Origin of the sequence: Paenibacillus ginsengarvi, assembly GCF_003626695.1 — a bacterium.
GTDB lineage: Bacteria > Bacillota > Bacilli > Paenibacillales > NBRC-103111 > Paenibacillus_AB > Paenibacillus_AB ginsengarvi.
Genome location: NZ_RBAH01000020.1, coordinates 1 through 57,671 on the forward strand (window position 1 = coordinate 1; position 57,671 = coordinate 57,671).

The following is a 57,671-nucleotide window of genomic DNA, read 5'->3' on the forward strand; positions in this document are numbered from 1 at the left end:
TAAAAACAGTATGCACTTGGGTAAGCCGTACTGCCCTGGGTGAAGAACGTCGGAAAGCCGTATGCGGGAAAACCGCACGTACGGTTTGATGAGGAGGGGCTGGCCAACCCAGCCCTTTACTCTACTTAGTTTCAAAATAAAGGTAGTTTTGGAAGGAGGGATATTATAATCTTGATAGAAATCGATGAGCTAGGGCATCAATTAAATGAGGGCAAAATATAAATAGCACTATTAGAGTAATGTTGGAAGCAAAAATAGGAGGTTCTTTTATGAGACTGAATAAAGCGTCACAATGTTTACTTGTATCAGATGTAGGACGGTCTCAAGAGTATTTTCGGGATCAACTTGGCTTCAAAATGGAAGGGCAGTTTGTAGATCGAGATGGAGTAAGTTTTTTGATTAAAAAGGCTGAGAATAAAGAACTGATTCGTCCTAATCATACCGTAAACGGTTTTATGGAATCTTACATTTGGGTAGACGATGTAGATATTGTTTATGATGACTTAAAGGCAAGAGGTGCAATATTAGAATCCGAACCGATAAATCAAGCTTACGGGATGAGAGAATTCCTTGTTTATGATCCTGACGGGTATAGATTTTGTATAGGGAGTCCTATTAAATAATGATTTATTCTGCTAAAGAGATACGTGAGTTTAATAATCACCAGAATAAGAATAAGGAACTTTATTCTAGTTCTACGAGTAAGAGTTCATACGCACTTATGGAGGAGTGGAAAGATGCAGCCTATTTTAGTTGATTTTCCAGAATATAAGATTATCGGTATTGGAAATATTGGTAAACCGACCAATCCTGGGGATGTCTGGCCAGCTTTGTTCACCCGAATAAACGAAGTAACAGATCGAATAAATCATCATGAGACAATTGGATTAATCAAACGAAATGAACCTGGCTATCTAGCAGGTGTGAAAACCGAGTCTTTAAGCGAAGTGCCAGAAGGAATGTTTATGTATAAAATTCCCGCTGGCCAATATGCAGGAGTAACTCATAGAGGACCTATAAGTAAGATAAACGAATCGTTTGAAAAACTTATATACTGGCTCAGCACTAATAATTATGAGGAATTCGATATTGTCTGTTTCGAAGTATATGATGAAAGATTTAAGGGTGAAGAGGACGAAAGTGAGCTCGATATGTTCATACAGATAAAACCAGCATGAATATTTTCATTAAACTACCAAAATTTTCATCATCTGTGGTGCCGCAAAGCGCGGCATAGGGGGCTAACAGGTACGATAGTTAATAATTAAGAGCAGACGCAGCGGCGATCTGCTCCTAATCGTTGAAGTAACTGGCATCAGATATATAACAATAGCTTTTTGCGAAATAGACACACATAAGATACCCGAACTCGTGGGCGTTTTTGGTTAAATGATATGTTAGTTTTTTCTCAATTGTACCGGATTGTATACGCAAAACTCCGGTTCATCCACAAGTGGATTATAATGAAACGGGTATGTTTCAAAGCTGCGGGCGTTAGGAACAAGCTCGTATCCCTCAGCAGAATACCAAGCTGCAAGATCCTCATAGGTTTTGTCGATATTCATCCCCTTTTGATGTTCGCATACCGCGTAGGTGTATGTTGGGATGGATAAAGCCGTCATACCATCCGGGATTTCATCGGATTGTAAGGTTTCAACCATAACAAAATAAGTGAAGCCTTCTTTGGTATGACCCTCGGAAAAACCAAGAATACGATCCCGAATAACGATACCCGAGATCTCGTTTAGTCTGCGCTTGAATTCCGCTATCAACTCCCGTATCTCTCCTTTGGCCGCTCCTTGAAAAGTGCCATCCCATCGTAATCCGATCGCTTGGAAGGCTTGTTTTGTTATCAGGTTAACTTCCAACATCTTCACTCCTCGTATTAACAATCTAACAACTATACTTTATCATATAACTAAGACAAAACCTGTCAGAGTATACAAGGGTTGTGACACATGACTAAATCTCAAAGATTGCTTGAAGTTATGATATCGATAAACGCTAGAAAAAAGTTTACAGTCGATCAGCTCGCGCAAGAATTCGGTGTATCATACCGAACTATGCATCGGTATTTGCAAGAGTTAAGTGCACTAGGAATGCCGTTATATGCTGAGCCAGGCAAACATGGCGGGTATTCCATGCTGAACAAAAGTACATTACCTCCTAAAGAGTTACAGGTGCGGTCGAATCGAATTGGAAATATCGTAGTGAAGCCGAAACTGTTACTTATTGGTATCCCATTCACCGCGCCGCATTCTTTGATTCACAGTATTGAAGCCATGGTATCGATAACATGGGCTAAATTACTGAATAGAGCTGCTGAAATGAAGCACATCTTGGATGCAAAACGCGGCATCGGAGTGCAATTACCTTCCCATGATAAATATCAATATATGGCAGCATACGAAGTGCATGAGCTCAGTGTACCCGAGGGAATGGTGTCCATGATCATTCCAAGCCAATCCTACTTCGTGTTCAATTATAAAGGTTCATTCCATCGAAGGTGGGTTCAGGACTCGTATCAATATGTCTTAGACTATCTTTTACAGCAAGGTTTTTCGTTTGAACGGGATAAGGCGATACTAGAAATCTACGAGGATATAAACGCTCCGGATTCTATGGATCGCACAATATCCATCCATTTGCCAATAAGTTAATGTTGCAGTACACTAGCTTCGGAATGATAACTGTGCACTCTAAATCCATTTTATCAGCTTTTGAAAGCGTTGTACAAAAGGGGACTCAGTTAGGATGGGATATAGATACAATGAAGTTTTATGGATTGAATGTAGAAATAGGGTCAGAGGATAAGAAGCATTTTGGATATGAGATTATGATTCCTTTGGAACAAAACAATAAGATTGCAGAGTATATTGTTAGAGATGGAAATGACTTAGAGCGAACTACACAAGTGAAGTTCTATATACCCATAATCGAAAGTTGATAAAAAAATACATCTAGTATATTTCCAACCATGCTAGACTTGAAAAAAATGAGTAAAGAGGAGGAACACTTATGGGTGAAAGTATAAGGAAAGCAAGAACGAATTTAAAAAAACGGAAAAATGCCGATGGCTATAAGCCGACCACGATTCCGAATATTTTGAAATTGATTAATCGCAATGAGGTAGAAGAAGAAAAGCAAGAGATTACAAATAGTTTTTTTGTGGCAGATAAAAAAGGAGATGAGGTTATGAATAAACCGTTAGTAAAGATGTCATCCAACACTTTGTTTGTTAACGATTTGCAAAAATCAATCAAGTGGTATTACAAATCTTTCGGGTTTCAAATGGTATCAATTAATACCGATTTTGCCACACTGGAGTATGCGCCTGGACGATGTCTTTTCATTAATAAAGATAAGAATAGTCCGCGAAAACTCGATTTCTTTTGCAGAAATATCAATGCATTAAGAAGGCAGCTAGTGGATGCAGAAGTAGATATTGAGATCGATGAAGAGTTTCACATGAAAATAGTAGATCTTAATGGAAATACCATTCATATTTGGAATAATCAATTAGATATGGATAAGCTCCAAGCTTCAATGCCAGACTTGTTTTTGAAAAATTTGATTCGCTGCGGATTAGAAACGAAGGACGAAATGCATTTATTAGCATGTATAATTTCGAGTGATAGTGAGTTTAAAACTGTGTCAAACCAACTTCAAGATTGGTGTCGACAGCATAATGTTTCTGTTCAGGGTGAGGCGTTTATTTCCTCGCACTATTCAGGACAAACAAAGGATGTACCTTTTAATCCTTCGATTTTTACAGGTCAAGTAAATGCGTCATATGTTTGTATTCCCTTATCGAGTGCTCCTCTTAAAGAACAATTACCCTCTGAAGCCCAATATATACATATACCGCCGTTAGATTACTTAGTTTTTACAATCGATTATCTACATATAGATCAGCTTCGGCAAAGCCAATTGAAAAATAGGGTTCACTTTATGAATAGTTTTTTAAATAAACCCGAAACCTTTTATATTCATGAGTACTATAAGGATGACTATATTTATGCGTATATACCTTATTTGTGGGTTGAAGGGAGACAAGAACCGATTAATCAACAAGAAATAGATTTAAATCCGGTAGGAAGGGTTTCTAGACAATATTTTGATATGTTGTATAGCACATTGTACGCAAGTGATCCCCTTGCATCAGCGAAGTGGTTTGTTGATGTATTAGGGTGTGAAATTAAGGATCAGAATCAGTCAGGTGTTGTTATGCAAATCTCACCGGGTGCTTATTTTCTTCTTAGCAAGGATGAGGATTCTCCACGAGGATTAAGCTTTATCTGTGACGATACGAAAGCAGTACGAGAACAACTTACTAAAATAAAGATTGATATTATACAAGAGGACAACAATAATTGGTTTCTATTTAAAGGGCCGGATAATAACAATGTAGATGTTTGGGGCGGAGGATTTGGTATGAATAAGCTTTCGATTCATCTTCCAAAATAATAAGCTGTATAAAGTTTCGGATCACTATAATTCAAACAGCCATGGTGAGTTAATCGTAACGCGTATCCCTAAAAAAGGCAGCGAAACTAGGCGCAGCTAGTACAATTTTAAAAAAAGCTGCGTCTTTTTTGTCCAGGGGGGAAGGATCAGGAAGCTTCAGATGTGGCCAATGTTTGGCTACCTCCACGTCAAGTTCAGCGATTTGTTCCGTCAAAAAATCGATGTGAGTGAGCATGGTCTTTAGCATCATGCGCTGGTGTGAACTCATATTGCCGCGGAGAGCCAACTCAAGTTCTTCTTTTTTCTTCTTCATCGTTTTGCGGGCAAAGCCGGCCAGCGTCTCTGGATGGGTCTCGCCATTCACCATGGCCTCGAGCATGTCCCGGCTGGAAAGTCCCATGATGTCGGAAACGACGGAAGCAAGCTTGATGTTGGCGCCTTCGAGAACTTTCTGTACGCGGTTATGCTCACGAGCTCGTTCTTGAATAAGGCTTCGACGATAACGGACCAGTTCCCGCAGCTCACGTTGGTTTCGATCGGGGATGTAGCTTGCTTGGAGCAAACCATGACGGAGAAGGTCGCAAATCCATTCGGAATCTGTAACGTCCGTCTTCCGGCCAGGGACAGCCTTCATGTGCTGGGCGTTTACGACGAGAAACTTAATGTCTTCAGCTTCGAGCAAGTTCACGATCGGTTTCCAGAACACGCCAGTGCTCTCCATGGCCACGTGGGTGCACCGGTGTTCCTTATAGTTCAATGAAACAGCGGCAGTCTAAGACATTTTTCAAGTCTTGGTCCGCCGCTGTTTGATTTTTTATCCAGCCAAATACTTAAATTTAGAAAAGTACCTGGAATCAATCATTTGGATTGTTGAGCTTGTTGGGATTGAAGAGAGGATTGTACTTGACTTACCATAGTCTGGGCTTGTGCTATCTCGATAGATGCTTGTTTTAAAGCTTCTTCGCATAGCATGGGATCTGCTGCTGATTTCTCAATAGCCTGTGTAATAAGTTCTTTGGCAAGGGTCGTCATTGCTTCCGCTTTCTTTAATTGGTTCGTATCGACTTGTTGTGGCATTTTTTTCTCCTTTGATCTTGGTTTTGGACACCTTGATATAATTTTCATTTGTACTTATATGTATACATGTCGGTTTGAACTATTGTTTGATCAATTATCGAATCGTCCATACGAATAATATTATAATGAAATTTAATTGCGAACGGAGGGCAGCTATCAAAGGCCCCACTTGCAAATCCAGCTATTATGATACAAAATAAACCATTTGGAGGGGGATACAATGTTTATACATAAAATTGAGGACTTATCTTGGAAAGGGTGAAGAATCATGTATGAGTACAAATATGTAGACACTACATTAGGTGGAATGTTTACAGAATCAATGTACAGGCAAGCAATTGATGATCACGCAAAAGATGGATGGAGACTAGTTCAGGTTTTGCCAACTCGCTACAATGGTCATGGAAAACCTACAGCATATGAAATCATATTTGAGAGGAAAGTTAAGGAAGAAAGTTAAGAAAAGTCTCGCTGTACATCCCCGTTCTCAATTATGACGAAGACAGGTAATCAGTCCAGCACTTAACTGTGGATGGGTTGCCTGCTTTTTATTGAAACGGTTTTCCAGGGATATAGGTTCTTCGGGAATCCAGACGAACGAAAGAAGGGGTACAACGGCCAGAGGGTGTTGGGTGACAAGAACATTATGACATTCCCGACGGAGCACTGTAAACAGACTGGTTAATCTTAATCGTTTCACAACATTTTAAGATCATACTCGGTGAACCGTATCACAAGTAACAGCAAGTTTTTTGCTGAATTGCCCGATTTACATGGAGCTTGTTCAAATCATGATTTGAAGCTTTTATTTTGGATTATATCTTGAGGTTTACGTAACGTGATACTTTATACTTCACGTTGTAAGGCGCTCAAAATTCAGAATCCAGTTAGCAAGTACACATTAAATATATAAAAGAAAGGATTAGATCTCCTTGATAGACTCAATTATGGAATCGGGTTACTGTGTAGAATGCGGGGCGGCGGAACAGGATGGTTTATCTTGTTCGGAACAATTTGGATATCTTTTGGCTTGGGAACATAGCGTACCTAATCTCTATGCCCTTCATTTTTGGACGGTTTCCAATTACATGTTGCAGCATCCATCACATTTTACAAAAGAAGGATACGATCTAACAAAAAGTTTGTTCTGTGATGCTTACGATTACAATTGGGAAACCTCTTACATTCTCAAAAAAAATAGGGAAGTCACAACAAATAAAACTTTTAAAATCGTTAATCCTACTCCTTTTTTAGAAAGAGCAAGAGTTTTAAGAGAATGGACGATGACGGTGAGCGATGTTTATACTGAGGGTGAAAATAATGCGATTGAAAATGTGAAGAAATGGAGGGATTTTATAAGAACTGAAATATAGAGCCTGTATTTTATTTAGAGTTTTCAATCCGCTCACGGAGACGATAGCTCAATCGTTTCACAACAGCAACCGGCCAAAATGTTCGGCTGCCGTTGTTGCGCTAACGGGCGGGAGAGTTGAGCGTTCAACAACTCAAAACTGACTCAACGAATTATGTAATCATAACTGGGGGAGAAGTAAGTATGAAATATTACCTATCATCATTCAAGATTGGGAATGAAGAGTTAGAATTAAAACGAATAACGGAAAGAAAATGGAAATAAAAGCTGATAATTGCTTAGCTCCGGCACAACTTCAGGGCCTCGCATGCGTATCTAGCCAGCTGATCGCGACTTTTCAGCCGTGTGGTGCTTTTCTGTTCTGGGACCGCCCTGATTCCTTGAAGAATAAATAGCTGATACAAGTAGAATTGTGTCGTAATTATTACGCGAACGGAGACGGTAGCGTGGAGCAACACAAAGGACAGCTCCTCATTGATGTTCATTGAAGTAACGGGGCAGGATAGTTTTAAGAACTTGTAAATTAATTTTGATTCAAGGTTCTTGACTATGACGTTAGGTCATAGTGCATAATTCTCCTAAGAATAAATAACTAGGAGCACCTTCGAAGCTTAAATTTGGTTTTAAAAGTGGCGATACTGCTATTCATTCTATCGAAATTTCCCAAAACGGGAGAGCAGTTAACTTCCTGAACAATGTCTCTCATTTAGATGCATTACAAAATGGAAACATGAAGGATTTATTAAATCAATAAGGTATCCAATTGCTACTTTTCGCTTTTATTATATTCTAATTATTTCGGTTCATCGGAAGCTCTAAACTTGATTTGACTACATTTGAGGTTAGGGCCGGAAGAGATATACGATACTACTAATTCTCCTATAAAAGTGGAAGGAGATGCCTGAGCAGATACATACGCTATTATTTTTTTATCATTTATCTCATACTTTAGGATCGATCCGAAACCTATGTTTTGATTCCAACTACCTGATTCGGATCTGCTATAGACTTTCTCTGATTTGAGATCTTGCACTTCCAGATTAACGGAAACTTTATCATTGTTTATAACAATCCTGCTTGTTACTTGTTTTTCAACGCAACTCACTGGATTTTCAATACGGATTTCATTAAGCGTAGCATCTAGTATATGGATTTCCTCAGCGTGCACTCCGCTTCCAGTTGCTTTCGTTATAGAATAACGATGATTTCATTCTTTGAATCCGCATTCATATCCGATAAGTACAATCGAGGAAAGTATGTTGGGTTGGTTACGTTAACCCAGTCGAATTCTTTGCCTCGATCTCCAAGCGTGATTTTCATCCCCTGGAATATGTCGCCTTTCTTTTCACTTATATTCGTCAAAGTAACTTTTTGGAGAGTTGCTAATTGAATAATTTCTGTTTCATTTTGTACGGCATCAGTTTTTGTTTCCGTAGTTTCCGCAGGGCCGCACCCGACTAACAGTAATAACAATAAAACAAAACAAATGCTGCTTTTTTTCATTTATCCACGTCAGCTCCATAAGTATTTACAACTGTAATCAACCCGTACCTCATGCTTCTTTAGAAAAATGTTATTATATATTCGACTTTACAGTTTAACGAATAGTTCATTTTTGGTAACTCCACTTTTGCAAGAGCAAATTCAGTTTAACTTCAAGTGTGGCTTTATAATCGATTGATTAGCAAGTGCAAGAGGCGCTACCAGGGATCCGCGTCCCCACGCTAAACTAACTGTTAATAAGAAAATAGCATTTGCGAAAGAAGGCGTAACCTTGAACATCCATCATCTGAGACGGTTCGTCAATCCGGTTATATTAGAGAGAGGCCGGGAGTATGCCGAGAACGGCTGCGTCCATGAAATCGAAGAAGTGGAGCCGGGTGTGTTCCAGGCCCAGGTGAGCGGCAGCGAGAACTATGAGGTCGAGATCGAGCTTGGCGATGACGGCGAGGTGCTGTCGTCCGATTGCGATTGTCCGTACGATGCCGGGCCGGTATGCAAACATCGGGTTGCCGTATTGATCGAGCTGCTGGAGGAGAAGTTTGGCTCCGGACTGGAAAACGAGGAAGAAGCGAAGCCAAGTTCCACACGGGGAAAGAAGAAGGCAACGACCGTCCCAGCCAAGCTGGAGACGCCGCTGAAAGCGGCCAGCAAAGAAACGCAGGTTGAACTTCTGCTCGACATGGCTGGCGATTCCAAGATCGAGGAGCGGCGAATTCGGCTTTATTTGTCGGAAGGGGAAGGGGAACAAGGCATCGGGGAATGCCGGGCGATGATCCGTTCCTCAGTTAAACAGTACTCGGACAAGCATGGCTTCGTGGAATGGAGAAATACGGGCAAAGCGGTGAAGGGAGCGGAGAAGGTGGCCGACCTGGCGTTAAAAAGCGCCGAAGGCGGCAAACCGCTGCAAGCGGTCGCGTTTCTTCTGTGTGTGGCGGAGGAGATGGTCGAACTGCTTCAGGCGGCTGACGATTCCGATGGCGTGATAGGCGCTGTTATTGGAAATAGCATAGAGCTTATTGGGCAGATTGCCGGCGATTCCGCGTCGCTAATGCCCGAGCAGCGGGAAAGATTGCTAAAATTGCTGACGGAGGCGGCGGAGCAGCCGTTCCTGCAAGGATGGTCGGATTGGCAGCTCGGTCTGCTGGAGGCTGCGGGATTATTGGCGGTAACGAAAGAGCAGCGCGACATCTGGGAGATGACGGCGGCCAAGCTGTGTAAAGCGGAGGCGGACGGGGCTTCGAACCGCAGCTATATCACCGAAAAGATTACGGCGATGCGGTACGAGCGGCTGCTGGCTCTCGGGGAGGAAGAGGAGGCCGCGATGTTTATGCGCGATTCGCTTCGGTATCCGGATATCCGCAAGAAGGCGATCCAGCTCGCCATGAACAAAGGCAGCTTCGACCAGGCGATTGCGATGGCCGAGGAAGGGGAAGTTTTGGACACCGCCAATCGTTTGCCCGGACTTGTCCATCAGTGGAAGAAATTCAGATACGAAGCTTACCGGCTGTCCGGACAGAAGGAGCGCCAGCGGGAGCTTGGGCTGGAGCTGCTAATCGGCGGAGATATTGTATACTACGATCAGATCAAAGCTCTGTATGCCCCGGCCGAGTGGGAACCGGTATATGCCGGACTGCTTGCCGAGCTGGAGAACGAAACCAGTTGGTGGCAGCCTGTATACCCGCGCATTTTGATTCAGGAGAAAGAAACCTCGAAATTGCTCGAATACGTGACGAAACGCCCGGGCGAATTGGAACAGTATTATTCCTACTTGGTCAAGGAGTACCGCGACGAAGTGGTCTCGCTTTTCCGAAGCATGATTGAGGGGAACGCCAAACAGGCATCTAACCGGAAGGAGTATAAGAACGTATGCCGCATGATCCGGCTCGTTCGCAAAATCGGCGGGGCCGACTCGGCGCGGGCTATCGTGGAAGAGCTGCTGGCGCAGTATCCGAACCGGCCCGCTTTCCGGGACGAGCTTGGGAAAGTATAACCGTATAGGAAAAAGAAACAGGAGCATGGCTTTCGGCCACGCTCCTGTTTCTTTATTACAATTGCATCAGTTGTTGTTGTCCATCAAGCCGAGCTTGATCGCCAAACGCTTCAGGATAACGACCGCTTGCGCACGGCTCGTTTGCTCCTTCGGCGCGAAGACGGAATCGGCGACTCCGTTCATCAGGCCGGCGCTCACCGCTTGAGCGGCTGCGCTGCGGGCCCAGTCGCTGATCGAACCCGCATCCGAGAACGATTGAAGCGCGGCCACGCTAGCGGCAGCCGACTTCGTCACGAACGCCGAGGCGCGGGAAGCGAGCACGGCCAGTTCTTCGCGGCTGATCACCTGGTTCGGACGGAACGTGCCGTCCTCGTAGCCTTCGATCAGACCGGCTGCGGCTGCCGTCGCTGCGGCTGCGGCGAACCAGTCGGTGGAGCGGACATCGCTGAACTTGGCGCTGCCGCCTTGCTCGGCAAGACCAAGCGCGCGTACGAGCAGGGCTGCGAATTCCGCGCGGGTAATCGAGCGGTCCGGAGCGAATTCGTTGTCCGTTACGCCTTTAACGAGCAGCTTCGAGGCGAGCAGATCGATATCGGCTTGCGCCCAATGTCCTTTTGTATCCTGGAACGCTTTGTTCGCTGCGACAACCGCGTAAGTGCTGTTGCCGGTACGTTTCATCGTGATGATTGTGGAACCGTTCGATTTCGCGAAGAGAGCCGGAACGAACGTCATTTCTCCGGTTTTCGGGTCGATGACAACCGCAGTGGCATAACCCGGCACACTGCTTGCAACCGTGATCGAACGTTCTACATACTGACTTCCGAAATTGTTGATTTCCAGCGTTTTGCCGCCGGCTTGTACGGTTAAGCGGAAATCGTAAGCGTCGCCGATCATTTGGCCGCCTTGAGCCGCTACCGCATCCGCGATCCCTTTCGCTTCAGCGCCGGTTTTCTTCTCGATCACGATCGAGATTTGCACGTCGCCCGCTTGAGCGCCCAATTGGGCTGCCAGCGCGTTAAGGTCAATCAGACCGGCAGGCAGCTTGTAGCTGACATCACCGGATTTTACAGTTATTACGGTGCCTTCAACCGAGTCTGCCGCTTTGGCCAAAGCTTGTGCAGAAAGCGTCACAATGGCAACCGGCTGTGTGCCCGGCACTTCCACGATCATTTCCTTCGAACCGCTGCCTTGCTGCTGCAGAGCGGCTACCGCTTTAGCGATCGTGTCGGCATCCAGCGTTACTTTCGTAGCCGGTTTGCCGCCTTCGGTTGTTTCTACTGCCGGCGCCGTAATCACTACGCCGTCATCCGTCGGTTTCGTTGTCGGCTGCTCCGGAGTCGTTACCGAACCTCCGCCGCCGCCACCGCCAGTAGAAGGATTCGACGGCGTGTCCGTTCCGCCGGATTCGCCCCCGCTGGAGCCGCCGCCGGTACCCGGCGTGTAGTTCAGTTGAATCTTCTTCTCGTTCGTTTTCAATTCGTCTACGTAAACGGAGAACGTAACAGTGTTGTTACCCGGCTGCAGGTGTACCGTGCCGGCGAAATCGCCATTGGCGTCTACGTTTGCTGCCTGGCCGTTCAGGTTGACGTTCACCTTCGAGCCTGTACCCAGAACTTTAACATTTCCTTTAATTTCCGGCGTTGCCGTCGTTACTGTTTTGCCGTCATAGTTCAGGAAGCCCGACAGTGCCGCTGCGCGGACGTTGTCCCCGACGTTGTACGAATTTGCTACGAGCTGACGCTTCGTGCGAACGCCATTTTCGTCCAATGCCGAGATGACCATGCCTCCTGCCGGGATGGCGCTGTTGTTGTCTTCGGGGAAGCTCCAGTTCCAGTTGATCGCCTGCGATTTGTTGACGATCTTCGTTACGTTGCCGGTGGCGTCTACTACCACTTCCACGCCGAATTTGTTCGTTCCCGTCGATGTGCCGAACTCGTCGGTGAGCACGTTCAAATCGCCCAGGTTCCGGCTGATATTATAGAAGCTGCCTTCGATAAACGAAGAAGGTTTGCCCGGTGTGCTCATGCCGACTTGGTAATCTTTCACATACTCGACGTTATCGATCGAGGACTTAATAATCGGCCAGTTGGCCAGCGAGGCATCGAACAGCATCAAGCCGTTCGTGCTGCCCAGCGCGGTTTGGAAAATTTGCCGCTGCAGCGTCGGATCCTGCAGATCCGCCAGCGCCATACCGGCGTAAAGTGGTACCTCGCCGTTCGTCACGATCGAGTCGATCGTAATGTAACGCTGAATTTCCGGAACGGTGCTGTAGTACGTACCGACCATCAGGAAATCCATGAAGTTGATATATCCCGTTTGGTAATAGCCTTGCGTGTAGATCGAGTCGGTCGGGAATTTCAGGCGGCTGTCATAGCGGAAGTCTTTGCTTCCCCAGTGCACGCCGTTCAAATAATACGATTCGAACCAAGCGCCGACATAGGCCGACGTTTGAATCTTTTTGCCTTTCGACGCGGTGTAGCTGTCTACGAGCGTGCGGGTTTCCCGCATAAAGCTTTCGATCGTGCCGGAACGGAACTCCCACCAGTCTTGAATGAGCGGACCGTCTACCCGTTTGCCGTCGACGTAGCGGAAAATATCGTTCGGCCAGTTCGTCAGCGTTTTGCCGCGCTGCTGGAGGAAGGCGGTGAACTTGGCCTTCGTCAAGTCGCTGAAGTCAGCGGTTTCGTTATCGTAACGGCCGCGGTCGAGAATGATGCCGTCGACGTCGTAGTTTTTCATTACTTCTTCGAACGTTTTCAGCTGGAAGTCGCGCACGTCGTCATTGGACGGATTCACGAACAGAACGGCCGCGCCGCCGGAAGCGTTGGACAAGCCTTTTTGCCCGTAAGCACTTTCTCTCAGGCGCATAATTTGCCCGTTGTCCTCGGGACGGAAGACGCGTTCTTCCCAATCGAGATGGTCGTCGATGATCGCAAAATCTTTAACGGCGATCGAACCTTCGGCGAATACGTTAAAGGCCGCATGGATTTTCAGGCCGAGCGTATGGCCGTGCTGCAGGAACAGCTCGAGCAGATCGAGATTCGGGCTTGCGCCCTTCCGGTCGCCTGCCACCATTTCGCTTACATACGGACGGTGCGTCAGATCGTTCTTTTTGTAGGAAACGTAACCCTCGACCCCTTTGACGTCAAACGCGACGTCCGTTACGCCTGCTGCCTTTGCCTTACGAAGGAAATCGAGCACGCTTTCGCTGGACTGGAATTTCTTCGCGTTGGAAGCCTGGTCGACCCAAAGTATCACCTGCTTCTCGTTCGCGAGAGAAGGCCTGCTGTACACGACAACGGATTTTTTGTCCAGATCGGTTCCGTTCTTGGACAAGACGACGTCGATGTAGTTCGGACCTGCCGCAAGCGCCGTTTCATGGGCAAACGTACCGTCGGCTTGCAGAGTGACGGTTTGTCCGCCGATCTTGACGACAGCGCCGGTCGGATTCGTAATTTTGCCGGCAATCGTCGTTTTCGCATCGGCCGTCGTAAACATCGAGAGGCCGTCGAGCTGCATGCGCGGCGTGGCGCCTGTACCGCTCATCAGATCGGATACGGCTACGACGTTGCCGTTTTTGCGGAGCTTGACTACGTCGCCGACCTTGAATTTGGTAGCCAAATATTTTTTGAGGCCGATTGTGGCGTAGCTGTTATCCTGAGCCATGACGACATAGCCGCCCTGCGGGATATCCAGCTCTCCGCCGACCCACGGCGGCGTGCTATTGCCGGTCGCCGCATTGATCATCTTGGTCACTTTCCCGTTAGCATCGACCTGAATGGCCACGTTGGTGGCGGCAATCTGGATTTTCGAGCCGTATTCGGTCGTGAACAAAGCGATAATGTTCGGAATGCCGGTAACGTCCTTATCGACGTAATTGATCGGCTTCTTCGGACCTTCGACGGTAATCGTAATATCTTCCGGCGGAGCCTCGATCTCGATCAGATCGCCGCTGGCCTTCTGGTATGTAAGCTTAAGCTGCGTATCTTGAAGCACATCGGCATTTTTGAGCAGCTTGACGGAGATCGTGTTCAGCCCTTCGACGAGCGTTACAGTCTGGCTGAACGAACCATCGGATTGAACAGCGGCTGCGACGTCGCCTACTTTTACTGCCAGCCCGGTGCCTGCCGTGTAGTTCAGCACTTTGCCCTGCACAGTGTAGGTGGCGGATGTAACATTCGCCTCGGTCGGGCCCGTTATTTGCAGACTCGGCTGTCCGAGGAAATCCGCTGCGGTTACGCGTGCGCCGCCCCGCTCGAGGGCGATTGTATCGCCTGCCTGGAACGCGTTGTACAACGCCTTGCGGAAGTTTTTGTTAATCCAGTCGTTATCCGAAGCGAGAATGACGAAGCCGCCCGGAGGAATCGTAACCTTCTGGGCTGCATCCCAGGTTCTCGGTTTATTCGTCGCCGGATCGATCCCGCCCTTCGGGCCTACCAGCTTGAGAACGACCCCTTGCGCATCCACCTGGAGTGCTGCGTTGCCGCTTTTGACAAACACGGAAGCGCTATCACCGGCGACGTTCGTAACCGGCGTTCCGCTTGTAAACAGAGCCAGGTAGTCGCTCTTTTGCGGACTGTCTACATTAATGTTCACATATTGTAGTTTCAATTTCTTGCTTCCGTCGAGTGACACAGCGTAAACCGAATCATCCACGGTAACGCTTCCGCCGCCAGCGGCATTCGCGGTCGTTATTCCAAACGTCGGAAATAACGAGACGAGCAAGCAGACGACGAGAAATGCGCTCAGTCGTGCCCCGTACCTTCGCATGAATTCACCTTCTCCTATCAAGTTAGTTTGGAATACGGTTTTCATTATAGGTGGGAGCGGTTTCATCATATAGGGGAGATGATGACTACTTTTGGCACTATGATGACATTTCTGCGGGGGAGAGGGACTCGACCGCGGATAAATGGGACTTGGTGGTAGATCTTCCAGGCTATTGACACGGCCGCGCTTTGAGGTAAGTTGGAACTAGATGGAATAGGTATGAAGAGAACGGACACGGCGCGCCGTTCTATGGGGGGCAACCGTTTTGGCAGGCTACAGCTTTCAGTTATTGGGCAGCTTGAACATCGCCCTGGGCGTTACGCCCGTAACGAACATTCCCGGCAAAAAGGCGGCGCTGCTGCTCGCCTATCTGATCCTTGCTGCAGATCGGCCCCAAAGCAGAAGGCGCATCGCCTTCGACTTCTGGCCGGATTCCTCCGAGAAGCAAGCGCTCTCCAATTTGCGCAAGCTCCTTCACGATCTTCGCGCTGGCGTTCCCGAGCTGGACCGGTTTATTCGCATTACCCCGGCCTATATGCAGTGGAATCCGGAGCTGCCCTGCGACTCGGACGTGCGCGCCTTCGAGCGGGCGGCGCAAGGGAATACGCTCTACGAGCTGCGCCAGGCGGAAGAGCTGTACCGGGGCGAGCTGCTGCCCGGCTTTTACGAGGAATGGATCGAGGCGAAGCGGGAAGAGCTGCTCCAGATCTACAGGAACGTGCTGGATAAGCTGACCGCCCTATTGGAAAATCGGCGGGACTACGAGGCGGCGCTGCTGTTCGCGAACAAGCGGCTCAGCGAGCATCCGTTCCGGGAAGAAACGTACCGCCTGCTGATGCGGCTGCACGGCTGCCGCAAGGACATGGCGGGCGTTGCACAAACGTACGACCGGTTGAGCCGCGTACTGGAAACCGAGCTGGGGATCGCTCCATCCGCGGAGACGCAGCAGCTGTACAGCAGCCTGATGCGAAGCGGGGACGATCTGACTGAGGCGGCTTACAGCCGGAAGCCGCTTATCGGCAGAATCGGCGAATGGGGCGCGCTGCTGGACCTATGGCAGCAGGCCAAGACAGGAACAACCTCGATGCTGCTGCTGAAGGGAGAGGCGGGGATCGGCAAGACGAGACTGGCCCTCGAATTCAAGGCATGGGCGGAGAGCCAGGGGATTCGAACCGCCTGGGCCGGCTGCTACCCTACCGTACGTTCGCTGTCCTATACACCGGTAACAAGCTGGCTCCGCAGCATCCCGCTGCCGCCGCTCAGTCCAGTCTGGCTGTCGGAGCTGACCCGGCTGCTGCCGGAGCTGTTCGAGACGTTCCCGGAGCTGCCGCCCCCGGCGCCGATTCGGGAAAACTGGCAGCTGAATAAATGGTACGAGGCGATCGAACGGATGCTGCTTGCCGAACAACCGCTGCTGCTCGGCCTGGACGACCTGCAATGGTGCGACAAGGAAACGCTGCAGTTCCTTGCGTATATGCTGCGCGGCGGCTCCAAAGCGAAGCTGTTCGTCATCGCGACGATGCGAACGTGCGAATACGCGAACGAGGCTGTCGACAATTTCGTAGCCGGGCTCCGGCTGGCGGGGAATATTGCGGAGATCGAACTGGCTCCGCTGACCGAGGAGCATACGGGGCGACTGATGGCTGCCATCGTCGGCGCCCCGCTGGCGGAGCTTCATGCGCCCGGGGTGCACGCGGAAACCGGAGGCAATCCGCTATTTATCGTGGAGACGATGAGAGAGTGGCAGGCGGGGAAAAGCTCGAGCGAGTTTTGCCTATCGCCGCTGGTGAAATCGGTGATCGAGAGCCGTTTGAGCCGGCTCCCTTCCGCAAGCCTTCAGCTCGTTTCGGTTGCTGCGGCGGTAGGAAAACCCGTTACGCCCGAGCTTCTGGCAATCGTATCGGGTATGGGGGAGGAGACCGTTCTCGGTCTCATGGAGCAGCTCACACAGCTCAAGATCATACGGGAATACGAGGACAGACAATATGGGTTTACGCACGATACGATCAGAAGTGTCGCCTATCAGGCCGGAAACGGCAGCAGGCGAAAGATCTACCACCGGCAAATCGCGAATGGGCTGATCACCTATCACCAGGGGTGGCTCGAGCCGGCCGCTGCGGAGATCGCCTACCATTTCGAACTTGCCGGTATGAATGCGGAAGCCGCAGCACATTACGAGCTGGCCGCCGCAGCCGCCGAGAGGTTATACGCCAATGAGACGAGAATCAACTATTACCGGAAGCTCTGCGAGCTGCTTCCGTCTGACCGGATACTCCCCTATCTAATGAAGCTCGGCGAAGCCTGGATTGTCGTCGGCAATTGGATCGAAGCGGAGAAAAGCTACAGGCAGTGGCTGGAGCGCTCGGGTGGCTCGGCTACGATACGGGAGCGCTCACTCTGCGACGTGGCGCTTGGCAATTGCTTGCGCCAGCAAGGGAAATACGAGGAGGCTCGCGGTTTTTTGGAGCGGGCGCTGCGCTGCTTCGAGCTGACGGAGGATGCTTCCGGGGTGATTTTCACCTATACGACGCTTGGCCTCCTGCACTACTACATGGGCAGCTACGATCAAACGCTTGAATGTTTGCGGAAACGGATGGAACTGGCCGGGCAGCAGAGCCGCGATGATTGCCGCCTGTTCGGCGTGGTGGGCCACCTGCTCTACGACCAGTGCCGCTACGACGAGGCGGTATACTGGATCAAGAAGCAAATTGCGATCGCGGCCGGGTACGGCGACCATTATACGACCGAACAGGCGATGGGATTGCTGGCGTTGATCGACATGGATACGGACGAGATGGATCGGGCGCTCGCCTTCCTCGCAGATAAGCTGGAGCTCAGCCGTTCGATCGGAGACCGGATGGGCTTCGCGAACGGGATCGGAATGCTCGGGAGGTATTACTGGTATCTCGGGCATGACGAAAGGGCGCTGGCGTGTATCGCCTTTTGCCTGGGCGAAGCCGTAGCTATTCAGGATTGGCGGGTGGCAGCCATCATGCTCAGCTACGGAGGGCGCTGTCTGCTCACTCGGCAGCGGCTGGACGAAGCCGACCGCTGGCTCGACCTCTCGATCCGGCTGTTCCACAAGCTGCGAACACCCTACTTTGAATGCGAAACTTTGTACTATGCAAGCCTTTTAAGAGAGAGTCAGGATCGGCAGGAGAGCGCCGCTGAGATCGCGGAGCAAGCTCTGCAGATCGCAAACCGGCTCCAGCGGAAGGATATGGCTGTTAGTCTTCAGGTGCTGCTGGCGCAGCTCGAATCCGGGCTGGGCCGGCTCAGCCCGGCTGAAGCGATCAACCGGCTGGAAGCGCTGGCCGGACTGTACCCCGATCCGCGGGAGCAAGCAGCCATCCGTTATGCCATGTGGAAGCTGGACCCGGAATTGCAGAAGCATGATGGGGCCGCCGCACGGCAGCTAAACGAAGAGCTTTATCGCAAATCGGGCAAACGAGTGTATGCCGACCGCTGCCGCGAGCTTGGCTCCTATTGCACAGTGTCCGCAGCGCCGCCCCCGATGCCTTCCCTTGCGGCCGAGGCCGTTCAAGCCGCTGGAGGCTCGCCTAGATTGCCGGAAGATATTGAGCTTTATCTGAATCGTTAAACTCACCAAGAGAAAGGAATCGCCGCGGCGGTCGGGACAGCGCAATCGTTTTGAAGCGCTTTTGAAGCGCTTCTCCGCCTACAATGAAGCTGAGAATATGGACGAGAGGATGAAAGCAATTGAAAAAGAAAAAACTGGCCACGGCCGCCATACTGGCTGCCACCGTAATCGCAAGCTCTTTCGGCTCCGCTTATGCCGCTGTCAATCTGGAGCCGATCAACGCCTTTTTTAACCGGGGCGTCACGTTCGTTTTAAAAGGAGAGCTGTGGCAGCCGAAGGACGAGGACGGTAAACCGCTGACCGCGATTCATTACGAAGGCAGCAACTACTTGCCGGTACGCGCGCTGGCCGAGGCGTTGAAAATCCCGATCGAATTCGACGCGGATACTCAGAAAATCTATATCGGCGGCCGTCCGGGCGCGCAAACGCCGCTATTCGCCATGCCGATGGAGATCGACGACATCTATGTGCTTGCGTCCAGAGATCCTGCGGAAACAATGGTGCACAAGAAGCAATTCCAAGAAGTATTGAAAATCGATCAATACGGGGATATCGTATTTACAACCGATCGGAAATACAAACGGCTTGTGCTCGATGCCGCAGTCGTCAGCCCAGGAGAGCACACGGTGGACTTTTCGCTGTTTAACGCAAGCGACAAAGCGGGCAACACGTCCCAAACGACACTGCAAAAGCTCTCCGTTCTCCCGGAGGACGGCGTGAAGCGGCTCATCTTTAATGTCGAGGGGCTGGAGAAAATAAAAATCCATGTGCAAAGCCCCAACCTTAATCCGTACATCTATGCGCGGATCGTAGACACTTCCTTCTTTGATAACGGCGATCCTAGCGCGAAAGATGCTTCGGGCAGCTCGGGTACGGGCTCGAGTGGTGTGCCGGTTAAGTGAGTTTCTCGTAATATAGCTATTAGTAGCCTCATTTACGAATCCGGATAAACTCAAGCTATCGCAGCTTGAGTTTATTTACGTTTATTTTGGTGCAGTCCATAGTTTGTGGAAGAAGAAAGTCTTCACTTTTTTGGATTTCAACTTGTCGTGCGTGTCGCTTCCGTTGGGGGGACGAGAAGCGCCTTGCGTGCCGGCAGATAGGACAAAGCCAGTGAACAAGCGAGAGCAGCGCCGAAGTAAGCCAGAATCCTCATAAGGGGAAGAGAATAGTGGAGCGCTTCGAGATTGAATAACGAGTTGAAAGTGAGATAACTTATGGCAGTTCCGACTGTAAATCCAATGGAAAGTCCAAAGCTTCCAATAAAGAATCCTTCCAACAACAGACTGAGCACCACAGTTTTTGGTCCGATGCCAATTGTACGCAGCATGCCAATAGATCGGCTGCGCTGGCGAACCAGACGGTACATGACAACGATCAGTCCGAGCATTCCGATGCCGAGTGCAGCGATATTAAAGCCTTGCAACAGATTTACTATAAAGATCATGGATACATAGAAGCTATTTTCGGACTTTACAATACTTTTTACGGGGGATATATTTTGCAGGGCGAGCAGCCGACTGATCTTCTCAATGGCATCGTGGTCCGTATGCAGCCCCAGCTTAATAAAGACGGTGCTGTGAATGTCCAGTTCGCTTTCGGCTAACCGCGCTAGCCCGCGATTATGGATCCAGATTCCGTAAGAGTCGGATTGGTAACCGCTCTCGGCGGCAATGGCGATAATCGTTTTGAAGACGGTGCGATCCCCGACAACAATTGGAAATGTATCGCCGACCCGGTTTGTATTTCCACTATTGTATTTCAACAGGTTCTCCGCAACAATGACAGCTTCGTCACTGTCGGCCAGAGCGCTCCACGTTTCCCTATCGCTGGCGTACCGGTCGTCCCTGGCCCGCAAAGGAATGTCATTCGATTCGGCGAAGCTGCGGTCGATTCCATTAATTTTGATGTCAATGGGTCCATTCGGACCTTGAGCTTCTTTCCAGAACAACTGCTGTACAGCGGATAGTTGGAAAGGCTCGATTTGAGCGTACTCCTTCGACGTTGCCATATGCCGGACCACGGACTCCGTATCCAAGGGGCGCCAGTCCCTTACGACCAAATCATGTCCGCCGGCAAATTCGACTGGTTTGGAATCATTCATGTACTTGCTCATCGAATCGCTATAGAGAATGGAGAAGCTGATAAAGCAGGAAACAACTGCGAACAAAAACAGAAGCAAGCCGGTTCGAAGGGGGGGTATATTCATGTTGCGCAAGGCAAGCCGTATAATAAGCGTGGGGACTGCCAGATTGCGGAATAGATAGAGCAGTCCTTTTTCGATAAGCGGCAATAATTGTACGAAAACCCACACTAGCACCGGGAGGGAAAGAAAGATCATCGCAATGATTAGCGGCAGCCGGTTATCGGTTATCCATCTCATTCGGATATCTGGTACTGCAATCAAAGCCGTGCAGAATACCAGGAAAAGAGAACATATAATGAACATCCATTTTCTCGGGATACTCTCGGTTTTATCCGATTTCAGTTTAGGCTGAACGGGTCTTATAGCTTCGACAACAGACAATTTAATGGTTTGCCTAGCGATGAGTTTGACACAAATATATACAAAAAGCATGCTTATGCCCAATCCGGAAAAGATGACTCCCGGATCTAATTGCAGAGGGGCCTTTACATCCATAAGCAACACGTCATCGAAAGATGCTGTGATTCGATCCAGCAAGAGATAGGCCAGCGCCAAGCCCAAGGAGACGCCGAATATGCCGGAACAAAACCCGCATAAAAGCCCTTCGAGCATCATCAATCGTCCCACATCAAACTTGCGCAAGCCGACGGTACGGAGGATGCCCATTTCACTTCTGCGCTCCTCGGCAATTAGCCGGAATATATTTGTGATGAGGACGATGCCGATGAGAATGGCATTTAAGCTAACGATGCCAATGATAACCGTGATGAACGCAATGGCATTTTTACGTTCCGTCACAAAATCATCACGAACAGGCACGGCTTCCCATTTTGCAAGAAGCGGTTCGGTGAGCAGGAGATTAGTATAAAAGGTGCCTTGGACGCCTTCTAAAGAGCGTGCGGTATCCAAATCTACAATTGCAGTAGCTTTCCCATGGTAAATACCGGGATAGCCCGTTAATCCGTGTTCCGGCACCACGGCGGTAACCGTTAGCAGGTTCTCACGGTTCGAGTTGTCTATCGCATATACCGTGTCACCGGTCTTTACCCCTAACATTTCAGCGGCATGTGAGGATAGGAGTACCTCATTCCGCTGAAGCCCGCTACCAAACGCCGAGCTTAGAAATGGCTCGAAACGAATAGCTTCCGCGGAGTCGACTCCAATTACATTTACATAAGGGGAGATTTTCCCGATCGTTCCATTTCCGTTCTTCGTCATGAAGGTAGCAGGAAGGGACATGATGGGGAGGGAGACTCCCGCACTATTTTGGCGGATTTCTTGGACGGTTTGGAGGTCGAAGTAGGTATGATCGGCAGCTTCTTGAGTTCGGGAAGGGACATCGTAAGCGATGCGGCCATAGAACTTCTCCAATTCGGTTTTCATTCCGGCGGTTAAGGCTGTATTCATAAAGATTGTCATCGAGATGAAGGATGTGCTTATGGCTAACCCTACGACCGTCAGCAGTGTCGAACGTTTCTGTTTCAGCATACTTCGCCAGGCCATTCGACGTAAGTGCGGGTAACGCAAGAGAAGCAGGAGCATATAAGCGGTTAATCCTGCTCCAATGACAGTGAGGAAAGGAACCGCCTGGGTCATAAGCTCCTCCCGCGATTCGCCCGGTTCTGTATAATATGGCCGCTGTCCATGTATAAGGTTCTGTGGGCATATTGGGCCACGTCCGGGTTGTGAGTGATAAGGATGAACGTAATCCCTTCCGTTCGATTCAAGTGGGCGATCAGATCCATGACCATAACTGTGGTTTTCGAATCGAGGGCCCCCGTCGGTTCATCCGCCCAGACGATCAGCGGCTGGTTGACGATTGCTCGGGCAATGGCTACCCGCTGTTGCTGCCCGCCTGACATCTCGGATGGACTGTGGCCCGACCTGTCGCGCAGTCCGACTCTGGATAATGCTTCAAGCGCTTTTTCACGCGCCTGCTTGGGCTTCATTCCCATGCTTAATAACGGCAGCTCGACATTCTCTACAGCCGTCAGTACGGGTATCAAATTGTACGCTTGGAAAATAAAGCCCATATGCTTCGCCCGATAGGCGTCGCGGCTTCCGCTGTTCATCTCGCTCTGATCGACACCGTCGATCCGGATGCTGCCCTGATCGATAGTATCCAGTCCCGACACGCAATTGAGCAGGGTAGTTTTTCCGCAGCCGGAAGGACCCATAATGGCGACGGTCTCTCCCTTCGATACTTCGAAGGAGATTCCTTTCAAAGCCTCTACTTTATAGTCGGCGTAAGGGTAAATCTTCCATAACCCCTTAACGTGCAAAAGGGGCTGCGAAGGGTTCATCGGCTTCACTCCAATCTAAGTAATACAGCCTTTCGGATTATTGTATCCGAACAATATCAATTTTTTGACGGGAAAATGCATGGAAAATGCATAGTTCGATCGATGTTGGGGTTACGGATTGGGTGGGAAAATAGGCAGCATGACGGTGAAGGCCGTCCCCGCGCCCGGCGCGCTCTCGACATGGATCGCCCCGTTGTGCACTTCGATGAACTCTTTGGCGATGGCAAGGCCGAGGCCGGTTCCGCCGGACATCCGGTTTCGCGAATTTTCCACTCGATAGAAGCGTTTGAAGATGTACGGCAAGCTTTCGGGAGCGATGCCCGGTCCGTTGTCCGACACCGTTACCCTAACTTGCCCATCATGGTATTTATAATGAACGTCGACCCGTCCCCCTCTCGGCGTATACCGGACGGCATTTCCGATCAGATTGATGAACACCTGTTTGATCCGCGACATATCGCCGTACAATTCGCCCTCACCCTCGCCATCGAGGTGCAGCGTTATCGATTTAGCTTCCGCCTCGATCTCCAGAATCGATACGATTTCTTCGAGAATGGAGCCGAAGGGAGCCCATGAACGGTCCAGCGCCAGCTTCCCTGCCTCGGCCAGATTCAAATCCTGCATGTCCTGAATCAGTCTGGACATCCGTTTCGTTTCATCCAGCAGAGGAAGGAGATGCTCCCGGTCCAAATCCATCGCCCCCTCCAGAATCGTTTCCAGATGCCCCCGCAAAATAGCGATGGGAGTGCGCAGCTCATGAGCGACATCGGCAACTAGCTGGTTACGGATGGCTTCTCCTTCCGTCAATTGCTCCTTCAGCTTGTTGACCGCATGGGTTATCGTATCGATTTCATTCCGCGATCTCATGGAGCCGATGGGCGCCGCGGTTCGTTGCCGGACTGCGATTTGTGCTTGTCCGGCTAACCCTTCGAGTCTTTTGCAATAGGTAATGGCCAGCAAATAGGAAAATCCCGCTATGGTGCTTACAGCGAGCAGCAGTACGGTGACCGGTTCCGCCAGTCCCTCTCCGCCCAGCGAGAGCCCGGTGATGCTACGATTCGATAATAGAAAAATAACGATGCCAAAAGCCCAGAAGGTTAAAAAAAGCTTCATACGCATTTTCATGTCGGGTCACCGAACTTATAACCAACCCCGTGTACAGTTACAACCAGCTTGGGGATTGAATAATCGCTCTCGATCTTCTTGCGCAGATTGCGGATGTGCGTGTCGATGGACCGTTCGTAGCCGGAATATTCATCGCCGAGTGCAATTTCCAACAGGTCCATCCGGCTATACACCCGGCCCGGATGTTGTGCCAGCGTGCACAGCAACTTGAATTCCGTAGGGGTTAAAAGTATCGGCTGCTGGTCGAGATAGACTGCATGCTTCGGCAAGTCGATGGACAGCCTGCCTCTCTTCAGCATGCGAGGTTCATCCTCGGCACCGGCCGGCGGCTGCGGCTGATTCTGTCTTCTGCGGAGCACGACCCTGATCCGAACTTCCAGTTCTCTTAGCGAGAACGGCTTTGTTATATAATCGTCCGCTCCGATTTCCAGCCCCAGCACCTTGTCGATCTCGTCTGTTTTTGCCGTAAGGAAAATGACCGGAACATCGGAAAATTTGCGTAGACGCCTGCACACATCCAGACCGTTCATCCCGGGCATCATCCAATCCAACAGCATCAGGTCGAATCCGGGACCGGGCGGTTCCTCCAATGCCGAAAGCGCTTCTGCGCCGCTAGGGGCTATCGTAACGGAATACCCTTCATTCCTTAAGTAAGTAGCGATGAAGGCGGTCATTTGCTCTTCGTCATCCACGACTAATAGGCGGATCGGACTTCCCGGCTGCTGCATGATAGACCTTCTTTCTTTGAAAAGCTTTATACTTCCTTCCATTATACCCGCACAAGTGGCGGGCAGGGAGCCATTTTTTGCTGCACGCAGGATCTTCGTATTTTTTTGACAATGTCTCGACAAGAAATTCAGATCTTTCCTGTACCATGTATTTTGCTGGTGCAAGTATTGTGGAAACGGCAAAAAAATTGCGAGAGGGGAACAAGAATGAAATTGGGAGTGCTACGTTTTACGTTGACGGCGTTATTTTGGATAGCTGTTTTTGTCGTGCCGGCCGGAGCGGCCTTAGCAGCAGGGGAGATTCAAAGGCCTGTAGCCGTGAAAGTCAACGGTAATATGCTGGATGTCGAGGCTCAGCTAATAGATGGAAGAACGATGGTGCCCCTTCGCGCTATCTTCGAGCGGTTGAGCGCCACTTTGGAATGGGATCCAAACACTCGATCGATTACCGCTACAAAAGGAACTGTAGTCATTCATTTACAAATAGACAACATTGAAGCAAAGATTGGCGATCGGGCGTCGACCTTGGATGTGCCGCCGTTGTTAGTGAATGGAAGCACTTATGTGCCTTTAAGATTTGTATCTGAGGCTCTTGGAGCAAATGTTGATTTCGATTCCACGACGAATACGGCCATTGTTACAACGGATAACAGCTGCAACCTTCCCGGAGGGCAAGTACACAACGGCACCATTAAGCCCGGCGGCGAAACGTGGAGCGTATGCGGAAGTCCTCACTTTGTAAAGGATGACTTCTATGTTGAAGGTAAGGATAGCCCTAATCTTGTCATTGAAGCGGGCGCAGTGGTTCGCTTCGAGAATGGAGCAGGAATTCTTGTCGGTCTTAATGCTCCCGGAGGGCTTGTCGTAGAAGGAACGGAGAAAGATCCGGTTACATTTTCTGCTGACACGGCAGGTGCACAGCCCGGCTTCTGGAAAGGCATTCACTTCTATGGTCAGACTGTAAAAGGCCGCGCTTCTATCGACTTTGCTCATATCGAGTACGCTGGGGGATCCAATGGTGCCGTTACAGTTACGGCAGGAACCTCCCCTGTTGAACTAACCGTGCGCGATACGTTATTTAAGAATAATGCATACGCCGGCATTCAGTTAATGGAAAATACCCGTCTGTCTCCACAAAGTAAAAACCTTACGATAACAGGAACGAAGACATCCCCTGATGGCGGCGGGGCGCCGATCGTAACAGCCGCATACGGAACGAATGGTTTGCCAGATGGCGATTACAAGGAGAACGAGCTTAATGTCGTATTGATTGCGGCTGCCATGTCGTCTACGACGATTAATACGAATACGACTTGGAACAAATTGAGTATTCCGTATCAAGCCAAGATTACCGTCTATGTCGATGGTCCATCCAGCCCGGTCTTAACGATTGCGCCTGGAACGGAAACTATATGGGAAAAGCTTAGCGGCCTGACGGTAGGCAGCTACGATAGAGGCGGATTAATCGCGAAAGGTACGAAGGAACGACCGATTACCTTTACTTCACAGCTGGAACGTCCCGGAAGCTGGGATGGCATCGGAGCCGGCCCATATGTCGGCAAGGACTTCAAGCTTGAGTATGTGCACGTCAAAGATGCAGTGAATGGAATAACGTTACCGGAAGATTTAGGGCCGATCCTAACGAACTCTACAATTGAAAACAGCAAGGAATACGGAATCTACATCAAGAGCTCTAATGTGGCTACCGATTATTTGGCAGGAAATACGTTCCGCAGCAATGCGAAAGACATTTACACCCAATAAACGCTATAAGAGGAACTAGGACCCGCAGGATAAGGGGGATGAAAATGATTTTGAAAAAGGTACTGACTTTATTAGTCGTGGTCTTGATATCCGGAGTAATAAGTATTCATGCACTGGCGAATAACGGTTATAAGGAAATCGGCATTGAAATCGATGGGAGTAAGCTTGATGTCGTTGGCCTCTTGGTAGACGGCAGAACGATGGTGCCGATGAGGGCCATTTTCGAAAAACTGCAGTCAGATGTCAAATGGGATCAGGAAACCCAATCCGTTACAGCTACGAAAGGCTCCACTATCGTTAAGCTCACGATCGGTGACGTATCCACTGAGGTGAATACCAACATAAAGACGCTTGATGTTCCTCCGATGCTTATTGAAGGAAAGACGTTCGTTCCGCTTCGATTCGTATCCGAGTCGCTTGGCGCCAAGGTCGATTACGACGCTAGTCGCAGTATCGCATCTGTGCTTACAACCGGTACCGATCATGCTAATTCAAACGCCAATACGCCGCCTAAGGAACTTTCAGTTGAGCCTTTTGTAGTGAAGGGTCGCGTAACGGATAGACAAGGCAAGCCTCTCGAAGGCGTCGATATCATTGCGGATAATCAATTAGCCCGCGATAGCTACCAAGAGGCGTTTACCGATGAGGACGGGTACTATCGGATTGATCTGCCACAAATCAATACCACATGGAATATGATCAGTTATTATGAGCGCAAGTTCGAGGGAGCCGTACAAAAGTTTAATTTGACTTCCGTTACAGATCGGCCGTTTGGGGGGAATAAGGGAGCCGTTAGGGATTTTGTCTGGGATGATATTAACGGTATGGTTATTATCCAATATAATTATCCGGATGAAGAAAAATGGCCCGAGTTTTCCCTGGATCAGGTTGAATTGACTTTAACCCCTGTCTCGCCCTTAATTGACGGCAGCGAAGGAAAAGTGATTAAGGAGATCAGTACCTTCTCTCCAGATGGACCAGGTCTCCAATCGGTGCCGATTGCCAAGTACGAGATATCCGCCAGATGGGTGCCGGACGGGATGAAACCAATTCCGATGTTAGTCTCGAAGTTCGCCACGAATCAATATGCCCAATCCATCGTCACTTCCGATTTCAGTGCCGTCGTTGGCACAACTAAGCGGGTTGCGATCAAAGTTTCTTTTCCGTAAGACTATCGATGACTATCCATTAAAAAGGAGCCTCCCTAACCACAGGAAAGTGGAGCGCCTTCATATTGCAAATTCAAAACAAGGAGCTTTGCCACTGGAATACGGTGGCAGGCTCCTTTTTGCGTTACCCAGTACCAGCTTAATAGGGCGTTTCACTATAGGGCTGTTTTCTTTCAGAGTCCTTTCATTGCGCTCTGTTATACTGTCAAGTGCTGCAATTCAGCGGAGTTGCGGAGACATTTTAATTCGAGGAGGACAAGGAGTCATGGAACATCCAAGTTATCAGAAACACGACATCCATAAGGGTTATGGGAGGAACATATGCTCCATATCCATATGAAAAAAAGCTTGTTGCTGCTGGTTACGGCCTTACTATGCATACTTCCTTTTTGGAGCAGAACGGCACAGGCTGATCGTCATGCAGATTACGGAGAATTGGCAGTTTCGGTGTTAGTAGACGGAGTATGGATCGAGCAAGGCTCACTGCCTTATGGTCGGTTTGTATCTGAACAATCGTTTCAACTCAGCAGCATCCAGGCAGACGAGTCCGCATTAATCAGGTTGCTGCAGCAAGGAGGCGGGAAATCCCATCTTGATTCCGTTTTGCTTGGAACTCAGTCTCCAATCGAGGTAAACGAGGATACAGCTGCATCTGTTCGCAAGCTGGCTACCGCAGACCAAGATTTGATCAATGTCGAAGCATCCGGCATGATCTTGAAGTTTGCTAGCGGGAATCCCAGCCATGTATTGAAAGTAGCTGCACGCGTTGAACCGGAAGTCATTAGCGCCATTCCTTTTCATTATCCGACCAGCAATTTATATAAGGACTTTGATCTCGGCTCCGAGTATTATACCTACTCTATTAACTCTTCTCGGGGAAAACTCGTCATGGATGGGCAATTGGATGAGATCTCCAAGCAAGCGCCTTTCTTTCAGCAGTATACGGTACCGGATTCCGGTCATCCGGATGGTATGACTTATGGATGGGTATGGAATGACGATGAAAATTTGTATGTCGCCATTGATTTTACACCTGACAATACATTTGACGGGGACGCGGATTATACGAAGGTTTATGCGAAAACGAACTCCGGCGTCAAGGAATTTAAGGTGTCCGTCCCTGAAACGACCTGGGGCCAACCCTTTTTTACGTATACAGACAAGGTAGTCTACCAGCATAAAGTATACGAGTACCAAATTCCTTTAACCAACCTGGAAATTGCAGCGGATCAAACAGAACTTCAATTGGGCTTTGCAGCTTATGGGACGGCCGCCGCCGGTAATGCAACAGACAATGATCAGACGTTTGCGGGTATAGACGGTAGAGATATTTCCGTTTCATGGACGGCCTATTACTATACCAACGATCCGGATAGACAGACTTATACGTTTGATATTTATGTGCTGCCATCTGCCTTGGCGCGAACCCCTAATCTTGTTAGCAATAGGCCTTTCAATAAAACTCCTATCCCTTACGGGGACGAAAATCAGGTGAATTGGAGCTGGACAGGGGCTTCTACCGATACTCTGGACAGCGCAGGAGTTCCACTCGCCGGAGGCGATTATACCGTTTTCATTTATGTAAACTTTACTCCTGTAGCCGGTGACTGGGTCGATAATGGCAGCTTTTCGTTAACGCTCCAATCCGATGTCGACGCTTCTAAATTTACCGTTGTAGATCATTACACGGGAACGCAGGATCAGCTTCAAAGCGCTGCGAATGCAGTAGGAGCAGGTTTGCCGGTAACCGCTTATTTATGGACCGATACCAATTCCAATGGCATAGTTGATGCCGGTGAGTTAGGGCCGGCCCTCTCTCTTGGAACGAGCGCAACGGACGGATCGGTGGCGGCGGCAAACGTAGGCGATTTAATCGCCGGTACCTATAAGTTCGTCATCACCTCCACCGATAACGGAATCGAATCGACCAAAGACGTAGCACATGCCGTCACGGTAACCTTAACCAAGGGCGCGCTTCCTCTATCTGTGACATTGAACAGCATATCGAGCAGCAATCCGACGGCCGGAGTTGCCAAAGCAGGCGACACCGTAACCGTGACGTTTACGTCGAATAGGGAGCTTAGCGCACTTCCGAACGTATATATCGGTGATTTTGGCACTGCCATACCTGCCACGAGCGTTAGCGGCAATGTGTACAGCGCAGCGCGTACGTTCACGGCTAGTGACAGCGAAGGAATTGTGCGGATTTACTTCACTGCAAGTGCTTCGGGCGGTACCAGTAAAACAGTGGATACGACCACGGATAACAGTGGTAACAGTGTGAATTTCGACAAAACGGCTCCTACGGGAACATTGAGCATTAATGGCGGAGCGGCGGCGACCGATTCGGTATCGGTCACTCTGTCGGTGACCGGCGAAGATCCCGACGGGAAAGGGGCTCTTATTTTGACAAAGGCGGAAAAGCAGCCGCTATTGCTGGCGTCCAATAGCGACTCGATCCTGCGGGAACTGGCTGCTTCCATGAAGCTGGCAGCCCAACTGCCGCCGTCGGTTCCGGGAACAGGCAATGTCCGGATGTCGTTCTCCAACGACGAGGTGAGCTGGAGCGCGTGGGAGCCGATTGCAGCAACGAAAACGTGGATATTACCAGCAGGCAACGGCACCAAAACGGTGTACATGAAGCTAAAGGATGCAGCAGGCAATGAGACGGCAACGGCTATTACCGCCTCCATCGAATTACAGGAGGCAGCGCCTCTGGCTGTGACGTTGAACAGCATAACGAGCAGCAACCCGACGGCCGGAGTTGCCAAAGTAGGCGATACCGTAACCGTGACGTTTACGTCGAATAGGGAGCTTAGCGTACTTCCGAACGTATATATCGGCGATTTCGGCACGCAATACCCGCCACGAGCGTTAGCGGCAACGTGTACAGCGCAGCGCGTACGTTCACGGCTGGCGACAGCGAAGGAGTTGTGCGGATTTACTTCACTGCAAGTGCTTCCGGCGGTACAAGTAAAACAGTGAATACGACAACGGATAGCAGTGGCAGCAGCGTGAATTTCGACAAAACAACTCCTATAGGAACATTGAGTATTAACGGCGGAGCGGCGACGACCGATTCGGTATCGGTTACCCTGACGGTGACCGGCGAGGATCCCGACGGGACAGGACCTCTTATTTTAACAAAGGCAAAAAAGCAGCCGCTATTGTTAGCGTCCAATAACGACTCGATCCTGCTCAAACTGGCTGCCTCCATGAAGCTGGCGGCTCAGCTACCTCCGTCGGTGCCGGGAACAGGCAATGTCCAGATGTCGTTCTCCAACGACGAGGTGAACTGGAGCGAATGGGAGCCGGTTGCTGCAACGAAAACATGGACATTATCCGCAGGTAACGGCACCAAAACGGTATACATGAAGCTGAGGGATGCAGCAGGTAATGAGACGGCGACGGCCATTACCGCCTCCATCGAATTAAAAGTGACGGAGTCGTCTTCTTCCGAAGGAGGAGGCGGCAGTTATCAGCCAAGTGAACCGAGCGAAGTCAAGGTGGAAAAGGAAGTCGTGAAGCCAGAGGAAGTGAAGCCGGAGGAAGAGAAACAGCACAAGGCGTATATTTCCGGTTATCCCGACGGTACATTCGGTCCGGAAAGAAGCATTACCCGTGCTGAAATGGCAACCGTACTGTCCAGAGTATTCGAGAGAGCAGCCAACAAAGCCCAGTTCACTTACACGGATGTCGCTTCGACCCACTGGGCCCGTGAGGCCATCGAGCAAGTAACAAGAGTGGGTTTGATGGAAGGTTATGAGGATGGAAGTTTCAAAGCGGAGAAGATGATTACCCGCGCTGAAATTGCGGTGATCCTATCCCGATTGTTAAGCAACACCCCAAGCAGCGGCGAAAGCTTCCCGGATGTAAAAGGGCATTGGGCACAAGCCGCCATTGAGCAATTGAAAGCAACTGGGATCATCAGCGGTTATGCGGACGGTATGTTCCGTCCTGAGCAGACATTGAATCGAGCTGAGGCGGTTGTGATGATCAATAAGCTGCTGGATCGAGGGCCGTTAACCACTATGGCGGCCAGATGGTCGGATGTTCCGAATGATCACTGGGCGTTTGGACAAATTCAAGAAGCTTCCATTGATCATGTTTCCGAGCAAAAGGCGAGCGATAAGTAAACGAACGATTCCGTTGTCCTTGAGGGAGCCGCTTAGGTGGTTCCCTCAATGATTTTCACTCCCGGACGGTCATTCGATTGTTACGCCTAACCATGCATTTTCTGCATAGGCTTTTTGTTATAATGAAGGTAGCTGAATTTGGGGGTGGCAAGGATGCGATGGGAAGAGGTTCGAGAACGGTTCCCTAATGAATGGGTTGTTTACGAGATGTTAAAGTCTCGCTCGGAGGGTGGGTACTGTCTCGTTGACGAGGTGGCTGTCATTGATCGTTTTGACGATTCCTCTGCTGCCATGAAGCGGTATTACGAATTGCATCGCGCTCAGCCTTATCGGGAATATGGCTTCTTTCATACATCTCGCGAAAAGCTGGAGCTTCGGGAGAAATGGGCAGGGGTAGGGCCCCGATGGACAAAGACTTAAGGCAGGGGCTCCCCTTTATAGAAGTATCGATTGTTATCGAGGATAAAAACTTCTTCTCCTCCAAAAGCAAAATTACGAAGATAACTCCTCATCAGCCGCTATAACTCCATAGCGTTCTAAAGCCTTCGTCGATGATTCCAACATGCGCTTTTTCAAATAATCTCCTTTTACCACCCGAACCCGCTTCCCGAGAAAACGGATCTTAGAAAGTAAATACTCCATTTCATCCCCAAGCAGAGAAACCCTGACTCGATAGGTATCGTTCTCCGTATCGTACTCCACATTTTTTTCGAAGCTGGAGAAAGCGTACAGGATGCGAGACAACTCCGTGTTATATACCCGGATAATTTCGATGACCGCTTCACTTTTACGCGACTCGAGCGTTTTTTCGATCTTTTTTATCATGGTTTCCGCTGCTGACGGCTCGATAGGTTCAGGCGTGACAGAAAGGATCTTCTTCAGCCTAGTGCTCATGAAAGCGTGATGCCGGATGTGATACCAGAGCAAATACCATTCTCTTTTTACCATGGAGTATTCCAGTTTGTAAGGAAAGCCTGAATGCTCTGCGTTTACACGCCCGTCCTTGATCTCGTACGTTATACGGATGCCCGCCTTATTCATGATGTGACGGCGCAATGGCCTTAGGAGCGGGTGGTAGACCTGCTTTTCCATCGTACGGGCTTTTTCGACCAAATGGTGGGATATATCCATAACCTGATCCGACTCTAGAGCAAACCGCAGCTTGTCCAAGGTATCCGCAGTGAAGGCATCGGTCGCCGCAGGATGTTCCAGCATGGTCTTCAGCCATGCCCGCTCGTGTGAAGTGACCATGAAGGTACCGGAATCCTCCAACCGGGAGATGATCTGGTGATTGAATATTTTCTCAAACAGATTCATAGTAAGACTGAATCTCCTTCCATTCGGCAATCATTTCCCGGCGCAACGAAGCGGGCTCCAGAATCTCACAGCTGGAACCGAAGCTGCGCAGCCATGGCTTGATCTCGGTAGTCCCGTTGACGGTTATCTCGTAAATAAAGGAATGCTCATCTTCAAACACAATCTGTCCCCACTGCCCCTGCAGAAGTACCCGTTCCTTAATGAAGTTCGGTTCAGAACCTTCCGGATTATAAAATCGGGCACGCACCGTCACGGGCCGGCCCGTATCAATCAGCCAGCTGTAGCGTATTTTCTCGGCAAGCTCGCTTTTCTTCTCCTCATACCAAGCCTCGTCAACGGACTCGTCCTCTTCAATCTGCGTGATTCCTTCCATGCGGTATTTCCGTAAGCCTTCTCGGCCGTGGGAAAGCAGATACCATCTTCCATATTGATGATCATAGACAATGTTCAGCGGCAGCGTCTTTTCCGCTTTGCCCTCCGTATCCCTTTCAAACAGGGGATTGGTGTTTTTGGAGGCGTAGCTTTTTTCGGACTTCGGCGAGAAGTACAGGAAACGGACTTTGCGGCGGTGGCGGATGGCATGGAGGAGCGTGAACAGATGGGCCTCATCCAGAATCCGTGAGTAGTAGTGGTATTTATATAAAAACGGCTCTACGGCATACGGCCGGGCCCCGTTGCGCAAAAGATGTTTCTTCAGTCCATCGCGCAGCAGATAACCTTGAACGGAAGGGACCTGCGTGTTCGCCATCAGATCTACAAAATCGTACAAATCGAGAAGCTCTTCGTCCGACAAGCAACGGATCAAGTCGTCTTGAATGCGATAACGGAAGGGGCGAGGCCCGGTCTCCCTCCGGATCACTCCGACCTCTTCCAGGTATTTGAGATCCGAGCGGATCGTTTTTTCGTCAGGCGGGGGCAGGTCGGCAGGCATACTGCTGCTGATCCTATCCAGGAGCTCCATCGCTGTCAAAGCCTGCTCGTTCATCGCGGCTAAAAGCAGCGAGATTCGATGGCCTTCGGATTCCTTGACGGATTTGGCGCGAAACAGGAACAAGAGCAGAGGATCGGTGGAGTCATAATAGCTGAACCGAATCGTTTCGGAAAATTCCTTGCTCTGTTCCTGCGGCAAATGCTGATGCACGGAACTAACGACCTCTTTGAGCCGCCGGATCGTTTTATCGAAGGTGTGGACGGAAATGCCGAGCCGCTCTGCGAACTGTTGTCTGCTGAACGCCCCGCTGGTAAGCACCAGCATACGCAGAAATTGAATTTCTTTATCGAAGCTCTCCTTAGCCAAAGGTATCCCCCGTTCAGAAAAAAACGTCTTCTTCCATTGTAACAGGGGAGGGAATTGGATGAAATGGAATCCTTTATGCCCAGTCGTAATACTTTCGCCATGTTCGTTTCGGTCGAAATGAGCGATTATAGAACCTGTAAGACGCATGAGGTTAGGTGGTAAACGCTAAGCGTTTGATCATACATGGTTCTTATTCGGACGGTCGTAACGAGGCGGGGATATCGATTTATCCCGCAGTACTGGGCATGGTATGCTACGGTATCCTGTACGAGCCGGATCGGTAAGGACTCTCTATTTGGGGTTCGATTCCCCAATCGCCTAGGGAGCGATTCTGGTAGAGCACTCGACTTTCAATCGAGCGAAAAATTATACCAAGACCAAAGGATAGAATCCCAAGCGGCTAGCTCAAGCGCACTGCAGGAAAGGCTTTGCAATCCGTGGATACCGATGGGGCGAAATTCCGGGAGACTTTCTAGGATGGAAGAGGACGAAGGATGACAGATGTAGGGTCAGCCTCCTGATTCGAATGTCCTTGAAAGTCCTTGGCAGCTCGCTTATCTGAAACGAGATTCCGCCTGTATCGCAGCGGGATTCTACATCCAATGGCCGAACAATGAAGGGGGAAAATTAATATGTTTAAACAAGTAACCATTCAAACTGACCAGCGCGGTTTGCTATTCCATAAAGGAAACTATGTGAAAAAGCTCATTCCGGGGACCTATCGCTACGTATCGTGGTCGCAAACCACAGCTGTGGTATTGAATATCACGAAACCGTTCGTTGTAGAGGGCAAAGACTTGCAGCTGTTCCTTCATGACGAAGACCTCGTACGAGAGCTGGATATCGTAAGAGTGCAAGACCACGAATATGCCCTGCATTACGAGGACGGGCAATTTGTACAGCTGCTTAAGCCCGGTGTCTACGCCTTCTGGAACATACTTAAAAAACATACCTTTTTGCATACAGATATCAGACAGCCTGAATTGCCTGCCGAGGTGAACCGTTCGATTATACCGAAGCTTGCGGCCACTGTGCAGTCTTACGAAATCGCGAATTATGAAACCGGCTTTTTATTTTATGATCACGTTCTGCAGCGAGAGCTTTCTCCCGGAAAGTACTACTTCTGGAAAGGGCCCGTTTCGGTTATGGTAAAGATGATTGATTTAAGACAACAACAAATGGATCTCATCGGCCAAGAAATCATGACGGAGGATAAAGTAACGCTGCGGTTGAACTTCGTTTGCCAATACAAGATCGTAAAGCCATTACGCGCCTTGGAAATGAAATCGTTCGACGAGCAAATTCATATCCAGCTTCAGCTCATGCTGCGGGAATATGTCGGAACTTTGAAATTGGACGATCTGTTGAAACGGAAAGAGGACATAGCGTCGTTCATCCTGTCCCGTTTACGTGAGAAGGGTGAAGAGTTCGGCGTGCAGTTCCTGGGTGCGGGGGTTAAAGATGTCATTTTGCCGGGGGAGATGAAAGAGATCTTGAATACCGTTCTGCTTGCGGAGAAGAAGGCCCAGGCGAATCTAATTACGCGACGGGAAGAAACGGCATCGACCCGAAGCTTGCTGAATACCGCGAAGCTGATGGACGAAAACCAAACGTTGTTCCGCCTGAAAGAGCTGGAATTCCTTGAGAAAATATGCGAGAAAATAGGATCCATCTCTTTAACGGGCGGTGGAGATCTGTTGGAACGATTGAGTGCTCTCATTGGTGAGAACAAGGCAGCAAGCAAATAACAACTGTCTCCATAGGAGGGGGTCATATGAGTAGTTACCATCAACAAATCTTGACTGAGCTTGAACGCATCGAACGGGAAGAAAACGTCCGAATCCTGTATGCTTGCGAATCGGGCAGCCGCGCCTGGGGGTTCCCATCCCAAGATAGCGACTACGACGTCAGATTTCTCTATGTTAGACCGGTAGATTGGTACTTATCGATCTTCGAAAAGCGGGATGTGATCGAGCGGCCGATCAGCGGCATGCTGGACATAAATGGTTGGGACCTGCGAAAGGCTTTGAACTTGTTCCGCAAATCCAATCCGCCGCTGCTCGAGTGGCTTCAGTCTCCGATCGTTTATATGGAGAATCATGCCATAGCGGAGCAAATCCGCCGTATTTCTCCACTTACGTTCTCCCCAAAGTCATGTGTATACCACTATTTGCACATGGCAAAGGGGAACTACCGGGAGTACCTGCAAGGGGATCAGGTGAAAATCAAAAAGTACTTTTATGTGCTACGCCCGATTTTGGCCTGTGAGTGGATCGAGAAGCACCAAACCATGCCGCCGATTGAATTCGATCGGCTAGTTGATGCTGTTGTGCCAAGGGGAAGCGAGCTTCAAGCGGTTATCGACGGATTGCTTGTCCGCAAAAAGTCGGGCGATGAAATGGATTACGAACCGAGGATCAATCCGATCAACGAGTTTTTGGAAGCAAGAATTGAACATTATGAGCGAGTTGCGGCGGGGATGCAAACATTTGGCGGGGGCCAGGATCAGCAGTTGGATGATTTGTTCCGGTCGGTGCTCAGGGAAGTATGGGGGGAGGTGGTTTGAACGATGGTTATTTTCTTTAATAAACCCTCCAAACACAACACCTTCACGAATTGCTCAAAAAAACTATTTAGAAAGCTGGTTCCGGCACTCTACCGGGATCAGCTTGTTTAAATGTTCGAGCACCAATGCGAAAAATGGTATGAAACATAGAAAACTGTCATACATTGTATATTCTTTCCGGTCAACTAGTACTATAATAGTAGAAAAGTAGGTACTACGTTCTAGGATAGTCAGGGAATGCACCTCGAATTCTATCGAGGACGAGGCGGCTAAGATGATGAGCGTGCATCCTACGTCGGGGTATTAGATCCAAAGTTGTACTTCATCATATAGGTCAAATATATCAAATTGGTTGTAAAATGTGGGAAAAATTAAAGGACTATGTTCGAAAATGTCGAAACTCAAAATAACATATTAGTATAGGAGATGAAGCTGTTGTATTTCGTCGACTTTTTTGGAAGATTGTTCAGAAAGAATAATTGGGGGGTGATCGTTTATTTACTATTGAATGTAGGTATGCTGTTCTTTTTGTTCGGCGCGTCCGATCTTAGAAGCTTCCTTATCGTAATTCTTATTTATGCCGGCTCTCTGGCTGTAGCCCTTTCTCCGATAGGTGAGTATATTCTTCGCATGCAGACGGGTTCGAAGCCCCTCACGCGTAAAGAATTTCGTGACCGCATCGAGCCTCTATTCAATAAAGTATATGGGAAGGCTAAGGCAAAGGACCCGAGTCTGCAGGACAATATCCGTATATTTATAAACTACGATCAAGTTCCTAATGCATTTGCCACCGGGAGGAAAACGGTGTGTGTAACGCAAGGACTTCTTGCTTTGCCTGACGACGAGATTGAGGCCATTTTAGCTCACGAGTTTGCCCATTTGTCCAATAAAGATACGGACATGCTGCTTGTCATTTCGGTTGGCAACCTTATCGTTACTTGTATATTTATCTTCGTCCGGTTTATCTCCATGATCGCAATAACTATGGCAAGCAGAAGAGTCTGGATTGCCTTTTTATTCGATGCCATGTTAGCCGGAATGATGTGGGCATGGACCAAGATCGGCATTCTTCTCGTATTGAAGTCGAGTCGCAACAATGAATTTGAAGCCGATAAATTCGCTTTAGAAATCGGATACGGCAAACCTTTGGCGTCGGCTCTTGATACATTGAGTCGCTGTGAGCCGTCGAAGGCCGGACTGTGGAGAGCACTGCATTCCTCTCATCCCGAGACGCACGACCGTATCGGTAGGCTGCAGGATCTTGGAGCCGACTACTACGCCAAAATATGATTTAGTTCTTATAAACAGGAAATAAAGAGGCAGACTTCAAGGCCTCTTTTTAGCCATTTAGTGGAGGGAGCACATGTCCAAAAATTTCGAGTTTTTAATTCGCGAAAATCAAGAGCTATATATGAAATGCTGCTATGCCGAACAGTTCGCCAAAACATATCCTAATAACTCTTTGGTGGAGACGAGAAAAGTATTGGAGTTTTTTTTGCAACGAGTTTGCAAATTAAATAACATACAGTTTACTGCGGAGGAAAATCCGTATAAATCTGACTATCCTTCGCTGCATATCATGATCAAAAAAACCGTATACGACCTGAACATATTTACGCGTGACCAGAAAAAGGATATGGACGAAATTAGAAAGCACGGCAACGGATCCGCGCATGCTGGGGAATTTGCTTCCACAAAGCAATCCATTTCCCAAATTAAGGCGATGCATGAGCTGATACGGCAGTATTATCAGAGCAAGTACCCTAGTATTGCCGCGTTTGACGAGAGATTCATTCCTATCGACAGTATGATTCCGATAACGAACTTGCCGGTTGAAAGGGACGAGGCCTGCACGCTGAAGCTGCACTGTAAGATCGTTAATGAAGAGACGGGAAACGAACTTTATTACATAGTTCGCCAGTATGAAAGGGAACAAATTGAGAAGGATAGAACATTCGTTTTGAGAGATATGTTTACGTTAGAGAAGCTTTCTCAAGGCGGAGTGGGCGCAAAAAACCTTGTAAAGTACAACCGAATCGACGTACAGAAGCAAAACGACTTGCTGTTTACGTGTTTTGAAATCAGCCGTGATGCCGAAAGTTTGGAACGTTTCGCTTTAGAAAAGCTGTCTGTCCCGGAACGATTGCAGATGCTTTCCGGAATTGTTAATGGCGTGGAGGAACTGCATACGAACAGCATACCGATAGTCCATCGTTATTTGCGGCCATCCAGTATCTTTGTCGGAAGAAACAGGAGTCCTCAAATATGCAACTTCGAGTACGCAAAGCTGGACAATCCTCAGCAAGCTACCGTTCGCTATAAGGTAGAGGCAAGAACCGATCCCTATACAGCTCCCGAATTATCGCGGGGAAGTACCGTTACCTTATGGCCTAGCGTAGACATCTATTCGCTGGCGGTCATTATTATATTTGTCTTCGGGCTCCCGGTCAACGGCGAACTGAATCCTGATCAGTTGAAGAAGTTGAAGATAAGCGAGCCTTTCATCGAAATGGTCCACGATATGCTGTCCGATGTTGCGGGAGAAAGGCCGAGTATTCAAGAGGTGAAACGGATGATCGGGCAGGAGGCAGCGCGGCATGCATGATTTATCGTTCAGTAAAAGTTATAACTACATGCTAAAAAGAGTTATATACAGTAACGAGGAAACGCAAAGCTGGTTCTATGAAGCGTTCGACGACACGGATAAAAGAACAGTCGGCATAAAAAAGGTCCGCGTCTATGCAAAGGACTTGGTCCGAGCGCAGGCGGAAGCGGTTGTAATACATACGCTGTCGAACGTTACTACGCAAGTTCCGGCACTATATAACACTTATTATGACAGAGCGAATGAATGGTTTTACTTATTTATGCAATATATCGAAGGTGGAGTGACGCTTCGAAAGCATATAGAATCGTCTCCACCGCTGAGCGCATGCGTGGATATCATGATCCAGGTATGCGATGTGCTGCAGCAGCTTCATAAGAAGCGGCTTCAGCATAGGGATTTGAAGCCGGAAAATTTGTTGATGAGGAATAATCAAGTATATATTATCGATTTCAACATATCTACTTCAGTACCGTTTAAGGGCGAAGGGACCGATTATTATCGAGCCCCCGAGCAGACGGAAGGGATGCGGCATATCGGATTAAATGCGATCGATATATTCTCCTTAGGGGTTATCCTTTACGAATTTGTCACCGGGAGGCCTCCGGTTAGGGGAGAAGATTACTCTTTCCGGAGAGGGCTTGACGAATGGAAGTTTTTTACCCCGCCAATCGAAAAAAGGCCGGAGCTTACGCCGGAACTAAATGATGTGATTATGAACTGCTTAAAGTTAAATCCTAAACAGCGTTACAAGGACATATGGCAGCTGAAGCAGGCGTTAATTCAGGCGAAGCGGGGGATGAGATAAAGATGGCGGCACGCAATACTTCAATTGAAGAGATAGATAACGACCATTTGGGAAAGCTGCTTACGGATGGACAAGGAAATGCACTTCCAGAGTCCCTCCCGATTGTGCATCAACCGTTACCTTCCGTTGAGGAGATGCTACCGAGTGATAGAAAAGCAAATATATTTGTTTCAAGAAGATGAAACGATCGAATACGATTCTTTGATTCCGTTTGCATGCACGACGAATTTCGTCAACAGCTTTTCCTCAAGCGGAATCTTATGGGAAGATTTTATTTGGAATTTGCAGAACAACCGACTGTTTTTGATGATGAAAAACAAAAAAGGAACAAGCATCCAAATTTTGCTTGATAAAGTCGTATTAAACTGTGTTATTAACGAGGATTGTTTTGCGATCAAGCATCTCTCTCCGAAAACGGTTCGAGCCCAAAATATGTTCATCAAAAATGGCGTAAAGTTAAAATCCGAACGAGGAGCGATCGTTTGGAAGGACAATCTCATATTCACTTACGCTACTATTCAGGATCGCGATCGTGCACGCATTGGCTTCGCTCACATGCTGCCAAAGCTTAATCTATTATTGTCAGAAGATGCCGGAGAGAAACGGGGCCAGAACCAGGAGTACGATACTGTTGAAGCCGTTGACGACGAGGATGACGGTGTCGAAAAAATTGAGGAATTGCTCGAAATCGCGCAATTTTATAATGAGGCTGAAGATGAAATTCAGCAATCTGATTCGCTGTCCGGCTCCAGGCTCGGTTACTTCCGATTTACAGCCAATTCCGATCATACGCGGGTAGAGAAGCTAGCCTATACGTTTGACGTATCTGATTTTGATAAAAACCAATATAAAAAAGGCAGCCGCGTGAAAGTTAATTCGCTTCTGGAGGACGGCTTTGCGGGAACTATTGTCAACATACAGGATGAGGCCAAACCAGGCCGAATGACCATTTTGTTCGACGATAAATTCGATATTCACGATCTTCCTTCCGCGGGAGATATAGGGCTCGAATACAATCCTGTGCAGAAGCAGGTAAGGGACGCTGTTATTGACGATATACGGAGCGGAACAAGCCGCGCCCAATATTTTGACTACATGCTGCGCGATAAGTCCGTGCTGTCTTTTGAGCCTACCGATGTATCCAGTCTTGTTCAAAACTTGCGAGAACGGAAGTACCCGCCGAATCCAAGCCAAATTCAGGCTATTGTCAAAGGTATTGAAGCGAAGGAAGCTTTGTTGGTGTTAGGACCTCCGGGAACAGGAAAAACGACGGTTATCCTGGAATGGGTCAAACATTTTGTAAAGGAAGGGAAGAGAGTACTTATCTCGTCCCAAAACAATAAAGCGGTCGATAACGTATTAGAGAGGCTGGCGAAAGAGAAGCACATTGAGACGATCCGCGTCGGCAGCGAGGAAAAGGTTCAAACCAATATTCACCCGTTCATGTTCGAGCGCAAATCGATACAATTGCAGCAAAATATTACGAAAGCGACACAGAAGCATCTGCAGTTTTTGTACAGCGATAAAGATAAGGTAAGGGAATACGAAGAATTGGTTGATAGAGGTCAGCAGAGCTGGCTTCAGTATGAGGCTATGAATAGGCAAGTACATGCTGCATACGCCTCGATTACGGAGCATACCATAAGGCCATTGAAAAGCGCATACGAACAATATCAAACGGTTGTTCATCATGCTGAGCGGTTTAAGCTGAAAATAGAGCAGCGCTTGCAGGATATTGCTAGCTATCAGAAGTCCAACAAGTTGATGAAATTGCTCCGCTACCCAATGCATCAATTGAACTTAAGAAGGTTTAAAAGCTCTTATGAACAGTATCAAACTCTTGCTGCGCAGGAAGCTCAACTGGCGGACTCCTATAACCGTTTGTACAAAACCATGCAGGAGCAGTTGGCTGAACCGGTATTTGTATCGGCTAAGGAGAGTTTGCTCGAGCTTCATAGTCATTGCGAGAAGTGGGCTCTTATGCTGCAGCAAACGCCCCGGTTCGATAGTTTTTTGCCGGCGATTGAACTGCCCGGCACCGGTATAGATTCGATAGATATATTAAACGACAAAGCGTTGCTTGATGATGTTCGGAAGCAATGTGCAGACCTTCATCAAAGAATCGAATGGATTCAAGGGGCGGTCACTAACTGGAACGGATATCTCGCACAAAAGCAAAATTATGCATTAGCGCAAGTGCTGCTGGATTCGGTTAATCTCGTAGGCGCTACTTGTATCGGTATAAATAGCCAGCCGCGGTTCAGGGACATTCAATTCGATGTGACGATTATAGACGAGGCGGGTCAAATTCAAATTCATAACGCCATCGTACCGATGAGTCGTTCTCCCAAAGTCATCATGCTGGGCGATCATCTGCAAATTCCCCCATCGAAGGAGAGCAGGGTGGAGGCCCGTTGTAATGAGATCGGAATTAGTACGGAGCTGCTCGGTACAAGCTTTTTCGAATATTTATATAAACGTTTTCCGGAATCGAACAAAATGTTGCTCGACACTCAATACCGGATGCCGAAGGAAATTGCCGACATATTGTCGGAATGGTTCTATGAGGGGAAATATATATCGTTTGATGGAAAAAGCGGGATGAAATCCGCACTACCTTCCTTGTTCAAAAAAACCTTCGCTTTAGTCTCTACTTCAGATTACGAACGAAGACATGAGGTGAAGGTCCAGGGCGAAGGCTATTACAACCCATATGAATGCCGGTTGGTGATCCATTTGCTGCAGGAAGCCCTCCAAACGATCAATCCGGATACGGTAAATCCCGGCAGCCCCTCTTATATCGTCGGCGGCAGACACTTTTTGCCTTCTGAGATTGGCGTCATTACCCCGTATAAATATCAGGTTAACTATGTACGCAAAATGGTATCGAAGCATCTTGCGCAGCTTTCGCAAGATGAAGTAAATGATATGGTGGCATCTCTGGACAGCTTTCAGGGCCAGGAACGTCCGATTATTATTTACAGCTGCACACGCAGCAATGGCCTGTCGCCTGAAGCGGCGAGGATAGGCTTTTTGAAGGAGCTTCGACGTTTGAACGTGGCGCTCTCCAGATGTCAGCAGCAGCTCGTTTTTGTAGGCGATATCGACTTCCTTGCAACGTGTAACTATCAAATGAGGGATAGTGCAGGGGAGGTGCTGACTGATGAGAATGGGGACCCGCTGTCCGGTACAAGCGAAAAAGAGTTTGCCGATTTCATGAGGCTGATCCTTGACTCTGTGAAGCAAGGAAAAGCGGAGCTTGTTCTTTCCCGGCAATTGCATGGGTTGCTTCAAAATATGTCTAGAGGTGCACAATGAGTAAAGCTGCTGTCGGTTCTTCTGCTATAAGAAATGTCAGATGGAATGTTGAATTCATCTTAAAAGATTTTTATCGGAATTATCCGCAGTTTTTCGCTGCAGGAAGGGTGGAGCTTTGTTCCAAGCTTTATTATCCGATAGCACTGCTAGAGCTGGAGGTGCTCGAAAGCGCGGGTGAAGAGTTCGATACAATCGAACACTCCATACTATCTTTGATCTATGCGGGACTGACCGACCCGGAGCAAATATGCGATGTGCTGGGGCTGCCGCTGAACTATACGATGCTGATTATTAAAGTATTGCAGGGATACGGTCATGTTACCGACAGCGGCATTACGGAGCTCGGTATAAAGTCGGCCATAGAGAATGTTAAATATACGAGAATGCGCGTTCGCCATAAAGTTCAAGCAGATACGTGGACCGGTTTGTTGCTTAGAAAAGAGATGCTTCAGCGAGTGCAGTTCCTTTCCAGTTCTGAGGAGACGAATATAAAAATTCCGCATTTGACAGCGCAGGCCTACTTATCCGACGAAACGCTGCTGCAAATAAACGAGGTCATCGCGAAATACAAACATTCGGAGCAATCTGTTTTCCATGCGAACGTAGAAGGCGTGGAAGAAATTATAGATAAAGAAATCAAGTATACCGATGCTCTATTGTTGAAGTTTACGCATTTGCCCCATCCGTTCGTTCTCCTACAGTGCCGGAGCGGGTCATCGAAAACGAGAGGGCCTCAATATGAGTGGAAGCCAGTCGCTATCTCGCAATCCAATGCCGGAATACTTATGAAAGCGATCGAAGGAATTCATGTGGTTGAGGATGAATGCTTTGAGTCATTTATCCAATTGGCGGAAGACATACAGAGCGCCATCGAGCATTCACTTGGTAATGAGTATGATTTTCGCAGGCTGCGAGCGAAGATAGAAAAAGGCTTTGGCGGCATGGTAGACGCCGACAAAGTGACATTCGGTAACACGGTAATGTCGGTTGACCTTGAAAACTTAAAACTGATGAAGCTCAACCGGGAAATATTCAGTGTATTGGAGAGCGTCGCTCTCAGCGAAAATCATGTTCCCTTTATGTGGCTAAGCAGGGAAGATGAGTTCCCGGGTATGGTTTGCTATGTGGAGACGAGACACGAAGAGCTACGATATTTTTCGAAGCAGCTTGCCGAGCTCTGGCTGAGGTTGCCTCGCGGATCCGACATTTATAACGGACTTATTTCCCAACTGGATTTCCAGGCCACTCGGGAACTTTCGGTTCAGCAGCTTCAGCTTGCGCTGCATGCAGTTGCCACATCCTATGACTCCAAGATGCAAAACGAGGTGTAGCGATGTCGATACGATTGGATGAGACGATACCCTGTCAGCAAATAACAAAGCTTGTTGCGCCATTCGGTTATCGCCGGTCTTTAGAGGAATGTCAGGAGGTACTTCCTGATAACTTGTGGCAGTTTAGCGATCCAATGAATCAAAGGCTGCTCAGGCATATTGATAATTTGGTGAAGAAGCCGTCTCACGGTGCACAGCCGATAGGCCGAAGGTGGCTGTTATCCGAGGCAGGTAGACTTGCATTCGGCATTCCCAGCGCCTCGGAATCTGAGTTGCTGCTGCAAATGGATCAGCAGCGGTATGTATTTTACATTCACTCGGTAGAGCTTTACTTGTTTGAAACAAATGTAGGGTTTGTAGTCTTTAACATACAGTTTCCGGCGAAATACACCTTGGATCAAATGATTCAAGCTAACTTCCATTTGAAGAAATTTACACTTCCGCAACTTCAGATTACTTATGACGAACAGGGAAATCGAAGGTCGGTGAACTTAGGGGCTAGCGTTCGTAGCATGGTGGAGCCATTTGATTGGGAGACGTTCTTCGAGCAGGATGAACTATTAATCGCGCTGGTTTACAGCATGGCTCTCCTTCCGCAGGTAGAAACGGATCAAAACGAATTCGACATATGGCTGGGACGAAAGTTATTTCATATGAGAAGGTCATTTGCCGATTCGTTCAAGCCTACTCATGAGCAATGTATGCTCTTGGGACAAGAAGTGGAGCCAGTATTCCAGAACAGTTATTGGGGCGCATCGATGGAAGGTATGGCTAATGTAGCCTATTTGACAGGTGATTCGAGTACAGATCATTTTTTTAAAGAGACGTATATCAATAACGTAAATACCACCTACTTTTATTTATACATCCTTGCCTTGCACCAGAGATTTGCGCTGCTCATGCTCTCAATATTAGCCTCAAGGCTGCCTGCCCAATTGGAGCGAGTGATGCTTACAAACGAAACGAACGAAATCTTGGATAATAAAGGCTATGAACTAATTTCTGAATTACAGGAAAGAATGACGTTCTTCACGCTTCGCTCATCATTTACGCAAGTAAGTAATGTCACGCATCAAGCGCGTTTGTATGAGAAGCTTCGACATACATTAAGAATTGAAGATCTGATGCAAGAGCTTCACACAGAGCTGGAGGTTCTCTCCTCCTTGGCACATGTAAGAGAACAAAAAAGGGAAGAGCGTCAAAGAATGAAAGAGCAGCATAACGAGGCAATTGTGGAAAAACGGCAAAACCGGTTTCAAAGCTATGTCATGCTAATGACAACGCTTTTTGTTGTCATCTCCACATTTGCAGATTCTTTAAATGTAGTGGGGATGGTTCAAAATCGCACCTTTCCGCCACTATATTCCGGGCCTTTTTATTTGCTGCTTTCTTTCGGTTTGCTGATTGCCGGAGCGGTAGCGATGATGTTTTGGGTTATGATAAGCAATTGGCACTTTAAGAAAAGATATACGAAGCATCAATGAGGCGGCAATATATGAGGTGTAAGTTTTACTGAAAAGAAATTGTGGTGTGAGCTATTTGACGCTTACGATATAAAAATTGGAAGCCTAATTCGGGAAGCCCGGCGCTTGGGTTTATTTCCAGATGACAAGACAAGAATGAAGAGCCTTTGAAACGACTTGACCGTTGTTTGAAGGCTTTTGTTTTGTTATTTCCAGCATGTACATACGTTTGGAGGGGGTGCCAATGCGAAAATGGTACGAAACACAGAAAACTGTCATACATTGTATATTCTTTCCGGTCAACTAGTACTATAATAGTAGAAAAGTAGGTACTACGTTCTAGGAGAGTCAGCATATGGCATATATGGTCCCGGAAACGATCCCGAGAAGCGCAACCGCCGGAGAGCGTATTTTGTTTGAAAGTTTGAAAGCACATTTGCCGAGCGATTACATCGTCTACTACGAGCCCGAGATTCGGGGGAGAAGGCCGGATTTCGTCCTGATCGGCCCCGATCTGGGCATTGTCATACTGGAAGTGAAAGACTATACGAAAGGCACGTTGTATCAAATCAATCACGACGAATGGCTGCTGCGCAATACGAGCGGGGCACTCGTCAAGACGAAAAGCCCGCTCAAGCAGGCGAGAGAAAATGCGTTCATTCTGACCGACCATTTGAAAAAGGATAAAAATTTACTGCAGGAAGGCGGAACGAACCTCAAATTTCCTTACGGGTTCGGCACGGTGTTTACCAGGCTTAAGCAGGAAGACTTTATCAAGCACAATCTGTACCAGGTCATCGAGTCTGCATTTGTGCTCTGCCGGGATGAGATCGATCCGGATGAGGAAGGCTTCTACCCGGACATTGTGCTGGAAAAGATTCGCGGCATGTTTACCGTATGGCCTCCCAAAAGGAACGTGCTCACCCACGAGGACATACAGGCGATTCGCTTCCATCTTTTCCCGGAAGTGCGGATCAGCGCCGAGTTCAAGACCCCGACCCAGCATCAGGACCAGCTATTGCTTTCGCTGCATAACATCAAGACGATGGACCTTCATCAAGAAAACTTGGCCAAGCAGCTTGGAGATAAGCATCGTCTCATCCGGGGAGTGGCCGGAAGCGGCAAAACGCTCGTACTCGCCAGCCGGGCCAAAATGCTCGCCAAAACGCAGCCCGATTGGAAAATCCTTGTCTTGTGCTATGGCATCCCGCTATCCCGCAGTCTGAAGCAAATGATCGTGCGAATGATGAACGAACCGGAAGATTTACTTGACCTACTTCAGCCAGCATCGTCGGTGAACGAAACCGAGTCCCAGATCGAGGTATACAACTTCCATGAGTGGCTGCGTAACAGTCTGCGTATGAAGGAGGCGGACATTCCGGATCTGCTGGAGAAGGCGGGAAGGAGCGAAGCAATTTTGCCGACCTATGATGCGATCATGATCGACGAGGGACAAGATTTCGAAGCGGATTGGCTCAAGCTGCTGGGATACTGCCTGAATCCGGATACCCAATCGCTGCTTCTGGTGGAAGATCGGGCCCAAACGATATTCAAGCGAAAGAAAAGCCTGGCGCAAGATATCGGACTCGATTTCCGCGGACGCTCCAAAGTGCTGTCGATCAACTACAGGAATACGGCGCAGATCGTTCAGTTCGCCTGGGACTTTTATCAAAAGCACTCGCAGTTGAAACATACCGTACAGGAGGGCTCTATCGAAGGAATAGAGATTATTCCGCCGCAGTCTACGAAGCGAAAAGGACCGGAGCCGATCATCAAAAGCTTCGGTAGCCTTCAGGAGGAAATGAACTTCGTCTCGAAATCGATTACGTTCCTGCATCGCGAGAAAAACATTCCGCTGGAGGATATCGCTATCTTATATCGGGTCAAGAACAGCTTCAAGACCTCCTATATCGATGAGATCAAAGATAGCCTGAACAATCACCAATTGCCCTATACCTGGATCACGGAAAATGCAGAGTCCAAGCGGAACTTCGTACGGGACGAGCATTCGATCAAAATCTCTACCATCGACAGCGCTAAAGGGCTCGACTTCCGCGCCGTTTTTATCGTTAACGTGGAAAGTATGCCTTTCCCTCTGGAGGAGGTCGAGGAGCGGGAGGTTTCGCTGTTCTACATTGGTATGACGCGTGCGCTCGAGTGGCTATTCCTTACATATAGTGGGCAATCCAAGTTTACGGCATATTTGGACGATGTGGCCAAGATGAGGAGCGAGCGTCAGCCCTCGGGGGCGCAGTTGGGGTGAATGGGGGTAAGGAATTTATAACAGTATAGAGCTGTTAGCACAATTAAGGTTTAATGCACATGTAAGAGATGCAAAAATTTTGTTTTTGGGGCCGTGTATTAATGAAATTTTTAAATAACCTTTTGGGTGGACTAATTGGGAGTATATTAGGTGGTATTTTAAGTGTATATGGAACTTTGTGGGTTCTTGAAGTTGACTTTACAGTCGATAATGAGGCAGCTGTAGTAGAATTAGTTTCTGCTGAATCAACGATTAAAAAGATGTTACAGGAAGAACCATTTCAACCTAATTATAAATTGCTTAATCTAGATGTTAATTGGAAAAAGGTTGTTTTAAACTTCAAAAACGAACAGTTAATGGAAGTAGTAATTGATCTAAAAAGATTAGATGAGCTGCGGAATATAATATTACAGACACAGTCTACAGAAGAAAAGCAGATTTTAATAAATAAATACAAGAACGAGGTAGAGATTTTGAGAAATGGAGGCTTCTTACAAAGAAGGATTGAAGAAATGAAAGAGGTGATTTCAAAAGCAGACCTCAAGACAGGTTTCTTTAAAAGTCCTGGCTTTTCAGAAAAAGAAAACAATGTCGATAAATATTCTCTGGGGGTGCTTGGGCACAAATAACAGAAGAAAAACAAAGTATGCAACATCTTAATTATTTGATGCTTCCTTGGTTATTGCTGATTATTATATCGGGATAAGGAAATTATTTATGACAACAAATAACAAAATTAATAACAATCGACCGACGATCCTTGGCTTTATTATTTCAATATTTTCTAGTATAAAAGAGCACTATATAATTTTCTCCGTGGTATCCTTGGCAATTAGTTTTCTATATGTTCAAGGATTAAATGGTCCATTTATTGGACTAGAATTATTTACAGATGTACAAGTAGCTCTACCAATTTCTAGACAAACGATTGTACTAAATGGCGTTTATTTTATTGTGAAATTACTTTTTGCATTCATGCTTTCATATATACTTTGGACAACAAAGCATTATCTAAAAGACAAACTAAATCAATTTCGAATAAAGCCATTTAATTCGTATATTGCCAATAAACTAATAATTATAGTACAGAACGATTTTGGGAAAATATATATATGCATTATCATGCTATTAGCTGTTTTGCCTACACTATTATTTGTCTTGGTACCCCCGGATTTTCTTATTCAATATGTAAATAGTTTTTTTATTGGATATTATACTGTTAGCTTTTTTTTCTTTATCTCAGTTTTCTTCTATTTAAAAAACAAAGTTGAAAATGTTACAAAGTTGATCAATATAGACCTAAATAATATATATTATTTAGAAAACAGAGTACACTATCTTTTCATTATAGTTCTATTTCTATTAATAACATTAGCATTCTCGTTTTCTTTCCAATTTTTTGGAGTGTTATTTCAAGCTCATAAGATTAATAATATTGAAAGGGCGGGAAATAGTTATAAAATGGCAGATGTTTTTATTAAAAATGAAAGAAGTAGCTACTTATTTATAGATTTATCAAAAGACTTCTTTATTGGTTACAATACGTCGCAAGGGAAAACGGAGATTATTCCAATTAAGAGTATTGAAAAAATTGAAGTTTGGAATGCTAATCCTAAAGTGAAAATCTTAAAATTGTCCGACATTAATAATCTGAATAATTCGGTTATTGAGTGCGTTAAAAATTATTATAAGCATAGGTTGGAAAAACCATCCGCTGAATTATATGTATCTTTGCTGTCAGAAAGATTTTACGGTGAAAAGAATTATATCGCTACAAGTATTCTTCAAAAAATTTGGGATACTGAAGGCAAATATGCAGGTATAGAGATCAAAGAGTTCTATGGTTATGAATTATCTGAACCTGTATTAACAAAGTCTGGTTATGAAGTTTATGCACTTGAATATTGGAAAGATGTTGATCGGTATACTAAATTTGTATTGACGATCGAAAATGGAGCCTGGAAAGTTGATTCAGTAGAAATAGTAAAGCCATTTAAATTTACTTTATCTTAGGGGTTGGAAATAGAGTGGAGATTAAGCACGCATATGCGTGTTTTTCTTTATATTATTTATTTTCAGCTCCAGCGACTTTTCCAAAGAAGGAATCCACTGGTAATCGTCGAATCATGCTAATGTATGTCGAAAGACCTAAATACAATACCGACAGCCCAAGGTGATCCCAATGACACTTCCCACGCCCTTAACGGGCATATTTGCACATAAACAAAAATCGTACAAGATGGTGCTCATTCTAGCCCTGCTCGATCTGTTCGGGGAACTGAAACAGCATGAACTATCCATAACGCTTGTAAGAGCGCGTTTTCTAAAGCTGCTACAAGCCCGAGAATCGCAACAACTACCAGTCGATCCACCGCCTGAGAGCGTTGGGCAGCGCTGGGGTACGGTGCAGGGGTTCCAAATCAACAGCCTCATGCAGACGCCAATTAAGGCATTAAGCTCAGTTCTCATATTTGACTCAGGCGAGCAGACGCTTCGTTTCACGGACGAGCTACGCGACCAGTGGTCCGAGCAACTGGCATCGGAGCTCCGGGAGTATGCCATCCGTGAACTGGATAGCTACTACGAGCAGCAGCGTCCGCCGGTACGTACTTCCCTGCGTGAATATTTAACACAAGTAATGTCCGGATATGTTGAGGCGAAGCGAGAGCCGTTTACGAATCACCCGCTAGGTACACTCATAAGGCGTACGATTCCGCAGGAAATCCATAAGCTGCCTTTTATCAATCAAAGCAGGATGCGCATTCAGGGTTCTGTCGGTATGGGCAATTGGGCCACGGTACCGTGGATCGCTATTATGGACCGTAGCAATACGGAAACGACCCAGCGCGGAGAGTATATTGTATACTTGTTCGCCCACGATATGAGCGCGGTGTATTTAACATTAGCTCAAGGAGTCACCGTACCGACCAAAGAAATGGGCAGACCTGGAGCCTATCAATATCTTAGGCAGAAAGCGGAACAGATTCAGACCCTACTCCCGCTCGAAGGGATGTATAAAGACCAAAATATCCAATTGACCGCTTCCGGTCTAGGGCAGGACTACCAAGTATCTACGGTGGCGTATTACCGGTATGACCGGGATCAATTGCCCAGTAACGAGCAGCTTATTGCCGATCTTCGCAATGTCGTCGAGAACTATACGCAATATGTGGAGATCCAAGCTTCTAATGAACAGAAGGAGTTGCTGGCAGTGGAACCCCTATCGGTCCCGGATCAAGTACGGGCTATCCAAACCTATATAAGGCGCAAGGGCTTCGCGTATCCCAACCATCTGATCGAGAACTTTTACTTATGCTTGAAAACCAAGCCGTTTGTCATCTTGGCCGGCGTCTCCGGTACTGGCAAAACGAAGCTGGTCAAGCTGTTCGCTGAGGCGATCGGAGCTACAAGCGCCAATCGTCAATTTACCTTAATCCCGGTTCGGCCGGATTGGAGCGATCCATCCGACTTACTTGGGTACAAAGATTTATCCGGCGCTTTTCGCCCCGGCAAGTTAACTGAAGTGCTGGTAGAAGCGTCTTTGCCCGAAAATCAAAACAAGCCCTACTTCATATGTTTGGATGAAATGAACCTGGCTCGGGTCGAACACTACTTTAGCGATCTGCTCAGTGTGCTGGAAACGAAGGAATGGCAAGAGGGTCGGATCGTTACAATGCCGCTGCTGCATCGCGATTCCTTGACGAGCGAGGAGGATCGGCAACGATACGGCAATCTGCATCTGCCGGACAATGTATATCTGATCGGTACGGTCAATATGGACGAGACCACACACCCATTTAGCAAAAAAGTATTAGACCGTGCCAATACCATCGAATTCAACTACATTCATCTCGGTCAATATCCAGAGGATGAGGAAGAGGAGGGCGCTCCGGAAATTACGGCTGTAGCCAATTCTTTCTTGCGTTCCGAATACTTGCAGCTCGTAGATGTGTACCGGGATAACCGGGAGTTTATTCAAGAAACGACCGATAAGCTAGTGAAGATTAACGGCATATTGGAAGACATCCACGCACATGTTGGGTTCCGCATTCGGGATGCTGTTTGCTTTTATATGCTATACAACGTACGTTTCGAGCTAGTGGATTCGGCTGTCGCCTTCGACTTGCAGCTTCTTCAGAAGATTTTGCCTAGAGTACAAGGAAGCAGTTCTGCGGTAAAAAGAATGCTGTTGAAGCTGATGGAGGAAGCTCTCGGTCGACGCTTGGCGATGCAGGAGCTTATGGAGGATGCCTCCGAGCTGTACCAGAATGGGTCAGCTTACGACGAGGCGAAATACCCGCAAAGCGCCAAAAAAATTGCCTTCATGTTGCGGAGGTTAGAGGATGATGGCTTTACGTCATACTGGCTTTCCTAATCATCAGACCGAATTGCTTCGTATAGAAACAAATCTGTTTAACCTGTATATCCAGGGCAAGCCGTTCCATCCAACCGTCGAGACGTTGCAACTCCACCGGCAGGACGATACAGAATGGACGACGGCGCATTTCCAGTGCATGTCGCTTACGCCTTCGCTATCTATCCAGTCTATCTCGATCTTCTCACCCGAAAGCGGAGAGTTGACGTCTTGGATGGCGGGTATCCCGGTGCATCCGATCTTTTACGAAACCCAGTCCTACGAACTGGTTATCGAGAAAAAGCAAGACGTGGCGATACAATTCCACCATGACAACTTGTACATACGCCAATCGATCAAGCCGCTGGGGAACATGATCTTATCCGGCATTCTGAACTTTCAAAACGAAGTCGGGCACACGGAGTTGGAGCTTCGCCGGAATGGAGAAGCCCTGTTTCGGCTACAACTCGAAATATTTCCGTCGAAGATGGACTACAAGAAAGATTACCAGATGATCTTACATGACGTAAATGAACAGATCTATAATCTTTCCTTCGATTTCTTGCGTAAAACGTATCATTTATCCGGGTTAAAGGAGACGCAGAGCCAGAGCCTGACTGAATTTTTCACGATCCTACAGCATGTGTTCGATCAATTGGTGCAAGCTGTCGAGCGAATTAAACAATCGCCGCATTCGAAGCTTCAGGTGGAGAACCGGCTAGTGGAAGCGGCTCGGGTTCGCAGAGCGGGGAAAGAGAACATTTGGTTCCTATCCAAACGGCCCAATCTGCTCGTTGAGGATTCTCTGCACGGAAGTATCTCGGTCCACGGACGACGACTTACGCCTAGCCACGTTCTGGAAACGAAGCGACATATTAATTTCGATACTGGCGAGAATCGGTTTGTACGCTGGGTGTTGCTTCGCATCCAGCAGAAGCTGAAGGAATTGAAGTTCCGCTTCGTGCAAAAAGGGCGAGCAGAAGACCCCCTACTGACGCGAAAGATGAACTTGATGCAAACCCAGCTTCAGCGCATGTTAAAGTACGATTTCCTAGCGGTTGGCGAGATGAGACAAATGTCCATTTCGCTTGTGCTGCAAATGGCTGTCGGCTACCGGGAAGTGTACCGGTATTACCTCATGTTGATGAAAGGACTCTCGATCCAGAGCGACTTATTCCGACTGTCGATGAAAGACCTTGCCTTGCTATACGAGTATTGGTGCTTTCTCAAAATCCATCACCTACTCAGCAAGCAGTATGAGCTAGTGAAGCAGGACATCATTCGAGTGCAGCGCGGCGGCTTGTTCGTCACCTTGGATCGTACGCAGAAAGCCAAGATGGTATACCGCAATCCGCGGAACGGCGAAACTTTTACGTTGTATTACAATGCTTTGCCAAGTGGGGACAAGACTCCAACACTATCTCAACGACCGGATAACATCCTTACGCTCAGGAAAAACGATGCATCGGTGGAGTACAAATACATCTTTGATGCCAAGTATCGACTAAACCCGGCATACGAAGGGACGCCTTATCGGCGGGACTACAAGACACCGGGTCCAGAGGAAGACGACATTAACACGATGCACCGATACCGGGACGCGATCGTCTACATGGACGATAAAGAAAAGGAATACGAGCGTAGCATGTTTGGCGCTTACGTCCTCTTCCCGTACCACAATGAAGAGCAGTTTCAACAGCACCATTTCTACAAAAGTATCGAGACCATCAATATCGGAGCATTCCCGTTCTTGCCAAATTCGACGAGCTTGATGGAAAAGTTTCTGGATGAAATCATCCTCGACAGTCCGGAAAAAGCTTACGAGCGGGCTACGCGCCCTCGGGGAACGAAGGAATATTACAAAAACAAGCTCTCCGGCAAAAATGTACTGATCGGCGCTATGAGCCAGAAGTCGCAGCTAGACGCCGCGCTGGAGCATCACTTCTACCATACTCCGCTCAACAATATTACCGACCATAAAATATTAACGCGGATAGAGTATGTAGCGCTCTATCAGTCGATTCAATTGTTCGGGCGGGAAGAAGCTGGGATACGCGTATATGGTAAGGTCGCCGACTGGAAGGTTGTGCAGAGGAAAGAGATTACCCAGATTCCATCTGGACGTGGGGCAGCCGATGAGTTATACGTGGTGTTTACGGTAGATGAGTGGGTCAAGCGCGCTAAGCCAATCCTGCCAGGCGGGAGCGGTGTACAGCGAGTGATGTATGCGAGTAAGTATGTGTTTGATCGGGCTTTAGAGGTTGGGGAGTTGCGGGGGTAGGTAGAGGTGAGGTGTGAAAATATATATTTAGGAGAAGCAAGCTTATGGGTATAGAGACCCCTCTTGGGTATTTAGTGGTGTAGGTGTTACTTCTGCAATATCATTATTTGCAGTGGTTCGCGTGTTATAGAGGAGAAAGCGCTTTTAAATGAAAATATCCTCTTATTAAGAAAAATTACTATAGAATCTTATAGTTATCGCAGCTATTTCGATTCTTGGTTTATCAATCGGTGAAAGTAAAATTACTGAAATTACCATTAGTTATAATTTACCTTATCAAAGTCCTCTTCCGACTACTTTACTATACTCGCTATTACTCTTGTACTAATACTTTTTATATTCATACTTATTAGGTTCCCCAAAAATTTAGGAAGAAGATTTTTTTGAGTATTTTTCGAGATAAGAGCGTACCAAGTTTGGGGGTCTTAGCTTATATTATGCAATTGATTCTTCAAACAAACTGCGACGAGCCCCAGGCCGGCATCGGCAGCATGCCGACCGTGCTCGAGGCGACGCACCCCAAGTTGACGGTGGTACGCTTCCACGGCCGTAACGTCGCCGAGTGGAACAACGCCGGCGACAGCGATTGGCGTGAAGTGCGGTACCTGTATGAGTACAGCGAGGCGGAGCGCGTGGACTGGGCGGACCACCTCACGCAGCTGGAGTAACGGATTGGAATCATCTTCAGCAACAGCTCCGGCGGGCTGCCGCCGGCAATGCTAAGCAGCTGATGGCGATGCTCAGGCTGGGGGGAGCAGGATCTCGGGCAGCGGCAGTTGGATTTGTGCTGGCGCGGAGGGAACACCCGTGGGTATACTTAAGGTAAATATTTCTACGGTTATGGTATTTATTGGATTCAAGCCTTGCAATGATTGTTAGATTAATTATGATTAAAACTTGAAGCAATTATTTCATAAAAGTGAGGAATCCGCGATGAGAATAGATATAGCAACACCGGATCCAACTCGGTATATTATTGAGCACGAAGGTGAAATTCGATTAGAAATGATGGAATGGCCTAATAAAACTTTAAGCCTACTTTTGGATGCACATCAACTTGCGAAGAGTGGTGATAAGGAAGAGAAAGTAAACCGCATTCTTCAAGCAGCAAGGGATCAGAGTATCACTTTAAGAGTATTACAAATTTGGAGAGAAAAGCTATTAAAAGAAGGAAATCGTCATATTTTCATTTACGATATCGTTGAACAAGATGCAAACAGAATCAAATCAACAGAAGTGTATGAAGAAATAGTTGCCCAAAATGGTTTGCAAAGGATTAATCAATTGTATAATGATACTGAGGATGGTTTAGTCTATTCTAGTTTTGAAACTACTAATGATTTGGTTTCAAAAATAAGCTTAGCTTTTAAAGAGAAAAAGACACTAAAGAATGTCGACTACGCTAATAATGCAATTCATACTCAATCAATTGATTATCATATCTTTGTTGACATTAATCTTATTGATAATTATGTAGCAATAAATTTAGACCCTAAATCAGGTTTAATGGAATACGGCACAACGGATGAGCGAGTATCAATTGTAAAAATTGCAGGCACATATGCCGATAAAATAAGTGAAGTATTTGGAATCAACTATCTGGAAACAAGAGAATTAACCCAAAATGCCTTATATAATATTTGGAAAGACGCAACTGCTTATGACATTCCTGAACTTGAAACAGTTATGGATACCGTAACTCAGGGAACAATTGATTTTGTTAATAGTTATGAGGGTGCACTCAAGCTATCAGATGATGCGAAATCTACGCTTGTGAAAAGGATACTTGCGAATTTCCAACATATTTATATCAAAGAAAACTATGCTGACATTGAAGAGGCTATTGCCCATACACGTGGAAACCGACCAGGCTTTATAACAGAACATAACGTGCGAGAAAGAACTGGAAGCACTTTT

At 47.7% G+C, this 57,671-nt stretch carries 39 protein-coding genes and 1 pseudogene (1 of these 40 running past the window's edge); 28 read left to right on the forward strand and 12 right to left on the reverse strand.

What is annotated here, in order from left to right; translation table 11 throughout:
• The first annotated feature begins 269 nt into the window (after positions 1 to 269).
• A complete protein-coding gene (locus tag D7M11_RS23755; RefSeq protein ID WP_158606796.1) occupies positions 270 to 623 on the forward strand; it encodes a VOC family protein in 354 nt (117 codons plus the stop codon).
• A 114-nt stretch (positions 624 to 737) separates the two neighbouring features.
• On the forward strand, positions 738 to 1,178 hold the full coding sequence (locus D7M11_RS23760) for a GyrI-like domain-containing protein (RefSeq protein ID WP_120749756.1): 441 nt from the start codon (positions 738 to 740) through the stop codon (positions 1,176 to 1,178).
• Positions 1,179 to 1,397: 219 nt separating this feature from the next.
• Here the strand turns inward: D7M11_RS23760 and D7M11_RS23765 are convergent, their stop codons facing one another.
• Positions 1,398 to 1,871 (reverse strand): GyrI-like domain-containing protein, encoded by a 474-nt coding sequence (locus tag D7M11_RS23765; RefSeq protein ID WP_120749757.1) that lies wholly within the window; start codon positions 1,869 to 1,871, stop codon positions 1,398 to 1,400.
• 87 nt (positions 1,872 to 1,958) lie between these two features.
• Between D7M11_RS23765 and D7M11_RS36520 the strand changes: the two genes are divergently transcribed.
• Entirely contained in the window at positions 1,959 to 2,660 is a 702-nt protein-coding gene (locus D7M11_RS36520) for a GyrI-like domain-containing protein (protein WP_158606797.1), read from the forward strand.
• Between the two features lie 358 nt (positions 2,661 to 3,018).
• The gene (locus tag D7M11_RS23775) at positions 3,019 to 4,467 is read left to right on the forward strand and encodes a VOC family protein (RefSeq protein WP_120749758.1); all 1,449 of its coding nucleotides are present in this window, start codon (positions 3,019 to 3,021) and stop codon (positions 4,465 to 4,467) included.
• Between the two features lie 172 nt (positions 4,468 to 4,639).
• Here the strand turns inward: D7M11_RS23775 and D7M11_RS23780 are convergent.
• Positions 4,640 to 5,215 (reverse strand): annotated as a pseudogene (locus D7M11_RS23780) (IS110 family transposase); the annotation flags it as partial.
• Positions 5,216 to 5,325: 110 nt separating this feature from the next.
• Positions 5,326 to 5,544 (reverse strand): hypothetical protein, encoded by a 219-nt coding sequence (locus tag D7M11_RS23785; protein WP_120749759.1) that lies wholly within the window; start codon positions 5,542 to 5,544, stop codon positions 5,326 to 5,328.
• Positions 5,545 to 5,812: 268 nt separating this feature from the next.
• Here D7M11_RS23785 and D7M11_RS23790 point away from each other — a divergent pair, with 268 nt between their 5' ends.
• Entirely contained in the window at positions 5,813 to 6,004 is a 192-nt protein-coding gene (locus D7M11_RS23790; protein ID WP_120749760.1) for a DUF4177 domain-containing protein, read from the forward strand.
• A gap of 487 nt (positions 6,005 to 6,491) precedes the next feature.
• The gene (locus tag D7M11_RS23795; RefSeq protein ID WP_240041279.1) at positions 6,492 to 6,917 is read left to right on the forward strand and encodes a DUF5946 family protein; all 426 of its coding nucleotides are present in this window, start codon (positions 6,492 to 6,494) and stop codon (positions 6,915 to 6,917) included.
• Positions 6,918 to 7,709: 792 nt separating this feature from the next.
• On the opposite strand, the gene D7M11_RS36960 is transcribed toward D7M11_RS23795, so the two are convergent.
• Together D7M11_RS36960 and D7M11_RS23800 are read right to left on the reverse strand one after the other, a co-directional pair.
• A complete protein-coding gene (locus D7M11_RS36960) occupies positions 7,710 to 8,084 on the reverse strand; it encodes a hypothetical protein (protein WP_193556265.1) in 375 nt (124 codons plus the stop codon).
• A gap of 20 nt (positions 8,085 to 8,104) precedes the next feature.
• Entirely contained in the window at positions 8,105 to 8,419 is a 315-nt protein-coding gene (locus D7M11_RS23800) for a hypothetical protein (protein ID WP_120749762.1), read from the reverse strand.
• 271 nt (positions 8,420 to 8,690) lie between these two features.
• On the opposite strand from D7M11_RS23800, the gene D7M11_RS23805 reads away from it, so the two are divergent.
• A complete protein-coding gene (locus D7M11_RS23805) occupies positions 8,691 to 10,409 on the forward strand; it encodes an SWIM zinc finger family protein (protein ID WP_158606798.1) in 1,719 nt (572 codons plus the stop codon).
• Positions 10,410 to 10,475: 66 nt separating this feature from the next.
• Here the strand turns inward: D7M11_RS23805 and D7M11_RS23810 are convergent, their stop codons facing one another.
• A complete protein-coding gene (locus D7M11_RS23810; protein WP_158606799.1) occupies positions 10,476 to 15,179 on the reverse strand; it encodes an S-layer homology domain-containing protein in 4,704 nt (1,567 codons plus the stop codon).
• A 265-nt stretch (positions 15,180 to 15,444) separates the two neighbouring features.
• Between D7M11_RS23810 and D7M11_RS23815 the strand changes: the two genes are divergently transcribed.
• Together D7M11_RS23815 and D7M11_RS23820 are read left to right on the forward strand one after the other, a co-directional pair.
• Positions 15,445 to 18,780, forward strand: coding sequence for an ATP-binding protein (locus tag D7M11_RS23815; protein ID WP_120749765.1), 3,336 nt, complete (start codon positions 15,445 to 15,447; stop codon positions 18,778 to 18,780).
• Between the two features lie 119 nt (positions 18,781 to 18,899).
• A complete protein-coding gene (locus D7M11_RS23820) occupies positions 18,900 to 19,682 on the forward strand; it encodes a hypothetical protein (RefSeq protein ID WP_120749766.1) in 783 nt (260 codons plus the stop codon).
• Between the two features lie 137 nt (positions 19,683 to 19,819).
• Here D7M11_RS23820 and D7M11_RS23825 read toward each other — a convergent pair whose 3' ends face one another.
• The 4 genes from D7M11_RS23825 to D7M11_RS23840 all read right to left on the reverse strand — a co-directional run bounded on the left by D7M11_RS23825 (position 19,820) and on the right by D7M11_RS23840 (position 25,082).
• The gene (locus D7M11_RS23825) at positions 19,820 to 22,522 is read right to left on the reverse strand and encodes an ABC transporter permease (RefSeq protein ID WP_120749767.1); all 2,703 of its coding nucleotides are present in this window, start codon (positions 22,520 to 22,522) and stop codon (positions 19,820 to 19,822) included.
• A complete protein-coding gene (locus D7M11_RS23830; RefSeq protein ID WP_120749768.1) occupies positions 22,519 to 23,229 on the reverse strand; it encodes an ABC transporter ATP-binding protein in 711 nt (236 codons plus the stop codon). Before D7M11_RS23830 ends, D7M11_RS23825 begins: the two co-directional genes overlap by 4 nt.
• 111 nt (positions 23,230 to 23,340) lie before the next feature.
• The gene (locus D7M11_RS23835; protein WP_120749769.1) at positions 23,341 to 24,354 is read right to left on the reverse strand and encodes a sensor histidine kinase; all 1,014 of its coding nucleotides are present in this window, start codon (positions 24,352 to 24,354) and stop codon (positions 23,341 to 23,343) included.
• Positions 24,351 to 25,082, reverse strand: a complete 732-nt coding sequence (locus D7M11_RS23840; RefSeq protein WP_120749770.1) for a response regulator transcription factor — start codon at positions 25,080 to 25,082, stop codon at positions 24,351 to 24,353. Before D7M11_RS23840 ends, D7M11_RS23835 begins: the two co-directional genes overlap by 4 nt.
• Before the next feature lie 207 nt (positions 25,083 to 25,289).
• Between D7M11_RS23840 and D7M11_RS23845 the strand changes: the two genes are divergently transcribed.
• The 4 genes from D7M11_RS23845 (at position 25,290) to D7M11_RS23860 (ending at position 32,151) form a co-directional block, all read left to right on the forward strand.
• On the forward strand, positions 25,290 to 26,846 hold the full coding sequence (locus D7M11_RS23845) for a copper amine oxidase N-terminal domain-containing protein (protein WP_158606800.1): 1,557 nt from the start codon (positions 25,290 to 25,292) through the stop codon (positions 26,844 to 26,846).
• A gap of 44 nt (positions 26,847 to 26,890) precedes the next feature.
• A complete protein-coding gene (locus D7M11_RS23850) occupies positions 26,891 to 28,015 on the forward strand; it encodes a stalk domain-containing protein (protein WP_158606801.1) in 1,125 nt (374 codons plus the stop codon).
• 336 nt (positions 28,016 to 28,351) lie between these two features.
• Positions 28,352 to 31,000, forward strand: coding sequence for an autotransporter outer membrane beta-barrel domain-containing protein (locus D7M11_RS23855; RefSeq protein WP_147433484.1), 2,649 nt, complete (start codon positions 28,352 to 28,354; stop codon positions 30,998 to 31,000).
• Between the two features lie 29 nt (positions 31,001 to 31,029).
• On the forward strand, positions 31,030 to 32,151 hold the full coding sequence (locus tag D7M11_RS23860) for an S-layer homology domain-containing protein (RefSeq protein WP_147433485.1): 1,122 nt from the start codon (positions 31,030 to 31,032) through the stop codon (positions 32,149 to 32,151).
• A gap of 492 nt (positions 32,152 to 32,643) precedes the next feature.
• On the opposite strand, the gene D7M11_RS23870 is transcribed toward D7M11_RS23860, so the two are convergent.
• Together D7M11_RS23870 and D7M11_RS23875 are read right to left on the reverse strand one after the other, a co-directional pair.
• Entirely contained in the window at positions 32,644 to 33,468 is an 825-nt protein-coding gene (locus tag D7M11_RS23870; protein WP_120749776.1) for a WYL domain-containing protein, read from the reverse strand.
• Entirely contained in the window at positions 33,455 to 34,765 is a 1,311-nt protein-coding gene (locus D7M11_RS23875; protein WP_120749777.1) for a helix-turn-helix transcriptional regulator, read from the reverse strand. The genes D7M11_RS23870 and D7M11_RS23875 overlap by 14 nt, the downstream gene beginning before the upstream one ends.
• Before the next feature lie 632 nt (positions 34,766 to 35,397).
• On the opposite strand from D7M11_RS23875, the gene D7M11_RS23880 reads away from it, so the two are divergent.
• The 15 genes from D7M11_RS23880 to D7M11_RS23950 form a co-directional block, all read left to right on the forward strand.
• Positions 35,398 to 36,513 (forward strand): slipin family protein, encoded by a 1,116-nt coding sequence (locus D7M11_RS23880; protein ID WP_120749778.1) that lies wholly within the window; start codon positions 35,398 to 35,400, stop codon positions 36,511 to 36,513.
• 26 nt (positions 36,514 to 36,539) lie between these two features.
• Positions 36,540 to 37,331 carry a nucleotidyltransferase domain-containing protein gene (locus D7M11_RS23885; RefSeq protein WP_120749779.1) on the forward strand — a complete coding sequence of 264 codons (792 nt, stop codon included), beginning with the start codon at positions 36,540 to 36,542 and terminating at the stop codon, positions 37,329 to 37,331.
• Positions 37,332 to 37,757: 426 nt separating this feature from the next.
• On the forward strand, positions 37,758 to 38,621 hold the full coding sequence (locus tag D7M11_RS23890; protein WP_120749780.1) for a M48 family metalloprotease: 864 nt from the start codon (positions 37,758 to 37,760) through the stop codon (positions 38,619 to 38,621).
• A 73-nt stretch (positions 38,622 to 38,694) separates the two neighbouring features.
• Entirely contained in the window at positions 38,695 to 39,936 is a 1,242-nt protein-coding gene (locus D7M11_RS23895; RefSeq protein ID WP_120749781.1) for a protein kinase domain-containing protein, read from the forward strand.
• 28 nt (positions 39,937 to 39,964) lie between these two features.
• Complete coding sequence (locus D7M11_RS23900) at positions 39,965 to 40,744, forward strand: serine/threonine protein kinase (RefSeq protein WP_240041288.1); 780 nt, start codon at positions 39,965 to 39,967, stop codon at positions 40,742 to 40,744.
• A gap of 144 nt (positions 40,745 to 40,888) precedes the next feature.
• Positions 40,889 to 44,062 carry a DEAD/DEAH box helicase gene (locus D7M11_RS23905; protein ID WP_158606803.1) on the forward strand — a complete coding sequence of 1,058 codons (3,174 nt, stop codon included), beginning with the start codon at positions 40,889 to 40,891 and terminating at the stop codon, positions 44,060 to 44,062.
• Positions 44,059 to 45,393 (forward strand): hypothetical protein, encoded by a 1,335-nt coding sequence (locus D7M11_RS23910; protein WP_120749784.1) that lies wholly within the window; start codon positions 44,059 to 44,061, stop codon positions 45,391 to 45,393. Before D7M11_RS23905 ends, D7M11_RS23910 begins: the two co-directional genes overlap by 4 nt.
• A 2-nt stretch (positions 45,394 to 45,395) precedes the next feature.
• Positions 45,396 to 46,877: a hypothetical protein gene (locus D7M11_RS23915; RefSeq protein ID WP_120749785.1), complete on the forward strand. Its 1,482-nt coding sequence runs from the start codon at positions 45,396 to 45,398 to the stop codon at positions 46,875 to 46,877.
• A 334-nt stretch (positions 46,878 to 47,211) separates the two neighbouring features.
• Positions 47,212 to 49,119 (forward strand): 3'-5' exonuclease, encoded by a 1,908-nt coding sequence (locus D7M11_RS23920; protein ID WP_120749786.1) that lies wholly within the window; start codon positions 47,212 to 47,214, stop codon positions 49,117 to 49,119.
• A 101-nt stretch (positions 49,120 to 49,220) separates the two neighbouring features.
• The gene (locus tag D7M11_RS23925; RefSeq protein ID WP_120749787.1) at positions 49,221 to 49,748 is read left to right on the forward strand and encodes a hypothetical protein; all 528 of its coding nucleotides are present in this window, start codon (positions 49,221 to 49,223) and stop codon (positions 49,746 to 49,748) included.
• Positions 49,749 to 49,836: 88 nt separating this feature from the next.
• Complete coding sequence (locus tag D7M11_RS23930) at positions 49,837 to 51,132, forward strand: hypothetical protein (protein ID WP_120749788.1); 1,296 nt, start codon at positions 49,837 to 49,839, stop codon at positions 51,130 to 51,132.
• A 226-nt stretch (positions 51,133 to 51,358) separates the two neighbouring features.
• Positions 51,359 to 53,494 (forward strand): MrcB family domain-containing protein, encoded by a 2,136-nt coding sequence (locus D7M11_RS23935; protein WP_240041280.1) that lies wholly within the window; start codon positions 51,359 to 51,361, stop codon positions 53,492 to 53,494.
• Positions 53,463 to 55,754, forward strand: coding sequence for a restriction endonuclease-like protein (locus tag D7M11_RS23940; protein ID WP_240041281.1), 2,292 nt, complete (start codon positions 53,463 to 53,465; stop codon positions 55,752 to 55,754). The genes D7M11_RS23935 and D7M11_RS23940 overlap by 32 nt, the downstream gene beginning before the upstream one ends.
• Before the next feature lie 437 nt (positions 55,755 to 56,191).
• A complete protein-coding gene (locus D7M11_RS37505; RefSeq protein ID WP_240041282.1) occupies positions 56,192 to 56,422 on the forward strand; it encodes a DUF72 domain-containing protein in 231 nt (76 codons plus the stop codon).
• A gap of 265 nt (positions 56,423 to 56,687) precedes the next feature.
• On the forward strand, positions 56,688 to 57,671 hold the 5' portion of the coding sequence (locus D7M11_RS23950; protein WP_120749790.1) for a hypothetical protein. The gene runs 279 nt beyond the window's last position; 984 of the gene's 1,263 nt are visible here — the first part of the coding sequence; the start codon lies at positions 56,688 to 56,690; the stop codon falls past the right edge of the window.

What these genes read in the sequence shown, in the direction of transcription:
- D7M11_RS23755 (WP_158606796.1), top strand. Translation starts at nt 270, where the DNA reads ATGAGACTGAATAAAGCGTCACAATGTTTACTTGTATCAGATGTAGGA.
- D7M11_RS23760 (WP_120749756.1), top strand. Translation starts at nt 738, where the DNA reads ATGCAGCCTATTTTAGTTGATTTTCCAGAATATAAGATTATCGGTATT.
- D7M11_RS23765 (WP_120749757.1), bottom strand. Translation starts at nt 1,871, where the DNA reads ATGTTGGAAGTTAACCTGATAACAAAACAAGCCTTCCAAGCGATCGGA.
- D7M11_RS36520 (WP_158606797.1), top strand. Translation starts at nt 1,959, where the DNA reads ATGACTAAATCTCAAAGATTGCTTGAAGTTATGATATCGATAAACGCT.
- D7M11_RS23775 (WP_120749758.1), top strand. Translation starts at nt 3,019, where the DNA reads ATGGGTGAAAGTATAAGGAAAGCAAGAACGAATTTAAAAAAACGGAAA.
- D7M11_RS23785 (WP_120749759.1), bottom strand. Translation starts at nt 5,544, where the DNA reads ATGCCACAACAAGTCGATACGAACCAATTAAAGAAAGCGGAAGCAATG.
- D7M11_RS23790 (WP_120749760.1), top strand. Translation starts at nt 5,813, where the DNA reads ATGTATGAGTACAAATATGTAGACACTACATTAGGTGGAATGTTTACA.
- D7M11_RS23795 (WP_240041279.1), top strand. Translation starts at nt 6,492, where the DNA reads ATGGAATCGGGTTACTGTGTAGAATGCGGGGCGGCGGAACAGGATGGT.
- D7M11_RS23800 (WP_120749762.1), bottom strand. Translation starts at nt 8,419, where the DNA reads ATGAAAAAAAGCAGCATTTGTTTTGTTTTATTGTTATTACTGTTAGTC.
- D7M11_RS23810 (WP_158606799.1), bottom strand. Translation starts at nt 15,179, where the DNA reads ATGCGAAGGTACGGGGCACGACTGAGCGCATTTCTCGTCGTCTGCTTG.
- D7M11_RS23825 (WP_120749767.1), bottom strand. Translation starts at nt 22,522, where the DNA reads ATGACCCAGGCGGTTCCTTTCCTCACTGTCATTGGAGCAGGATTAACC.
- D7M11_RS23830 (WP_120749768.1), bottom strand. Translation starts at nt 23,229, where the DNA reads ATGAACCCTTCGCAGCCCCTTTTGCACGTTAAGGGGTTATGGAAGATT.
- D7M11_RS23835 (WP_120749769.1), bottom strand. Translation starts at nt 24,354, where the DNA reads ATGAAAATGCGTATGAAGCTTTTTTTAACCTTCTGGGCTTTTGGCATC.
- D7M11_RS23840 (WP_120749770.1), bottom strand. Translation starts at nt 25,082, where the DNA reads ATGCAGCAGCCGGGAAGTCCGATCCGCCTATTAGTCGTGGATGACGAA.
- D7M11_RS23845 (WP_158606800.1), top strand. Translation starts at nt 25,290, where the DNA reads ATGAAATTGGGAGTGCTACGTTTTACGTTGACGGCGTTATTTTGGATA.
- D7M11_RS23850 (WP_158606801.1), top strand. Translation starts at nt 26,891, where the DNA reads ATGATTTTGAAAAAGGTACTGACTTTATTAGTCGTGGTCTTGATATCC.
- D7M11_RS23855 (WP_147433484.1), top strand. Translation starts at nt 28,352, where the DNA reads ATGAAAAAAAGCTTGTTGCTGCTGGTTACGGCCTTACTATGCATACTT.
- D7M11_RS23870 (WP_120749776.1), bottom strand. Translation starts at nt 33,468, where the DNA reads ATGAATCTGTTTGAGAAAATATTCAATCACCAGATCATCTCCCGGTTG.
- D7M11_RS23880 (WP_120749778.1), top strand. Translation starts at nt 35,398, where the DNA reads ATGTTTAAACAAGTAACCATTCAAACTGACCAGCGCGGTTTGCTATTC.
- D7M11_RS23885 (WP_120749779.1), top strand. Translation starts at nt 36,540, where the DNA reads ATGAGTAGTTACCATCAACAAATCTTGACTGAGCTTGAACGCATCGAA.
- D7M11_RS23890 (WP_120749780.1), top strand. Translation starts at nt 37,758, where the DNA reads ATGAAGCTGTTGTATTTCGTCGACTTTTTTGGAAGATTGTTCAGAAAG.
- D7M11_RS23895 (WP_120749781.1), top strand. Translation starts at nt 38,695, where the DNA reads ATGTCCAAAAATTTCGAGTTTTTAATTCGCGAAAATCAAGAGCTATAT.
- D7M11_RS23900 (WP_240041288.1), top strand. Translation starts at nt 39,965, where the DNA reads ATGCTAAAAAGAGTTATATACAGTAACGAGGAAACGCAAAGCTGGTTC.
- D7M11_RS23910 (WP_120749784.1), top strand. Translation starts at nt 44,059, where the DNA reads ATGAGTAAAGCTGCTGTCGGTTCTTCTGCTATAAGAAATGTCAGATGG.
- D7M11_RS23915 (WP_120749785.1), top strand. Translation starts at nt 45,396, where the DNA reads ATGTCGATACGATTGGATGAGACGATACCCTGTCAGCAAATAACAAAG.
- D7M11_RS23920 (WP_120749786.1), top strand. Translation starts at nt 47,212, where the DNA reads ATGGCATATATGGTCCCGGAAACGATCCCGAGAAGCGCAACCGCCGGA.
- D7M11_RS23925 (WP_120749787.1), top strand. Translation starts at nt 49,221, where the DNA reads ATGAAATTTTTAAATAACCTTTTGGGTGGACTAATTGGGAGTATATTA.
- D7M11_RS23930 (WP_120749788.1), top strand. Translation starts at nt 49,837, where the DNA reads ATGACAACAAATAACAAAATTAATAACAATCGACCGACGATCCTTGGC.
- D7M11_RS23935 (WP_240041280.1), top strand. Translation starts at nt 51,359, where the DNA reads ATGGTGCTCATTCTAGCCCTGCTCGATCTGTTCGGGGAACTGAAACAG.
- D7M11_RS23940 (WP_240041281.1), top strand. Translation starts at nt 53,463, where the DNA reads ATGATGGCTTTACGTCATACTGGCTTTCCTAATCATCAGACCGAATTG.
- D7M11_RS37505 (WP_240041282.1), top strand. Translation starts at nt 56,192, where the DNA reads ATGCAATTGATTCTTCAAACAAACTGCGACGAGCCCCAGGCCGGCATC.